The following is a 50,438-nucleotide window of genomic DNA, read 5'->3' as shown; positions in this document are numbered from 1 at the left end:
GCCGTAGCCGCATCCCATGCGCTGCTCGAGACTGAACTGGCAGGGCACGCCACGCGTCGAGGCCCAGTCCGCCACGGCCTTCATCATCGGCGCGGGACCGCAGGAGAGGATGACGGGGGGAAGCCGCGATCCGAGCAGCTCCTCCTCGAGGCGATCCAGCAGGTCGATGACGTTCCCCTCGGCGTTGACGATGCTTTCGAGCCTGTCGGCGTAGGGGCGGACGATGCCGTCGGCGAAGCGCGCGTCCCGATAGCCGAACAGCGCCGTGACGCGGCAGTCATCGCGGGTCGACAGGCTCTGCGCGGCGCTGATGAGCGGAGGCACGCCGAGACCCCCGCCGACGAGGACGTAGTTCGCCGGCCTGGTCAGGTCGTAGGGCCGTCCCAGAGGACCCAGCGCGTCGACGCCGTCACCGGGCGACAGACGGGAGAACTCCTCGGTGCCCGTGCCCACCACGGCGAAGACGATGCTCACCTCGTCCCCGGAGACCTCGCACACCCCGAACGGTCGGGGCATGAGGCGCAGGGGGTTCGCGGAATAGAGGTCGATGAACTGGGCGGGGCCCGCATGTCGGGCGATGTAGGGGTCGCGCAGGACCAGGCGGTGCACGCCCGCGGCGAGACGGTCGTTCGCCCTGACCTCCACGCGCCGACGTCCGGGGAAACGTCCTGCGTCGCATGCACGGCCTACGACCACGTCGGCGTCCAAGGTCCGGCTGAAGACGGCATCCTCGCGTCTATGCGTCGCCGTACGCGCCGCTCCCGCATCCGTCGATGCGACCGTGGGCCGCATATCCGTCCTCGCCGTGTCCGTCGTGACCGTGGGCATCCTCGAGCTCCTCCTCGTCGGGCGTTGGGGCGTCAGGATGACGCCATCATGTCGTGCGCACGCCATGATGGCGCGCAGCCTCCCCGTTCTCTCACATCCATGTGTCGGATTCGTTCTGCCGAAGCCGGCCGCGTGTCCGCCTCCCGTTCCCGACCGCCTCCGAAGGCCCTCTGACGGACGAGGCCACGTCGCTATCGCCGTCCCGGGGCGGACGGTCGCCCACGATCCTTCAAAGCCGTGCGGATGTCCTCGCGCATGGCGATCGCTGCTCTGCGCGCATGGCGCGCCACCATGTCGAGGGCGGCGTCGAGCGGCATTCCGGGACGCTCCTCCCCCGACCCTCTCCAGGCGCCGATGATGCCCCTCGAGGAGTTGACGAGGATGCCGGAGCCCCGCGGATCCGCCATCCGGGCGATGTCGCGGGCCGTGCCTCCCTGAGCCCCGTAGCCGGGCACGAGGAAGAAGGCGTGGGGCATGCGCCGCCGCAAGAGGGCGCCCTGGTCGGCCTGGGTGGCCCCCACGACCGCGCCGACGCGAGAGTACCCATGGCGGCCGATGCTTCCGGATCCCCATTCGCCGACGAGGTCCGCCACCCGTTCGTAGAGCGGGCGTCCGTCGGCGAGCTCGCATTCCTGGATCTCGGCGCTGGAGGGGTTCGACGTGCGGACCAGGACGAAAAGGTCCTTGTCGGTGGTCTCGGCGGCCCGGACGAAGGGCGTCACGCCGTCCGAGCCGAGGTAGGGGTTGACGGTGATTGCATCCTCTCCCCATACGTCGACGGCATGGGTCGGCTCGACGGCGTCCGTCGAACCCTCATGCGACGGGGCTCGCCCCATGCCTGAACCCTCCGGGGCCGCAGCGTGACCGCCTGGCGTCCCGGCGGGATCGGCGACGGGCACGCCCGTCAGATGCCGGGCGTAGGCCGTCGCCGTCGAGCCGATGTCGCCGCGCTTGACGTCGCCGATGACGTACAGCCCCCGTTCGCGCGCATGGGCGCACGTCAGGGCGTAGGAGTCGAGTCCGGCAGGGCCGAGGGCCTCGAACATGGCGATCTGCGGCTTGACGGCCGGCACCACGTCCGCCACCGCGTCGATGATCGCGCGGCAGAACTCGAGATATGCCACCGCCCTCAGCGACGCCGGAAGCTCCTCGGCCTCGACGGAGTCCCTGACCTCTCTCTCAAGTCCGGCCGCGATGGCCGTCGGGACGACCGCGTCGGTGGGATCAAGCCCCACGACGCTGGGGTTCCCCGTACGTTCGATGGCCTCGATGAGACGGTCCATGCCGGTCCTTCCGCGTCTACCGCCGGGGGGCGGCGTCCAGGCGGCTGAACACCAGCCGCGATCCGATGATGGTGGCCAGCGGGCGTCCCGTCAGGGACCATCCCGCGAAAGGGGTGTTGCGCGCCTTCGATGCGAAGGTCTCGGGGTCCACGGTCCAGACGGCATGGGTGTCAAGCACGACGAGGTCCACGTCCTCGGGATTCTCGACATGGGCCAGATCGAGGACGCGATGGGTCGCGCATCTGGCGCCCGTGGCGAGCAGCGCCGCCACATCCGTCGAGGCGTGTCCGAGAAGCCGGTTGGGCGCCAGGGACATAAGCTCGATGAGGCGGCGGTCGTCGATGTATCCGCCTTCGACCAGAACGCGCCTGCACACCCCGTAGGCGGTCTCCAGACCGATGACGCCGTTGGGCGCGGCCGAGAGCCCGCGGGACTTCTCCTCGGCGGTGTGGGGGGCGTGGTCGGTGGCGAGCATGTCGATCGTGCCGTCGGCGACGCCGGCGATGACGGCCTGACGGTCCCGAGCGGACCTCAGCGGCGGGTTCATCCTGGCCAGCGCCCCGTAGCGCGCCACGTCCTCGTCGCATAGCGCCAGATAGTGCGGGGCCGTTTCGCAGGTGACCGGGACGCCGTCCCGCTTGGCCCGTCGGACGAGGTCGACCGAGGCGGCGCAGCTGAGATGCTGGAGATGCACATGCACGCCGCTGCGCCTCGCCGCCTCGACGTCGCGCCGCACGATGCGGGTCTCGGTGGCGGAGTCGATGCCCTCGACGCCCAGACGACGGCTGGTGGGCCCCTGGCCCATGACCCCGGAGTCGTGATGCTCGCAGTGGTCGACGACGGGGATCCCCGCACGTCCGGCGTTTCGGAGCACGTCCCCGAGTACGGCGTCGGGGACGGCGGACCCGTCGTCGCTGATGGCCCTGACGGGATGCCTTCCGGCCTCGGCATGACCGGGCAGCCTCTCCCCCCACAGATCAGGGTCGGAGGCGCGACCCCCCGCCCGTCCCACGGTGGCGGCGACGCACAGGTCGTAGCGCACCGGAAGGGCGCCGTGGTCGTCCTCGTAATGGGCGAGGTAGTCGAGGACGCTGCGGCGGCCGGATTCGAGGACCTGGCGTCCTCCCGGCGTGGAATCGTCCACCGCCCCGCCATCGGCGGCCGGGACGGTGTTGGGCATGACGAGGACCCTGGTGAAGCCCGCTGCGGCGGCCGATCGCGATCCCGTGGCCATGGTCTCCTTCGCGGTCTGTCCGGGATCACGGAAATGCACATGGGGGTCGGTCAGACCGGGGGCGAGCGTCAGCCCGGAGGCCTCGACGTGGACGTCCGGCGTCCCTCCGCGCCCGTCCAGGGAGCGTCGATCCTCCGAGGCGCCGAAGGGGACGCCGGTGCCGAAGGCCCGCGCGGCGTCGACCGAGGGTATGACGAGGTCGATGCGCTCGCCGGTGTCCCAGACGCTGATGTCGTGGAGGGTGAGGGGCATTACTGGAGCTTCGCCTCCTCGTCGCAGTAGTCGCAGCGATACTCCTGGCGTTTCGAATGGGCGAGATGGAAGCGCTGATGGATGCCGCGTTCGGTGGTGGTCACGCAGCGGGGATTCGCGCAGGTGATGACGTCGACGAGATGCTCGGGCGGAGTCGGGCTCGACTTCGCGATGATGGCCCCTCCGCGCACGACGTCCACCGTCGCCTGCCGGGCCACGAAGCCCAGCACGTCAAGGTCGACGTCGGTGACGTCCTCGAGCTTGATGATGTCCTTCGTCCCGTAGCGATGGCTCGACGCGTTCATGATCAGCGCGAGCCTTGTCGCGGCCGGGTTGATGTGCAGATACCTGAGGACCATCAGGGCCTTGCCTGCGGGCACATGATCGATGATGATGCCATCCTGGATGCTGGTGACCTCCATCAGACGCGCACCTTTCTGGGCTCGTTCGGTTCATACCCGGGAAGCGCGTCGCCCACCACGGAGCTTTCCAGGGCCATGCGCATGAGCATCCCGTTTCGGACCTGCTCGAAATAGGCGGCACGAGGGTCGTCGTCGACCTCCACGGCGATCTCGTTGACGCGCGGAAGCGGATGCAGCACGGCCATATCGGCCTTGGCGAGGGCCATCTTGGCCTCGTCGAGGATGTACGTGTCGCGCAGGCGCACGTAGTCGTCCTCGTTGAAGAAGCGCTCCTTCTGGACGCGGGTCATGTACAGCGCGTCGAGGCCGCCGATCGCCCCGGCGAGGTCGCGCGTCTCCACGTAGGAGCAGGAGGGCGTCGCCGCGATGCGGTCGAGGACGTACTGCGGGCAGGTGAGCTCCTCGGGGCTGATGAGCACGAAGCGCACGTTCCCGAAGCGGCACAGCGTCTCGATGAGCGAGTGGACCGTGCGACCGAAGGTGAGGTCGCCGCACAGCCCGATGGTGAGGCCGGTGATGCGGCCGAAGCGCGAGCGCAGCGTGGCGAGGTCGGCCAGGGTCTGCGTGGGGTGCATATGGCCGCCGTCGCCGGCGTTGATGACCGGCACCGAGGCGGCCTGGCTGGCCACGAGAGCGGCGCCCTCCTTCGGATGTCGCATGGCCACGACGTCGACGTAGTTGGAGACCGTTTTGAGGGTGTCGCTGATGGACTCGCCCTTCGAGGCGGAGGACAGTTGCGCGCCGGCGAACCCGATGACCTTGCCGCCGAGGCGGAGCATGGCCGTCTCGAAGCTCAGCCGCGTGCGGGTGCTTGGCTCGTAGAACAGCGTGGCCAGCACCCTGCCGTCGCAGGTGTGGGCCACCTCGCGTCGATGGCCGTCGATGTAGCGGGCCTTGTCGAGCAGGCCGAGGATCTGGGCGGTGGACAGGTCGTCGAGCGTGACCACGCTCCGCCCGACCATGGAGGTCTCGGGGGACGTCGTCGCCGCTTCCGGGGCGCTCGCGAATTCAGCGGACACTTGCGCACCTTTCTCGTCAGGTGGCCGTCGGGTGGCGACCTACGTCACTCTAGGCCGTCTCGATGACAAGGTCGTGACGTCCCTGCGGCCTCCCTTCTGCGGCGCCGCAGAAGGGAGGCCGGCCGACGATTCGCGGTAAGGCCGCCTACGCGCCGCGTCCGCGCATGAGACGGGACGCCTCGATGCGCATCCTCCGCAGGGCCCCTCCTGCCGTCGCCGCCAGGACGCCGCGGTCGGAGGACGGCGCGAGCGGGCAGCCCGCGCACAGCAGCGACGAGGGGTCCGGACGGCAGGAGCCGGGCCCGCAGGGAAGCGTCGTCGGCGGGGCGGGAAGACGCCCCTCGGCCCGGGCATGACGGGCGGCCAGGTCGATGAGGTCCGCCGGCATGCCCAGACGGCGCGAGCAGTCCTCCACGTCCAGTCCCAGGGACATGAGGGCGACGACCCGGTCGACGAGATGTCCGGCGCGGTCCTCTCCGGACCCGTCGGCCCCTCCGATCGCGGCCTCGTCACGCGAGACGCGGCCGGTCCCGGTCCCTCCGCCCGATGCGTGCGTCCGCGTCCTGATCGTCGTCGCTGCGGCCGCACGCGTCGTGCGTCGGAACGCGCGCGCATGGGGGTTCCTGTCGTCCGGGACCGCCGAAACCGCGTCGGCCGCCGGGGCCATGCCCGCCCGCGCCGTCGGGGGATCCCGGAGCGTCGGCGAATCGTCGGGACCCATGGAATCCTGCGCCGACCCGGGATCGGACGCAGACGCGCCGTCCCGCGCCGTTTCCGAACGCCCTGACGTCATGCGGGCCTCACATCACCAGACGCAGCAGCTGGAAGGCCGCCACGGCCAGGACGTACGCCACCACCAGCCCCGTCGCCACGGTGGAGGCCATCACCGTCGTCCCGAACTGTCGTCTGAGCTCGGCCACCGTCGCCAGACAGGGGGTGTAGGCGAGCACGAAAAGCAGGAAGGCGACGGCGGCGGCGCGGCCATGCCCGTCGGAGGACGCGTCGAAGGACTCCCTCAGCGCCGCGCCCAGGCCTCCGCCGCCCTCGTCGGTCGCGGACCCGGCCGAGGATCCCGTCACGTCGTAGGACTGGGACATGGACCCCACGACGACCTCCTTGGCCACGAAGCCGGTGAGAAGGGCGGCGGAGGCATGCCAGTCGTCGAAGCCGGCGGGCGAGAAGACCGGGGCCACGGCGTCGGCGATGACGCCGTACAGCGAGTCGTGCACGTCCTCGACATGTCCGAAGGAGCCCGCGTCGCCGGCGGCCGGGATGCCCTGCAGCACCCACATGACCGCGATCACGGTGATGATGATGGCGCTCGCGCCGCGCAGGAACCCCCAGAGGCGGGAGACCACGGAACGACCGGTGGCCACGGCCTTCGGGAGCTGGTAGTGAGGCAGGCTCATGGCGAACGGCTCCGGACGCAGGCCATGGAACGCGGTGCGCCGCAGGAGCACCCCCACGCCGAGGATGACGAGCACGGACGTGACGTACATGAGGAAGATGACCAGCCCCGCCTGGTCGCGGAAGAAGGCGTAGGCGAGGACGAGGTAGACGGACAGCCTCGCCGAGCAGGACGCGAAGGGGATGAGCATGCCCACCAGCACGCGTTGCCGTGAATCGGTCAGGGAGCGGGTCGCGGCGAGTGCGGGCAGATTGCATCCGAAGCCCACGACGATGGGCAGGAAGGCGCGGCCGTCAAGCCCCAGGGCGCGCATGGCCCGGTCCATGACGAAGGCCGCGCGGGCGAGGTACCCGCAGTCCTCCAGCAGCGACAGCAGAAGGAACATGATGCCCATGGGCGGGATGAAGGTCGCCACCGTGATCGCGCCGTCGAGAAGCCCGTCGACGACAAGACCGTGAAGCCAGCCGTCCAGCGCGCCGGACCCGAAGAGTCCGAACAGGGCGTCGAGGCCGCGGGTGCACCAGGCCCGCAGGGTCGCGTCGATCCAGTCCTGCAGCGGTCCCGCCAGCGTCGTCGTCGCCTCGAAGACGAGGTACATCACGCCGAGGAAGACGGGGATGCCCAGCCAGGGGTTGAGCAGCACCCTGTCGATCCGGTCGGAGACGGTGACGCGGGGGGTGGTGGTCAGTCCCAGCGAGGACAGGGTGCGCGCGGACCAGTCGAAGCGGGCGTCGGCCTCGCGCCTCACCCAGTCCTGAAGGTCCTCCCCCGCCCGTCGCACGGGAATCCCCGCGGGGACGGGGGCGCCTGCGAATCCCCCGGCGATGGCGCCTTCCAGAGCGGCGACCCCCCGTCCCGTGCGGCCGTCCACCTCGACGACGGCCGCTCCGCCCAGATGCGTGGACAGCGCCGTGGGATCGACCCGCAGGCCGTTGCGGGCGGCGAGGTCGTTCATGGTGAGGGCGACCACGACGGGGACCCCGAGACCGAGCAGCATGGCCAGAAGGTACAGGGACCGCCCGATGGCGCTGGCGTCGAGCACGGCGACGATGAGGTCCGGCCCCATACCGTCCACCGCCCCTTCGGCGGCCTTCGCGGCGACGTCCTCGTCGGGGGACATCGGCAGCAGGGAGTAGGTCCCCGGCGTATCGACGACATCCCAGGACTCGTCCCCATGCCGCAGCGTGCCGTATTCGAGCAGCACCGTCGTCCCCGGCGCGTTCATCACCCTCGCCTTCATGCCCAGCATGGCGTTGAACAGCGAGGACTTGCCGACGTTGGGGTTGCCGACAAGAACCACCCGGCGGTCGGCCGTCGTCCGCGTCCGGTGATGAGCGTCCGCGAGGGAGGGGAAGACGGCCGTCAGACGTCCGCCCGATCCCGACCCATGGCATGGGGGGCCGCCCACGCAGTCGGCGGCCCCCTCGGAACCGGTGTCGTTTCCCGTGTCCTCAGGTCCGGGAGCATGGGGGCCGTCATGGTCCCGGCGGTCGCCGTGCGCGCGCCCGTCGCAGAAGGGGCAGGATCTTCTCATGCGCGGCCGCCCATGCGAGGATGCGACGCCTCGGCCGTCTGCGGCGCCTCGGCGGAGACATGGATGCGTCTGGCCGTCCCCCCGTCCACGGCGATGCGCTCGGGTCCGCGCGCCAGCACGCGCCCGCCGAAGGCCGAACGCTGCACGACGCGGATGGTGGTCCCGCGGCGCAGGCCAAGCTCCTCGAGACGGAAGCCATGACGTGAATCGAGGTCGATTTCGGTGATGACCATGTCGGAGTTCATCGGGCAGTCGATCGCCCGGGTGCCGGTAACGCTTGTCACGCCGAGGATTATCCGTGATGGCCATGCGAAAATCAAGACTTGTTTTCCACGCTTCCCGGCCTTATAATGCGGCCTTTCCGGTCCTCCGGCGCCCTCGTCCCAGGTCTCGGGAGTTTCGGAGGTTTCGGGGGCCTCAGGAGTCCTCTCCATAGAACAGCCTCATGACGACCTCCCGGGATCGCCGCATCCGCGACATGAGATCGTTGTCGAAGGTCTGGCCGTGGTGCGGCGGATATCCGAGACACACCCCGATGCCCGCCAGCGAGTAGCGGTCGTCCGGGAGCACGTCGGCCTGCTGGATGCGGCCGGTCCACAGATAGCTGGCGTTGCGGGCCGCCGTGCAGGTCCGCCATGCGGCTCTCAGCACCTCGCGGTCACCCCTCTCGATGATGTCCGCGTCGGCGAGCGCGTCAAGGGCCTCCGTCGTCGATCCGGTGCGAAGCGACGGCAGGTCGCCGGCATGGAGGAGCTGAAGCAGCTGCACCGTCCACTCGACGTCGGACAGCCCGCCTCGACCAAGTTTGAGATGTCGGTCGCGCCGCACGCCTCGCGGCAGTCTCTCCCCCTCCATGCGTGCCTTGAGCCGGCGGATCTGCCCGATCTGCCCGTCGTCAAGGGGGGTCGTCGGGAAGCGGAGGGGGTCGGCGATGCGTTCGAGGAACTCCCGGGACAGTTCCCGGTCGCCCGCCGCATGACGTGCCCGGATCAGCGCCTGATGCTCCCAGGTGCTCGCCCACGAGGCGTAGTACTCGGCGCAGGAGTCCAGCGACCTCACCAGGGGCCCGTTGCGGCCCTCGGGGCGCAGGTCGAGGTCGAGGTCGATGCGTGGTTCGAGGCTGACGGCTCCCTGGAGGATGCTCCGCAGTCTGTCGACGACGGCGCGGGCGAAGGAGTTCGCCTCGGCATCCCCGTGCCCCGGAACCGGACGGTAGATGAGGATGGCGTCGACGTCCGAGCTGAAGTTGAGCTCGCGCCCGCCGTATCGGCCCATGCCGATCACCGACACCGCCGCGGCCCGTCCCATCGCCAGACGCACGCAGTCCTCCTCGGCCCACGCGAGCGCCGTGTCGACGATGGCGTCGGTGACGTCGGTGAGCGTCTCCAGACAGTCGTCGTCGTCCATGACCCCGCTCAGCCAGGACAGGCCGATGCGTTCGATCTCCTGCCGACGCATGGCCCGCAGGCTGGTGGCGAAGTCCGCGAGGGAGTCGACGGAGCGCCCGAGGATGGCGCGGCACTGCACGTCCAGACTCTCCCGGGTGCGGGGGCGCAGCAGGGCGTCATCGCCCAGCCAGGTGACCGATTCGATGGATTTGGTCAGCGCCTGGCCAAGGAAGCGCGAATCGGCGAGGACATGGCACAGACGCCGCGCGGCCGAGGGCGAATCCCGCAGGAAGCCCAGATAGTCGCTATCCGCGCCGAAGAGCTCCTCGAGACGCCGCCAGAAGAGCAGACCCATGTCCGGGTTCTGTCCCTCCCCCAGCCATTGGAGGACGGCGGGCAGAAGGATGCGGTTGATCCTGGCCGCCCTCGAGACGCCCGCCGTCAGGGCCCTCATATGCCGCATGGCGGCGTCGGGGTCGCCGAAGCCCACGGACGCGAGCCTGACGCGGGCGGCGTCCTCGTCCAGCGAGAAGGCGTCCTCCCCCGCCTGCGCGCTGATGGGCAGCATCGGGCGGTAGTAGATCTCCATATGCAGCCGGCGCACCTCTCGGCGGGCGTCGTCATACCGCTCCAGGAGACGCTCCGGCAGCAGCCCGAAGGCGCGGGCGAGCCTGCGAAGCTCCCTGTTGCGGTCCAGCTCCTCGACCGTGGCGTCCCTTGTCCTGTCGAGTCCTCCGCGATTGGCCTCGCCGAGGTCGGGAAACAGATGCGTGCGCTGAAGCATCCACATCTGCTGTCGGTGTTCGACGACCCTTTCGAAGCGGTAGTCGCCGGCAAGACGCGCCGCCTGCCCGCGGGACACGTATCCGCCGTCCGACAGCGCCTTCAGGGCCTCAAGCGTCCCGGGGACGCGCAGGGATTCGTCCGCGCGCCCGTGGACGAGCTGCAGCATCTGCACGGTGAACTCGACGTCGCGGAGTCCCCCCCGGCCGAGCTTCACCTCCCGGTCCCGGAGGGCCTGGGGTATGAGGTCCTCCACACGGCGACGCATGGCCTGGCAGTCGTTGACGAAGTTCTCCCGAGCGGAGGCCGACCAGACGAGCGGTCGGGTGCGGCGCACGTAGTCGGCGCCGAGACCCGGGTCGCCGGCCGCCGCCCGCGCCTTGAGCAGGGCCTGGAACTCCCAGTTCTCCGCCCACCGCGCGTAGTAGTCCAGATGAGAGTCGAGGCGTCGCACCAGAGGCCCGTCCCTGCCCTCCGGCCGCAGGCCGCCGTCGAGCTGCCAGAGGGCCGGTTCGGCGACGCCGGGGATCACCGACTGACAGATGCGCTGCAGGATCAGGGACATGCGGGTCCCGACGCGTGACAGTCCCGGCGCATCCTCGGATCCGACGGGTTCCACGACGTAGATGAGGTCGACGTCGGAGACGTAATTGAGCTCGCGTGCCCCGAGCTTGCCCATGCCGATGATCGCGAACCGGCAGCCGGCGGAGCCGGGGACCTCCCCACGGGCGATCGCGAGGGCGCCCTCGAGGGCGGCGTCCGCCAGGTCGGACAGGGCGAGGCTCACGTCGGGCTGCACGGCCTCGGGGTCATCCGACAGAAGGTCCCGGACCATGATGCCGGCGAGAAGCTCGTGGTACTCCTCGCGCAGATGCCGAGCGGCGTCGGTGAGGGGCTCGCCGGCCACCGGAGGCGTGGATTCGGGATCGGCCCCGATGGCCCCGAGCATCGCCGCACGAACCGTGGCCCGGTCCGGTAGGTCCGTGCCGACGGACGTCTCCAGGCATGCGCGGACGAGCCGGGGGCGGGTGCGCATCATGGTGGCCATCGCATCGCTGGCGCCGAGCACCCTCGTCAGCGCATCCGCTCCGACGTCCGTGCGTCGCACCTCGTCGGCGATGTCCGGGACGAGCGCCGGAAGACCCTCGACGACCGCGCGCAGACCGGCCAGCGCGGCGTCGGGGTCGGCCGCATGGGAGAGAAGACCGAGAAGGGCGGCGGATATGGCGCCGGCATCCTCACGGTCGCCGGTTCCATCGCCGGGTCGCTTCGCGGCCGCCAGCGACGTGGCGATGAATTTCAGATTCGACTGCGCCGCGCGGATGTCCTCAAGGCCCGCGCGGATGAGATCCCTGAGCGATGGCGCGCGGAGGGATTCCGGTCCCTCCGCGCGCATCTCCGCCGCCGTCGCCGTGGAGTCGGAGGATGGAGCCGATGCCGATGCCGATGCCGGTGTCGAGGAGACGGTCATGGTCCCACACTACCTGCGGGGCCGCCGGCGTTCCATGGCGGGTTCGGTCCCGCCTTCCCCCACCCGTGGATCCGACGCGGGAACGGCCGAGGGATGGAAGGGCGAGGACCCGTCGGCGGCGGTGCCGAACAGAGGCATGACATTGCGCCAGATGCGTCTCGTCGTCGCCGGGCGGTTCATCGTGTAGAGGTGGATGCCGTCGACCCCGTGCGCGACCAGGTCGACGATCTGCTCGGAGGCGTCGACGATCCCGGCCTCCCGCAGGGCCTCGGGATCGTCCCCCCAACGCTCCAGCAGCGCCTGGACGCGCGGGGGAATCCGCGACCCGCAGCGCCCGGACATGCGGGTGAGCGAGGAGGCCGACACGATGGGCATGATGCCCGCCTCGATGGGGACCTCGACGCCGCGGTCGCGCACCAGCTCCAGAAAGCGGTAGAAGTCGTCGTCGTCGTAGAAGAGCTGGGAGATGAGATGCCCCACCCCGGCGTCGACCTTGCGCACGATGTTGTCGACGTCGGCGGACAGGTCCGGGGAGTCCGGATGCCCCTCCGGATAGCAGGCGCCGAGGATGGGCAGATCGGGACGTCTCGAGCGGATGTAGGCCGCCAGGTCGCTGGCATGGGGGAAGCGTCCCGTGGGCTCACGCCCAGGGACGGGGTCGCCGCGCAGCGCCAGCACGGCGCACACCCCCGCATCGTCGAACATCGTCAGGGCCTCGTCGACGATCCCCTCGTCGGCGTACAGCGAGGTCAGATGCGCGACCGCCGGGATGCGGTACTCGCGCGTGATGGCGGCCGCAATGCGGGCGGTGGCCGTTCTGTCGGCCAGCGAACCATGCCCGTAGGTCACGGAGATGAAGTCCGGGTCCAGACCCTCGAGGCCGTCCAGCGTGTCGTAGATGGTCCCGACCGGACCGTTGCGCCTCGGAGGAAAGACCTCGAGAGAGAACTGCGGACGATGCATCAGCGGGTGAGCTCCGCCCGGACCGCCCTGGCGGCGGAGACGAGGTTCTCCAGGCTCGGCCAGGTCTCGGCGTCGCCCCGGGTCTTGAGACCGCAGTCGGGGTTGATCCACACCCGGTCGGCGACGACCTTCGAGAGGATCTCGTGGATGCGGCCGGTGATTTCCTCGACGCCCGGGATCCTCGGCGAATGGATGTCGTAGACGCCGGGCCCCACCTCGGTGCGGAAGTCGGCGTCATGGATGGCGTCAAGGACGACCAGGTCGCCGCGCGAGGCCTCGAAGGATATGACGTCGGCGTCCATCGCGTCGATGTCGCGGATGATGTCGTTGAATTCCGAATAGCACATATGGGTGTGGATCTGGGTCGTTGGTCTGACGCCCGAATGCACGAGGCGGAAGGCGGGGATGGCCCAGTCGAGGTACTTCGAATGCCAGTCGCTGCGGCGCAGGGGCAGCTTCTCCCGCAGGGCGGCCTCGTCGATCTGGATGATGCGGATCCCGGCCTTCTCGAGGTCGAGCACCTCGTCACGGATGGCCAGCGCCAGCTGCCTCGTCTGCAGCTCGTGGGAGACGTCCTCGCGCGGCCAGGACCAGTTGAGGATGGTCACGGGGCCCGTGAGCATGCCCTTGACGACATGGCTGGTGCGGCTCTGGGCGTAGGAGCTCCACTCCACGGTGATCGGCCGGGCGCGGGAGACGTCGCCCCAGACGATCGGGGGCTTGACGCAGCGGGTGCCGTAGGACTGGACCCAGGCGTTGCGGGTGAAGAGGAAGCCGTTGAGGTTCTGGCCGAAGTACTCGACCATGTCGTTGCGTTCGAACTCGCCGTGGACGAGCACGTCCAGGCCGATGCGCTCCTGGCGGCGGATGACCTCGTCGATCTTGCCGCGGATGAACGCGTCGTAGGAGGCCTGGTCGGTCTCCCCCTTGCGCAGACGGGCGCGTTCGGCGCGGACCTCCTTCGTCTGGGGGAAGGACCCGATCGTCGTCGTGGGCAGCAGGGGGAGTCCGAGCTCCTCATGCTGGAGCCGACGACGCTCCTCGCGGCCGGGCGCGCGGACGAAGTCGGCGTCCGTCAGGGCGTCGAGACGCCGGGCGACGGTCTCGTCGGTCGCCACGCGGGTGCCGTCGAACAGGTCCTGGTTGGCGGCGAGGACGGAGGACGAGCGGCGCGAGTCGTCGTCGGCGTCCGCCAGCGAGGCCACGTCATGGAGCTCGTCGAGCTTCTCGACGGCGAAGGCGAAGTGACGCACGACCGTGGCGCCGAGGTTCGTCTCCTCCTCGGTGGTGTACGGCACATGGAGCAGGGAGGACGCGGTGGAGACGGCCACGTTCGGGGTCACCTGTCGCAGGGCGTCGAGGATGCCGAGGCTGGTGGCGTAGTCGTTGCGCCAGATGTTGCGTCCGTTGACCACCCCCGCGAAGACCGTGGTGGTGGATGGCACGCCCACGCGTCCCACCGCGTTGAGGTTCTCCTCGCGTCCCTCGACGAGGTCGAGGCCGACGCCGTCGAAGCCGAGCAGCGCGATCTTCTCGTAGATGTCCGCCACATGGCCGAAATAGGTGTTGAGCAGAACCTTCACGCCGTTGCGACGAGCGGCGAGGATCGTCGTGTACAGGGAGGTGAACAGCGATTCGTCGCCATGCTCCTTGTCCAGCGCGAGATAGGGCTCGTCGAGCTGCACCCAGGAGGCGCCCAGCTCCGCGAAGCGGGAGAGGATCGCGGCGTACACGCCGGCGACGGCGTTCGTCAGGCCGCGGTCGAGCTCGAGCGGTTCGGCCTGGGGGTCGCGGGCGAGTTTGAGGAAGGTGTACGGGCCGATGAGCACGGGCTTGGTCTCGACGCCCAGCGCGCGGGCCTCGAGGAACTCGTCGAAGGGCTTGGAGGAGGCGAGGCGGATCTCGGTGGAGGGCTCGATCTCCGGCACGATGTAGTGGTAGTTCGTCGTGAACCACTTCTTCATCGGAAGGGCGGTGACGTCGCCGCGCTCCCCCTGGTAGCCGCGGGCCACCGAGAAGAGGGTGTCCTCGGGGGCGTCGAGACCGAGGTCGCGATAGCGGCGCGGCACGGCGTTGAGAAGCAGGGCGGTGTCCAGCATCTGGTCGTAGTAGCTGAAGTCGTTGCTGGGGATGAGGTCGACGCCGTGGTCCTTCTGGACCCTCCAGTGGCGCGCCCTCAGGTCGCGGGCCGTGGCCCGCATGTCCTCCAGGCCCACCGAGCCCTTCCAGTAGGCTTCGATGGCCTTCTTGAGCTCGCGGTTCCGCCCGATGCGCGGAAAGCCGGAAACCGACGTGAGTACGGGCATTCGTCCCTCCCAACAGTGTGATGACGCCGTACACAGTAGCAAGACGCCGGTCCCTCGGCCGGGGTATCAACGACGCCGGGGTGTCGCCATAGATTCGGCTTATATCGCCCGAGGGACGAAGGCCCCTAGCGCATGTCCTTGGGCCTGAGCACGCCTATGAGCGATGCCGAGCCGGGCGTCCAGTCCGCGAGCTCCGCATCCGCCACGAGGACGGCCACGGTGGCCGTGGGCATGCCGAGACCGACCAGATCCAGGCAGTGGGGGTCGGAATCGCCCCCCGACAGACGCTGCGCGGCCATGGAGACGGTCGGCTCGTGCGAAAGCACCATCAGCGTCCGCGTGCCGCGCGGTGTGCGCGCGATCTCGTCGAGCATGTCCTGGAATCCCCCGTCATACAGGCTGCGCCGATAGTCGACCACCGGTCCATCGCCGAAGGTCGGCAGCATCCCGTCGAGCGTCTGTCGTGCACGGACGGCGCCCGAGCACACGATGCGATCAGGGACCAGACCAAGACGTTCCAGTCCGTCGGCGACGCGCGACGCCTGTCGTCTGCCCTTGTCGACGAGCGCCCGTTCGATGTCGCGACCCTCCGGCGCATCCTCGACGGGCTCCGCCTTGGCATGACGCATGAGGACGAGGACGTGCGAGGCGCGTCCGACCCTCTTCCCCAGGGATCTCATACCCTCGTTCATGCCGGTTCCCCCTTCGATGGCAGTCGGCGGACCTGGGCGTCCAGATCGCGAAGCACCTTGCGCAGCTTGCGGTCCGAAATGTCCCGCAGCTCGAGCTCCTCAAGCCTTTCGCGTCTCTGATCCTCGTCAAGGGAGTCGATGTCGACGGCCGAGCCCTTCGTGGCCCGCCGCCTGCGCGCCGGCGCCTCGGCGCCTTCCGCCATGGCGCGCGTCACCACGAGGAAGCCGGTGTGCCCGATCATGTCATGCCGCGGGCGAACGGCCAGCCCCTCGGCCTTCCATCCCCGTTCGAGGCTTTCTCCGATGTCCGGCTCAGTCCAGTGTCCCGACGAGCGCAGTCCGTCGGCGAGCCGGGACAGCTGCGTGGTCGTGGTGACGTAGGCGACGAGCACCCCGCCGGGGGCGAGCACCCTCCATGCCTCGTCAAGCCGATTCCAGGGGTCCAGCATGTCCAGGACGATGCGGTCGACGGCGTCGTCGGGCATGCGGGCGGCCGCCGAGTCGAAGTCGTCGGCCACGAGGTTCCACCATCGGGGTCGGGATCCGAAGTAGACGGTGGCGTTCGCCTGGGCCACGCGAGCGAACTCGGGCCTCATCTCGATGCTCGTGAGCGCGCCCTCGGGTCCCACGGCCTCGAGCAGGGCGATGCTCATCGCCCCGGATCCGGCCCCGGACTCGAGCACCCGCATCCCGCGGCGTACGTCCCCCAGCGAAATGGTCTGGGCGATGTCCTTGGGGTACATGATCTGCGCCCCTCTTGGCATGGACAGCACGAAGTCGACCATCCGGGGACGCATGACGACGTAGCTCCATCCCCCGGACGCGCGCGAGGCCTTCCACGGCTTGGCGTCATGGCGAAGCGCCGTGCCGGCGCCGCCGCGGTGCGCGTCCATCGTCCCCTCGGGCGTGCCGTCCGGCCCCCCGTCGTCGAAGGGGTCGGTCCTTCCCGCGTCCGCCGAATCCGGCGCGTCGTTCTCGTCGCCGCTTCCCCTCCGTGTGGGTGAGGAGACGCTGACGACGACCGTTCCGGGCTGCCTGCCGATGACGTCATCGTGGAGGATGACGCCATGGTCGGTCTGGGTGACGCCTCCGGGAACGAGCTGCTCGGTGACCATGCGGCCCCGACGGTCGGTGAACTGGACCTTCTCCCCGGCCGTCAGAGGACCACGTATCCGGCGCGGTTCCGAAGCATGGTCGCGACCCTCCCGGGTCGGCGTGGACGCATCAGTCGGCATAGGCCGCCCAGCGTCCCCGTGAATGCGTGACCGTGAGGGCGAGACCGAAGATGGAGCTGAGCCGCTCGGAGGTCATCCCGTGTTCGAGGTCGCCGCGGTAGATGATGGTCCCGGGATCGGGGTCGAGTCCCGCGACGTTGCGCCGGTAGGCTTCGGCCTCGCCGCCACGGAGCCGCCCCATGATGGCCACGTGGTCGAAGCCCTGCGGAATCTCCTCGAGCCGATGGGTGACGAGCACGACGGATCGTGCGGAGTCCTCCCGGCCGATGCGGCTCAGGGAACGCAGGGCGATCTCCCGTCCTCCGAGGTCGAGTCCCGTCGTGGGCTCGTCGAGGATGAGCAGGTCCGGGTCGGCCATCAGGGCGCGGCAGATGAGGACGCGAGTCCGCTCTCCCTCGGAGAGCTTGAACATGCGCTTCCCCTCGAGATAGGCGACGCCGAACTCGTCCATCAGGGCGCGGGCGCGATCCGTCTCCTTGTCGGTGAAGGTCTCGCGCCAGCGTCCGGTCGTCGCCGTCAGGGCGGTGACGACCGCGTCGAGGGGATCCTCCTCGGGAGGGAAGGCCCGGGAGAGCTCGGCGGAGCTCAGACCGATGCGGTTGCGATAGGAGAAGACGTTGACCTTGCCCAGCCGGTTGCCGAGGATGTCGACGGTCCCTTCGGTGGGGTGGCCACGGGTGCTCATCATCCTCACGAGGCTCGACTTGCCGATGCCGTTGGGCCCGAAGAGGATCCACTTCTCCCCGCGGCCGACGGTCAGGTTGACATGGTCGATGATGATGCGCCCCTGACGCCGCAGGGAGACGTCCGCCAGACGCAGGGCGGGCGAACCGGGGTCGACGCCCCTCGACACGGCGACCATCAGACGGCCGTTCCGTTCCCGTCGAGACGGGGGTTGGACGCCGGGCTGCCGGCGACGAAGAAGAGGCTGAGGATGCCGACGGCGAAGATGGCCGCGACGGTGGCGATCAGCCACAGAGGATGCGAGGGCAGCCACATGACGATGAGGAACGCGATCGCCGACAGGCATATCACCACCCAGCTCGTGACCCGGAGCCACCAGCGCAGGCCGTGGGCAGCATCCGAGGTCCCCGTGGTCTGCCGGCCCGTGGCCTCGACGGATCCCGACGGTTTCCAGGCGCCGCCATCCTCGTCGACGAGACGACGGGATCTCTCCTGCAGCTCGTACTCGTTCAGTCCCGAGGATCTGCGGGCGACGGGAACGCCGCCTCGGGTCGTCTCCGTGGGACCCGAACGCCTGGCCCTGCGGGCCTGGGCGCGTCTTTCAGCACGATTGGCCATCATCCCTCCTTCGCCGGGCCTCATCGCCCGACCCGTTTCGACGGGCGCACGGACGCGCCCCCATGGGAAAGCCTATGTGACTTCCAGCGACTGTGACTTCCAGCGACGTGGCGCCGTTCAGCGCGGAAGCGTCATCTGACGCTGCGTGGGCGCGATCGGCGCCGGCAGTTCGGTGGCTCCCGTGAGATAGTGGTCCACGGCCGCCGCGCAGCTGCGTCCCTCGGCCAGGGCCCACACCACGAGGCTCTGGCCGCGGCCCGCGTCACCGCAGACGAAGACGCCGTCCTGGCTGGTGGCGAAGTCCTTGTCGCGGGAGATGTTGCCGCGTCCGTCGAGCTCCACGGGCAGCTGGTCGAGCAGCGTCGTGGTGTCGGGATGCAGGAAGCCGACGGAGATGAGGACGAGATCGGCGGGCAGCATCCGTTCGGTCCCCGCCTGGCGCGTGAAGGGACCCTTCTCGCCGGGGGCGACGTCGACGACCTTCAGCCCGGTTACATGGCCCTTCTCGTCGGCGACGAACCCCTCGGGCTTCGTCGAGCTCTCCATGGACACGCGTTCGTCGTCAAGGAACTCGACGGAGTCGGTGTCGTAGACGTAGGTGCCGCCCTCCTCCATCGAGGAGGTCTTCTGGTAGAGACGCGCATAGGTGGGCCAGGGCTGCCCGTCGGGCCGTGCGTCCGGCTCCTTCGGCATGATCTGCAGCACCGTGACGTCCTTGGCTCCCTGGCGCAGCGAGGTTCCCAGGCAGTCGGAGCCGGTGTCCCCGCCGCCGATGATGATGACGTGCTTGCCCTTGGCGGTGATGTCATGCACGGGCGTGACGCCGTAGACGCGCCGGGTGGCATCCGGCAGGAACTCCATGGCGAAGTGGATCCCCTCGACCTGGCGGCCGGGGATGGACATGTCGCGGGGAACGGTGGACCCGACGGCCACGACCACCGCGTCGTAGCGGGACCTCAGATCGTCCCAGCTGACGTCGCGTCCGATCTCCGTGCTCGTCATGAAGCGGGTGCCCTCGGCCTCCATCTGTCTGACGCGCTTGTCCAGCATCCTCTTGTCGAGCTTGAAGTTGGGGATGCCATAGCGCATAAGCCCGCCGATCGCGTCATCCCGTTCATAGACGACCACCGTGTGCCCGGCGCGGGTGAGCTGCTGCGCGCAGGCCAGCCCGGAGGGGCCCGAGCCGACGACCGCGACCGTCATGTCGGTGAGACGCTGCGGAGGCATGGGGGTGACCAGGCCGAGATCCCAGGCCTGGTCGATGATGGTGAGCTCGTCGTTCTTGATCATCGTCGGCGGCTGATGGATGCCCAGCACGCAGGCCTGCTCGCACGGGGCGGGGCAGATGCGGCCGGTGACCTCGGGGAAGTTGTTCGTCATGGACAGGCGGTGGTAGGCGTCCTCCCACTTGCCCTGGCGGACGAGGTCGTTGAACTCGGGGATGATGTTCCCCAGCGGGCATCCCGTCATGCAGAACGGGGTGCCGCAGTCCATGCATCGGGCCGCCTGCTCGGTGGTCCAGGGTTGCAGTCCGTCCTCGGCGTGGACGTCGAACCAGTCCTTGATGCGCTCCGCGACGGGGCGCTCGGCAAGCTCCCGTCGGGTGCGGACCTTGAGGAATCCACGTGGATCGCCCATGTCAGCGTGCTCCTTCCATGACGTGCTCGTAGACGTGCTCCCAGGCTCCGGGGGCGTTGAAGTCGACGTGTCCCCTGCGGGCGTTCTCCATCGCCTCGGACATGGCGAGGAACTGCCTCGGGACCACGACGGTGAAGCGCTTCGCCGAGGCCTGCCAGTCCTCGAGCAGACCCTGCGCAAAGGCGGAGCCCGTCTCCTCGGCATGACGACGGACGAGGGAGCGCACCAGGTCGGACTCCTCGGCGTCGAGTCCGTGGAACAGGAGGTCTCCCGACGCGACGGCCTGGGGGTTGACGCGCCTCATGTCGAGGTCGAGCACGTAGGCGTGCCCGCCGGAGAAGCCCGCCCCGAAGTTGCGTCCGGTGGGTCCGAGCACGACGACGGTTCCGCCGGTCATGTACTCGCATCCATGGTCGCCGACGCCCTCCACGACGAAGACGGCGCCGCCGTTGCGGACGGCGAATCGCTCGCCCGCGCGCCCGGCGACGAACATCTCCCCGGAGGTCGCCCCGAAGCCGATGACGTTCCCGGCGATGACGTTCGCGTGCGGGTCGAAGGCCGCCTGCCCGTCGGGACGCACGATGAGCCGTCCGCCGGACAGGCCCTTGCCGGCGTAGTCGTTGACCTCGCCATACACCCTGAGGGTCTCCCCCTTGGGGATGAAGGCGCCGATGGACTGGCCGCCGGAGCCCCGCAGGGTCATGTCGATGGTGTCGTCGGGAAGTCCCTTGGCTCCGTAGCGACGCGTGATCTCGTAGCCCACCATCGTGCCCACCGTCCTGTTGACGTTGCGGATGGGCATGTCGATCCGGACCGGCTCCCCATGGTCGAGGGCGGGCCGGGCGATGGCGATGAGCCTGTTGTCGAGGGCCTTCTCGAGCTCGTGGTTCTGAACGATGGTCTGGTGCAGCACGGTTCCCGGCGTCGGACCGGCCTGCATGAGCACGTTGCCCAGGTCGATGCCATTGGATTTCCACCGGCTGATGGCCTCGTCCTGATTGAGGCATTCGACGTGGCCGACGGCCTCCTCCAGGGTGTGGAAGCCGAGCCGGGCGAGCAGCTCGCGGACCTCCTGGGCGATGAACATGAAGAAGTTCACCACGTATTCCGGCTTGCCGGTGAAGCGGGCTCGAAGCTCGGGGTCCTGAGTGGCGATGCCCTGCGGGCAGGTGTTCTTCTGGCAGGCGCGCATCATGACGCAACCCTCGACGATGAGCGCCGCGGTGGCGAAGCCGAACTCCTCGGCGCCGAGCAGCGCGGCGACGACCACGTCGCGTCCCGTCTTGAGCTCGCCGTCGCACTGCACGACGATGCGCGAGCGCAGGCCGTTGAGCACGAGGGTCTGCTGCGTCTCGGACAGGCCGATCTCCCAGGGTGTTCCGGCGTGCTTGATGGCGTTGAGCGGAGCCGCGCCGGTGCCGCCGTCATGTCCGGAGATGAGCACGACGTCGGCGTGGCATTTGGCCACGCCGGCCGCGATGGTGCCGACTCCGAACTCGGAGACGAGCTTGACGTGGATCCTCGCCTTCGGATTCGCCATCTTCGCATCGTTGATGAGCTGTTTGAGGTCCTCGATGGAGTAGATGTCGTGGTGCGGCGGCGGGGAGATGAGCTCGACGCCGGGGGTTGCATGGCGCACCGTGGCGATCCACGGCGGCACCTTGGCCCCGGGCAGATGCCCGCCCTCGCCGGGCTTGGCGCCCTGGGCGAGCTTGATCTGCAGGTCCGTGGCGTGCACGAGATAGTCGCTGGTGACGCCGAAGCGCGCCGAGGCGATCTGCTTGATGCGGCTGGACCGGCGCGGGTCCTCGATGCGGTCGTCGGACTCGCCGCCCTCACCTGAATTCGACCGGGCGCCGATGGAGTTCATGGCGATGGCGAGGGTCTCATGCGCCTCCTGGGAGATCGAGCCGTAGCTCATCGCCCCGGTGGAGAAGCGCTTGACGATCTCGCTCGCCGGCTCGACCTCGGAGATGTCGATGGGCCTGCGGGTGGAGCGGAGCGACATAAGCCCACGAAGGGTCATCAGCCTGTTCGAGGTGTCGTTGATATGAGCCGAGTACCTCTTGAACATCGAGTAGTCGTTGCGCTGGGTCGACTGCTGGAGCAGGAAGATGGCATCGGGGTCGTTGAGATGGTCCTCGCCGGTCCGGCGCCACTTGTAGTCGCCGCCCGTGCGAAGGTTGCGGTGCGGCGTGGCGGTCCACTGATTCGGATAGGCCACGCGGTGACGGATGGCGACCTCCTCGGCGATCTCGTCGAGTCCGGCGCCGCCGACGCGGGAGGTCGTGCCCGTGAAGTACCGGTCGATGACGTCCTTGTTCAGGCCCACGGCTTCGAAAAGCTGAGCCCCGCGGTAGCTCATGATCGTCGAGACGCCCATCTTGCTCATGATCTTGAGCACGCCGGTCGACAGCGCCTTCATGAGGTTGCGCACGGCGGTCGGGGCGTCCACGCCGAGATACCCCTTGGCCGCGAGGTCCTCGACGGATTCGAAGGCCAGATAGGGGTTGACGCAGGCGGCGCCGTAGGCGATGAGCAGCGCGACGTGGTGGATCTCCCGCACGTCGCCGGCCTCGACGGCCAGGGACACCTGCGTGCGCGTATGCCGGCGGAGCAGATGATGCTGGACGGCGCTGGTCAGGAGCAGCGAGGGGATGGGGCCCCAGGTGTGGTTGGACTCGCGGTCGGAAAGCACGATGAAGTTGCTGCCCTGCTCGATGGCCTGGTCGACCTCGGCGAAGATCTCCTCGAGCCGTGCCTCGAGCGCCTTGCCGCCTCCGGCGACCTGGTACAGGCCCCGGACGATGTGCGGTCGGTAGTAGCCGCCAAGGATCTTCGCGCGGTCAAGCCGCTTGAGCTGGGCCATCTCGTCGGAGTCGATGACGGGCAGCGGGATGAGGATCTTCTTCGCGTGCTGCTCAAGGTCCTCGAGAAGGTTCGGTTCGGGGCCGATGGCCGATTCGAGGCAGGTGACGATCTCCTCGCGCTCCCAGTCGAGCGGAGGGTTGGTGACCTGCGCGAACTTCTGGGTGAAGTAGTCGAAAAGCATGCGGCTGCGGCTGGAGAGGACCGCGATGGGAGTGTCGTTGCCCATGGACCCCAAAGGCTCGCGGCCGGTGTTCGCCATCGGCGTCAGCAGCATCTTGAGGTCCTCCTCGGTGTATCCGAAGGCCCTCTGACGGCGCTGCACGGACTGGCCGGAATGGCGCACATGCTCGCGGGCCGGTAGCTGGCTCATCTCCACCGAGTTGCCCTCGACCCACTGCCGGTACGGATGCTGGGAGGCCAGGGCGCGCTTGATCTCCTCGTCGGGGATGATGCGGCCCTCGGACACGTCCACGAGGAACATGCGACCAGGCTCCAGGCGTCCCTTGGCGACGATGCGGTCCTGCCTGGTCTCGGGAAGCACGCCGGCCTCCGAGGCGAGGACGACATGGCCGTCATCGGTGATCTGCCAGCGTCCGGGGCGGAATCCGTTGCGGTCGAGCACGGCGCCCACCTGGGTGCCGTCGGTGAAGACGATGTCCGCAGGCCCGTCCCATGGCTCGATGAGGGTGTTGTTGTACTCGTAGAAGGCCCGCACGTCGGGGTCGAGGTCCCTGTCCTTCTCCCAGGCCGGCGGGATCATCATCGAGATCGCATGCGGCAGGCTGCGCCCCGCGAGGTGCAGAAGCTCGAGGCATTCGTCGAAGGTTCCCGAATCCGAGTATCCCGCCGTGGCGATGGGAAGCAGGGGGGTGAACTCGCCGAGCAGCTTCGAGCTCAGACGTCCCTCGCGCGCGGACAGCCAGTTGCGGTTGCCCTGGATGGTGTTGATCTCGCCGTTGTGGGCGATGAGGCGGAAGGGCTGGGCCAGCGGCCAGCTGGGGAAGGTGTTCGTCGAGAAGCGCGAGTGGACCACGGCGATGGTCGTCGCCATGCGCGAATCCTCGAGGTCGGGGAAGAAGGGCGTGAGCTGCATGGTGGTGAGCATGCCCTTGTACGTGATGGTACGGGCCGACAGCGAGGCGAAGTACACGCCGACCTCGTGCTCGGCCCGCTTGCGCAGGCGGAAGACGCGGCGGTCGAGGTCGATTCCCGACAGGGACCGGTCCGGCGCGGCCAGGACGAGGGTGCGGAAGGAGGGCATGGTCGCCAGAGCCTGCAGGCCAAGCCCCGAGGGGTTGGTCGGCACGTCGCGCCAGGCAAGGACGTCAAGATCCTCCTCGGAGGCGATGCGGCCGATCTCCTGCTGCTGGCGCCCCGCGGTCGCGATGTCGCGGTCGAGGAAGGCGATGCCGGCGGCGTAGTGTCCGGCATCGGGCAGATCGGCGTCGATGGTGGCCCTCATGAACGCGTCGGGCATGGCCACGAGGATTCCGGCGCCGTCGCCCGTGTTCTCCTCAGCGCCCACGGCACCGCGATGGTTGAGGTTGACGAGGACCTCGATGGCGGAGTCGATGATGGCCCGCTCCGGCTTGCGGTTGAGGGTCGTCACCATGCCGACGCCGCAGGAGTCGTGCTCCTGCGCGGGGTCGTACAACCCTTCGGCGCGATGGACCGTCAGGTCAAGGGGAGCTGACAACGTCACCGGGATCACCTCATTCCAGACGGGATGCGTCCCGTCACCAGCACTGTGCCATACCGTGCCTTCACACGATACCGCCCGGGGGGGTCTTCGTCGGGTTCCGTGTCCATATGCCGTACGTGAGGGATGGCAGGTTCTCCGAGGGCGAACGGCGGATGCGGCCGGATCCTCGTGGCTCAGACCGCGTTCCGCCGCGGGTCCCCGGACGCCGTCGTCGCGGTCCGTCTCCAGCGTGGCTGCGACGTGATGGCCTCCTCCGGATCCGCGGCGGGGTCCTTCTGCCCGGCGGGAACAGGGGCCGTTACCGTGTTCTCCGTCGTGCCGGCCGTCGCCGTGCCCGAATCCAGCGCGTCGAGTATCTCCTGCGCAATCGCGTCGTTGAGCAGCCGGCCCCGCCGGGTGGGGATGAGACGGTCGCCGAGGACCTGCGCGAGCCCCTCGTCGGCGAGTCTGGACAGCGTCATCGAAGGCACGCCATGGCCGGCCAGCGCCGCCACGCGCGCCAGGCCGAGGCCTTCGCTCAGACGGATGCCGAGCATCACCGTCTCCTCGAGGATCTCGCTCGCTCCCAGCCGTTCGCTCCCGTTCCAGGGGATCCGCCCGGCCGAGACGCTCAGTCCCCACTGACGGGGATGGGCGATGTCCCAGGCCCTGAGGCCGTCCCCGGGACGTCCATAATGCGAATGCGCGCCGGGTCCGATCCCCGCCCAGTCGGCGTTGCGCCAGTAGCCGAGGTTGTGCCGCGACTCGTAGCCGGGCCGCGCCCAGTTGGAGATCTCGTACCAGTGCAGCCCGGCGGCCGACAGCATATCGTCCACGGCCTCGTACTTGGCGGCCTCGTCGTCGTCATCCGGAGACGCCAGTCGTCCCGCGGCGATGCGCCGGCCCATCGTCGTGGTCGGCTCCACGGTGAGCGCGTACGCCGAGACATGGCTGACGCCGAGGTCCAGGGCCGCCCTCACCGAGGTGCGCCAGTCCTCCATGGACTCCCCGGGAGCGCCGTAGATGAGGTCCACGCTGCTGCGCAGACCGCAGGCGTCGGCCGCGTGAACGCCCGCCTCGACGTTGGCCGGCGTATGCGTGCGGTCGAGGACGCGGAGCACGGAGGGGACCGCGGACTGCATGCCGAAGGAGATGCGCGTGAAGCCTCCGTCGGCGAGCTCACGGATGGAGGCTTCGTCCACGGTGTCCGGATTCGCCTCCGTGGTGATCTCCGCCCCGTCCTCGATCCCCCAGATGTCCCGCACGGCGTCCAGCATCGCCACGAGGTCTCGGGCCGGCAGGACGGTCGGGGTGCCTCCTCCGAAGAACACGGTGGAGGCCGCGGGCTCCACGATGCCCTGGTCGAGCTGCCAGCGCCGAGCCAGACGCATCTCGGCGATCGCCATGCGCGCGTAGTTCCCCCGGCTGGCCCCTCCCCCGAGGTCGACGGCCGTGTAGGTGTTGAAGTCGCAGTAGCCGCAGCGCCGGAGGCAGAACGGGACGTGTATATAGACCTCGAACGTCATGGGCGTTCCGCCTCCGGCGCCGTCGCGCTCGACGGATCGCGGCGTTCGGTCGTCATGACGCCGACTTCTCCGCGGCGCGGATCTTGTCCTTGGTGTCCCGGTCGGTGCCCGTCTCTCCCGTCGACAGGGCGGCAATGAAGGCCTCCTGCGGCACCTCGACGTGGCCGAGCATCTTCATGCGCTTCTTGCCGGCCTTCTGCTTCTCGAGCAGCTTGCGCTTGCGCGTGATGTCGCCGCCGTAGCACTTGGCCAGAACGTCCTTGCGCAGGGCGCGGATCGTCTCGCGGGCGATGATGCGCGAGCCGATGGCGGCCTGCAGGGGAATCTCGAACTGCTGGCGAGGGATGAGCTCGCGCAGGCGCTTGGTCATCATCACCCCGTAGGCATAGGCCTTGTCGCGATGCACGATGGCGCTGAAGGCGTCGACCTTCTCCCCCTGGATGAGGATGTCCACCTTGACGAGGTCCGCCGCCTGCTCCCCGTCCTCGTGGTAGTCGAGCGAACCGTAGCCCTTCGTGCGGCTTTTGAGCTGGTCGAAGAAGTCGAACACGATCTCCGCCAGCGGGATGCGGTAGTGCATCTCCACGCGGTCGCTGCCGATGTACTCCATCGTCCCCATCTCGCCGCGGTGGTCCTGGCACAGGTCCATGACGGCGCCGATGAACTCCTTGGGCACGATGACGTCGGCCGCGACCATGGGCTCGACGATGCGCCTGACTTTGCCGTCGGGGAACTCGCTGGGGTTGGTCACGTGATGCACGGTCCCGTCCTCGGAGGTCACGTCGTAGGTGACGTTGGGGGCCGTGGAGATGAGGTCGAGCCCGAATTCCCGCTCGAGGCGTTCGGAGACGATCTCCATGTGCAGCAGGCCAAGGAAGCCGCAGCGGAATCCGAACCCGAGCGCCACGGAGGTCTCGGGCTGGTAGACGAGGGCGGCGTCGTTGAGCCGGAGCTTGTCGAGCGCGTCACGAAGGTCGGGGAACTGCGCGTTGTCGATGGGGAACAGCCCCGCGTACACCATGGGCTGCGGGTCTCGATAGCCGGGGAGCTCCTCCTCGGCCGGCCGAACGGCGGAGGTGATGGTGTCGCCGACCTTGGACTGCCGCACGTCCTTGGCGCCGGTGATGACGTAGCCGACCTCTCCGGCGCCCAGCGCCTTCGTGGGCGTCATGTCGGGGCTGACCACGCCGATCTCGATGGGCTCGTGGGTCGTGCCCACGCCCATCATGTGCAGCCTCTCGCGGTCGTGGAGTCCGCCGTCGACCATGCGGATGTAGGTGACGATGCCGCGGTAGGAGTCGTACACGGAGTCGAAGATCAGCGCCCGTGCCGGCGCCTGGGGATCTCCGTGGGGCGGCGGCACCTCCATGACGATGCGGTCGAGCAGGTCGGCGACGCCCTCCCCCGTCTTCCCGGAGACCCGCATGACGTCCTTCGGCTCGCATCCGAGCAGCCCGGCGATCTCCTCGGCGTGCCTGTCCGGCTCCGCGCTGGGCAGGTCGATCTTGTTGAGCACGGGGATGACGGTGAGGTCATGGTCGATGGCCATGTAGAGATTGGACAGCGTCTGCGCCTCGATGCCCTGCGTGGCGTCGACGAGAAGCACGGCCCCCTCGCAGGCCGCCAGGGCACGCGAGACCTCGTAGGTGAAGTCCACATGGCCCGGGGTGTCGATCATGCCCAGGGTGTACTCGGTGCCGTCGAAGGTCCAGGGGACCCGCACGGCCTGCGACTTGATGGTGATGCCGCGCTCCTGCTCGATGTCCATGCGGTCGAGGAAGCGGTCGCGCATCTCGCGTTCGGGCACGATGCCCGACAGCTGCAGGATGCGGTCGGCGACAGTGGACTTGCCGTGGTCGATATGGGCGATGATGCAGAAGTTGCGTATCAGCGACTGGTCCGTGAAGCCGGGCTGGTTCCTCTGTCCGCTCACGCCCACATTCTCGTTCGCCACGTCGTCCTCTCTCCGGTCGGGGTCGTCCGACGCCCGTGATGCCTTGGCGGCCGCTGCCGGCCGATCCTCACCAGTGTAGCGTCGCACGCAGGCCGACGCAGGACGTCCCCATGCGGGACGGGAGGGTGGGGAGGCGTCGGGACGAGGCCGGTTCTCCTTCTCGCGGCTCGTCTCCTCCGGCCTGCGTGCTATCATCGATACCCGTATGTCCATCTGAGCTAACGTCGTATGGAGTGTCACCGTGGCAAACATCAAGTCCCAGAAGAAGCGCGTCCTGACCAACGAGAAGGCGCATCAGCGCAACGTGGCGGTGAAGTCCGGCCTCAAGTCGGCCATCCGCGCGACCCGTGAGGCCATCGCCTCCGGCGACCGCGAGGCCGCGCAGACCGCGTACAGGCAGGCGGCCCGCAGGCTCGACCAGGCGGCCGGCGCCGGCGTCATCCACAAGAACCAGGCCGGCAACCGGAAGTCCGGGCTGGCCCTCGCCGTCAACGCGCTCTGACCGTCTCCTCCGGGCACTGACCGGAAGGGAGTAACGGATATAACGGATCCCGTCGTCGGAAGACGACGGGATCCGTTATATCTCCGTCGATCGTCATCCTCATCCCATGCTCGCGGGTTTGAGGCATCCCTGTTTCCCTCCCTCGCCCTCGACGCAGGGTCAGGGTCATGCCTTCGTCTGTGACGTTGTCGCCGTTCCCTCCCCTTCAGGCCTGGCGGCGCGTATCTCACCTTCCCGCTCCCTCCGGCTTTCCCTCCAAGCGATCGTCCCGGCCTCCCCGCGTCGGTCCAAGGCCGGATCCGTCGTATCCGCATTCCACGCGCATCCATGCCGGGGCTCGTCTTGCCCTGGCCACCCCGAATCCCGGCCTTCGCGGCGTCCGTTCCCTACGCGCCCGTGCCTCGCCGAGGACGATCGCCGGCCGCATCCACGTCCTCCGGAACGCCGGGATGGATGACGGGGCGTCGCAGATAGCGCCCGGGCCCCGGGAAATGCAGCTCATGACGGGGAACGGCCCCTGGCAGACGAATGTCGAAGACCACCGACAGCACCCTCATCACCACGACCACGCCGACGATGACGACATCCAGCACCATCTCCCCGACCGGGGTGATCGCCCCCGTCTGGGTGGACCGGAACACCACGACGGTGAGAATGCAGCCGACGGCCGTGGGAACCGCGTACCAGTGCCGGTCACGGATGATCATGGGCACTTCGTTGAGAAGCATGTCGCGGATGAGGCCGCCTCCCAGGGCCGTGGCCATGCCGAGGAACACCGCGGTCATCCCCGAGGTGTGCATGGTCAGCGCCTTCGACGTGCCGTTCACGGCGAACAGGCCCAGTGCGAGGGCGTCGATGACGATCATCGACCAGTGCAGATGGTCGACCTCGGGGTGCACGACCGCCACGACGAGGCCGGACAGGAGCGCCGTCAGCACGAATCCACGGTCGGAGATCCCCGCCGGGGGCAGGTCACCCAGCAGTACGTCGCGAAGCACACCTCCGCCAAGGGCCGTCATCCAGGCGATGACGAGGATCGAGAAGAGGTCATAGCCCTTCCGGATGGCGCTGAGTCCGCCCATCAGACCGCAGACGAAGATGGCGAGATACTCGATGCCCATGAGGAAGGCGTTGCTTTCCAGTGCGACCTGCATACGCCCTCCCCCTTGTTCTCCTGATTTCGGAGGCATGCTCCCCGTCAGGAGCATGACCGACTCGTTCCATGGTACGGGTCGGTGGCTCCTCGGCCCACGGCTGGTCGCGGTCGGCGTCGGCGTGCCGTGGCCGCGCGGGTCCGGGAGTTCTCCGTCGTCGAGCATAATGCGCGCCCGTATCGCGCAGGCCCCTGTCATGGCGGCCCCTCCTCGGAGCTCCCAGGCCGGTTCCTGCAGAGGGCATCGTCCGGGCCGACGACGGCCCGGACGGGAGGAGTGGATGGAGAAGGGATGGAGAAAACGGGAGGGGCCGCGCCTATTCCGGCGCGGCCCCTCGCTCTCGAACGCGGACGGGTCTCAGCAGACCTTCCACATCCAGTTGTGCGGATCCTCAGTCTCGCCTAGCTGGATTCCCAGCAGTTCGTTGCGAAGCTCCATCGTGAAGCTTCCGGAGCCGCCGTCGGCGACGGTGACGTCGAACTTCTCCGACTTGAAGCGTCCGATCGGCGTGATGATGGCCGCGGTGCCGCAGGCGAACACCTCGGTGACCTCGCCGCTTCTGATCTGGTCGAGAAGCTCCTCAAGCCTGATCATGGTCTCGACGACGTCATGGCCCTTGTCGCGCGCGAGCTGGATCAGCGAACGACGGGTGACGCCGGGGAGGATGTTCCCGGTGAGGGACGGGGTTTCGAGATGGCCGTCCTTGTGCACGGTGAACATGTTCATGCCGCCGAGCTCCTCGAGGTAGGTCTTGGTGGCGGCGTCCACGAAGCACACCTGCTCGCAGCCGTGGTCGACGCCGCGGTACTCGCCGAGCAGCGAGGCGGCGTAGTTGCCGCCGCATTTGGCGAATCCCGTGCCGCCGGGGCCCGTACGGAACCACTTGTCCTCGACCCAGATGCTCACCGGCTTGACGCCACCCGCGAAGTACGGGCCGGAGGGGGACGCGATGACGCAGTACTCGACCTCCTCGGGCGCGCGCACCCCGAGGAAGGGCTCGGACGCGAACATGAAGGGACGCATGTACAGCGTGTATTCACGACGGGTCGGCACCCAGGCCGCGTCGCGCCTGACGAGGGCCGCGGTGGATCCGATGAAGTCCTCGGCGGAGACCTCGGGCAGGTACAGGCGCTTCGCGGAGTTCTGGAAGCGCTCGGCGTTGGCGTCGGGGCGGAACAGCCAGATGGAGCCGTCCGCATGATGATAGGCCTTGAGACCCTCGAAGCACTCCTGGGCGTAATGGAGCACGGAGGCGCCCGGGTCCATCTTCAGCGGGGCGTACGGCTCGATGCGACGGTCGGACCAGCCCTCGCCCTTGGTCCACGTCATATGGGCCATGTTGTCGGAGAAGACCTGTCCGAAGGCGGGCTTGTCGATAAGTTCCTGGCGCTTGGCGTCGGAGGCGGGATGCTCGTTGGGCAGAACGGTGAAGACCTCGGCGAGGCGGTTGATCTCCGCGGGATCGTGATGTGATTGTTCGGTCATTTCCACTTCTTCTTAAGCGGCCGGCTACCGGCCGCGTGCCATGATGACAATCCGCTTGTGGCGGAATCTGACATCCAGTCTCTCACCACGATGTTTCCCGCAGACGGACCGGTTCACAATATGAAAGTCACGATACGACGGAGGAGGGGACTCCGGTCCCCTCCTCCGTGTCACGCCGTCTCGACGGACCGGCGACCGGTCCATGACGACGGCGGCATCCGTCGGACGGATGCGGGGGAATCACTTGGCGTCTGAACCATCCGCGGCTGCGGGGGCGGCATCGGTCGCAGGCGCGGCGGCTGCGGGGGCGGCGGCCGTCTCCTCGGTGGCGGTGGACAGCGTGGCGTCCTCGGGCACCTCGACCGTCACGACGGACTCCTCGAGGTCGTCGATGTCGAGCTCGGCGCCCTCGGGCAGGGTGATGTCCTTGGCGAACACCTTGGTGCCGTCGACCAGGCCATCCACGTTGACCACGATGCGCTCGGGCAGATTGGCGACGTCGGCGCGGACCTTGAGCTCCTGGATGTCGACGAACGCGACCGCGGCGCCCTTGGGCGTGCCCTCGACGAACACGGGCACCTCGACGTCGATCTTCTCGCCGGCCTTGACCTCGTAGAAGTCGATGTGCTCGACGATGCGCTTGACGGGGTTGCGCTGGACGTCCTTGACGACGGCCATCTTCGAGGTGCCATCGAAGGAGATGGTGAACAGGGCGTTGGTGCGGCGCAGGGCGAGCGTGGTCTCCTTCATGGGGAGGGTCACGAACTCGGGCTGGGCGCCTCCCGCGTAGATGGCCGCGGGAATCCTGCCGGCCACGCGCATGCGACGGGCCACGCCCTTGCCGAACTGGGTGCGCTTCTCGCCCTCGAGCTTGATGGTGTTTGCCATGGTTCCTCTGTTCCTTCCGAATGGACGCCGTAGCCGGCGTCCGTGGCTGTTCCGCTCAGGCGCGCGACACGCCCGGGAGCATCGCCAGGGAAGGCGCTGAACCGTGAGCCGAGTCGATGACGGCCACATACGGCCCTCGCCAAAGCACAATCCATGATGATAGCACGATGCCACCCGGATCCGAACGGATGGGCGGCACCGTGCGATGGCCCGGAGCTCAGGCGAGCAGCTCCTTCACCGCCGCGATGACCGCCTGGAGGCTGGCCTTGGCGTCTCCGAACAGCATCTGGGCGTTGTCCCGGTAGTAGAGCTCGTTCTCGATGCCGGCGTATCCGCGTCCGCGTCCGCGCTTCATGACGACGACGTGCTGCGCCTTGTCCACGTCGAGGATGGGCATGCCCGACACGGGCGTGCCCGGGCGCCTGGCGGCGGGGTTCGTCACGTCGTTGGCGCCGACGACGAGGGCCATGTTGGCCGACGGGAAGCGCGGGTTGACGTCGTCGATGTCGACGAGCTCCTCGTAGGGCACGTTGGCTTCGGCGAGCAGAACGTTCATATGGCCTGGCATGCGGCCCGCCACGGGATGGATCGCGTAGCACACGTCCACGCCGTGGGAGCGCAGAAGCTCCCCGAGGTCGGCGAGTTCGCGCTGCGCCTGGGCCTGGGCGAGACCGAAGCCGGGCACGAAGATGACCTTCTCCGCGTACACGAGCTGGACGGCCACGTCGTCCGCCGTGGTCTCCTTCATGCTCCCCTCCACACCCGCGGACTGGGCCGAGGAGTCCGATCCCGTGCCGAACCCTCCCGCGAGCACGGCATGCAGCGGACGGTTCATGGCCTTGGCCATCAGCAGGGACAGGGTCGTGCCCGCCGCGCCGACGAGGGCGCCCGCCACGATGAGAGCGACGTTGTCGATCGCCAGACCGCTCATGGCCACCGCCGTACCGGTGCAGGCGTTGAGCACGGAGATGACGACGGGCATATCGGCCCCGCCGATCGGAACGACGAAGACAAGGCCGTAGACGAGCGCGAACGCCGCGGTGAGCAGCGACCATGGAAGGCTCCGCTGCGGCTGGACGCACAGAAGGACGAAGGAGACGAGCATCAGCGCCGCGGTCACGACGTTCCATACCCCCTTGCCGGGCAGACGGATCGAGCGCAGGATGCGGAAGCCCTGAAGCTTGCCCGCGGCGATCAGCGAGCCGGAGAAGGTCACCGATCCGATGAGGATTCCCAGACCGGCCGTGATGAGCACGACGGCGGAGGGCCGGGCCGAGGAGAGGATGTCGTCCAGTGCGACAAGCGCCGCCGCGCCGCCACCGACCGTGTTGAACACGGACACCAGCTGCGGCATGGCGGTCATCGTGACGCGGCGGGCGGATACCACGCCCGCGATTGCGCCGATGAGGACGCCGACGGCCAGGATCACCACGGCGGTGACGGAGACGAACCCCGAGACGACGAGTCGGACGACCGCCATGACGACGGCGATGACCATGCCCACGGCCGATATGCGGTTGCCCTCGCGCGCCGTGCGTGGAGAGTTCATGAAATGCAGACCGGCGACGAAAAGCACCGCCGAGACGAGATAGACGTACCAGGTGACCACGTCAAGGGCGCTCATCGGGCATCCTCCCCGTTCCCGGTCCTGCCCGTCTTGCCGGCCACTCCTCTGGCTGGCCGCGTCTTGTCGCTGCGGAACATCTCGAGCATCCTGTCGGTGACCACGTAGCCGCCGACGACGTTCATGGTGCCGAGAATCGCCGCCAGAAGCACGATGGCATAGGATAGCGGGTCGTCCGCCCGCGCGGCCACGATGACGACGCCCACGATGACGATGCCGTGGATGGAGTTGGCTCCGGACATCAGTGGCGTATGCAGCGTCGCGGGGACCTTGCCGATCACCTCCACGCCGATCATCAGAGCCAGAACGAACAGAGTCGTCGAAACCACCAGGGCGTTCATCGTCCCCTCACTTCCCTTGCTTCTCGTGGGATGCGCGGTCCGCATCCGCTTCGACGCCGGCCGAGCCGCCCGCCGGGGCTCCCGACACCACAAGAGCGTCGTCCAGCTCGTCGTCCGGAACCACCGTCAGAATCCCGTCGCGCAGGAAATGCACCAGCACGTCCGCGAGGTTCCGCGACAGAAGGGCGGAGGCCGTGTCCGGCACGCCGCTGGCGAGATACGGGGCCCCGATGAGGGTGACTCCGTTGTCCGTCACGCGCGTGCCCACCTCGGAGCCCTCGACGTTGCCGCCGAGGTCGCTGGCGGCGCAGTCGATGATGACGGAGCCGCGGCGCATGCCGGAGACCCCCCTCGTCGTCAGCAGCACGGGCGGACGGCGGCCCGGCACCTTGGCCGTCGTGATGACGATGTCGAATCCCGCCGCCTGACGGTCCACGGCCGCCTGCTGCGCCGCCTGCTCCTCGGCGGTGAGCTCGCGGGCGTAGCCGCCCCTGTCCTGGCCACGGGACAGGTCGAGGCCGAGGTCCAGGAACTTCGCGCCGAGTGATTCGACCTCGGCCTTCGAGGCGGGACGGACGTCATAGGCCGTGACCACCGCACCCAGCCGTCTCGCCGTTCCGATGGCCTGGAGACCGGCGATGCCGGCACCCAGGACGAGCACCTTCGCGGGCCGCACCGTGCCGGCCGCCGTGGTCATCATCGGAAGGAAGGAGCCGTAGGCGTCAGCGGCCACAAGCACGGACTTGTAGCCCATGACGGAGTTCTGCGAGGTCATCTCGTCCATCGACTGTGCGGCGCTCAGCCGCCGCGGAAGCCGTTCCACGGCGACGGCCGTCACACCCTTCGCCGCGAGGCGGCCGACATAGCTCTCGTCGGTCAGGGACCCGAGCAGACCGATCACCCATGTCCCGGGTCGCAGGGCGTCGAGCACATCGTCGTCGGGGCGGGACACGAAGCCCAGAGCGTCGGCGCGGGCGAGCACCTCGGAACGGGGAAGAACCGTCGCGCCGGCCGCTTCGTAGTCCGCGTCATCGTGATGTGCGCCGCGTCCCGCCCCGGACTCGACGAGGCATGTGACGCCGGACCGGACCAGCCTGGTGACGATGTCGGGGGTCATCGCGACACGCGACTCCGTCTCCGAGGTCTCGTCGAGGACCCCATACGCCGGACCCGAGGTCCCGCCTCTCTCCGCTCCGTCGGACATGCTGATCCTCCCCCGCGCGGTCGTCGCACGAACGTCATCCGTCAAACGTCATACGCCACGAGTCTAGCCCCGGATGCAGCCGGGAACCGGACTTGGGCGCGGGACCATGCCCTAGGGGGCCTGCGCCTCCCTACGCCTGCGTAAGGTGACGCCCCGACCCCGACCGATTAGTATGAGACGCTTGGGAGTAGTGGCCCTGCGTTCCCGGGCCGTGGACGAGGGACAAGGAGCGTCCGGTGTCAATCATCACATCCATGCGGGGCAGCACGCTTGAGGCGGCACGTCGGGTCATGGCGCTGGGCGGGCTGCTCACCCATTCCTCCTCACGGTCGGCCTCGGACGGCTCGGGCGTCGACCCGGAGAGGCTCCCCAGCGTGACCCAGTGGTCGGAGGGATATCCCACGACGACCTTCATCGACCCGAAGACGGGGCTGCTCTCGGCCAGCACCGCCGGAAACCCGCCCATCGACGACGGCACCTCGATCTACGACATCTACGCCGACCGCGCGCGCCGCATGGGCGACGACCCCCTCTACACCTATCGCGGAGATGACGGATGGGTCACGCGCACCGCCAACGAGTTCCTCTCCGACGTCCGCGCCGCCGCCAAGGGGCTTATGCACTACGGGCTTCGCAAGGGCGACGCCGTGGCCTTCATGTGCCGCACCTCCTACGAGTGGGACGTCGTCGATGCGGCCGTCATGGCGTGCGGCGGCGTGCTGGCGACGATCTACGACACCGATTCGGCCGAGCAGATCCGCAACATCGTGAACAACTCCGACGCGGTTCTGCTGATCGTCGGCACGAAGGAGATGCGCGAGAAGGCGGATGGCGCCGTCGAGGAATGCCCCTCCCTCAAGCGCATCATGTGCCTGGAAACCGGCGCGCTGGAGGAGCTGCAGGCCTTCGGAACCGCCGTGGAGGACGCCGAGCTCGACGGCCGGATCGACTCCGTGCGGAAGACCGACCTGTGCTCCATCGTCTATACCTCCGGATCCACGGCCGCTCCGAAGGGCGTGGAGATGACCCATGAGCACTACTGCACGACGGCGCTCAACCTCCCTGACTACATGCCGGGGCTTCTCCACGACCGGGACGGCAGCGTCCTGCTGTTCCTGCCGCAGGCGCATTCCTTCGCCCGCGCGATCAACTACATCGTCGTCGCCAGCGATGTGCGCATCTACATCGCTCAGGGCATCAGGACCCTCATCTCGGATCTGCAGGAATCGCGGCCCTCGCTGATGATCGTCGTCCCCCGTGTTCTGGAGAAGGTCTACAACGCGGCCTCCCAGAAGGCCGGGCGCGGCGCCGGCGGACTCGTCTTCGCCGCCGCCGCGATCGCGGCGCGCAACTACATGGCGCAGGTCGGCGCCGCCGGTCGGGCGGGCGCCCTCGCGACCGCCCGACGGACGGCCTTCGATCCCCTGGTGTACCGCTCCCTGCGACAGGTGCTCGGTGGTCGCGTGAGATGGATCGTCACCGGTGGCGCGCCTCTTGACCCCCAGCTTCTGGCCTTCTATCGGGGGGCCGACGTACCCGTGTACGAGGGCTACGGTCTGACGGAGACCACGGCGCCCTGTGCGTTCAGTCCCCTGGGGACGCCGTTCCGGCCGGGTTCGGTGGGCATTCCCTTCCCGGGATTCACGCTGCGCATCGCCGAGGACGGGGAGATCCAGGTCAAGGGAATCGCCGTCTTCCACCGCTACCACAAGAACGACGAGGCCACGGCGTCCTCGTTCACCTCCGACGGATGGTACGCCACCGGGGATCTCGGACGCCTGGACGGCGACGGCTTCCTGTCCATCACGGGACGCAAGAAGGATCTCATCATCACGGCCGGAGGGAAGAACGTCTCCCCCGGCCCGATCGAGGAGGCGATCCAGCGTTGCGACATCGTCTCCCAGGCCCTCGTGCTCGGGGACAAGCGGCCCTTCATCTCGGCTCTTGTCACGCTCGATGAGGAGGCCCTGCGGCCGTGGCTGAAGTCCCAGGGCCTCGACGCCGACATGCCCATGGAGCAGGCCGCGGGCAACGCCGTGGTCAGGGCCCGCGTGCAGGAGTTCGTCGACAAGGCGAACGAAGGCGTGTCCCGCGCCGAATCGGTGCGCAAGTTCATCGTTCTGCCGGAGGAGTTCTCACAGGAGAACGGGCTGATGACCGCTTCGATGAAGGTCATCCGGCCCAAGGTCATCCGCCGCTACGCATCGCTGCTCGACACGCGCATGTACACCGGAAGGCGCTGACGCTCGCCGTCCGTCGACGTCGACGGACGTCAGCGGACGGCGGGGTCCGAGGGCCCGCGCCTCTCAGAATCCGAGCCGGTCGAGCTTCTTCGGATCGGACTGCCAGCTTTTGGCGACCTTGACGTGAAGCTCGAGGACGGACCGCATGCCGACGATCCGATTGATCGGCGTGCGCAGACGCCGCTTCACCCTCACCAGATGTTCGGCCCCATGCCCGATGATGATGGGCTTCTGCGAGTCCCTTTCGACGTAGACCGAGACGAACACCCGCGCCTTCTCCCCATGGGCCGCGTCCTCGGAGTCGGGCCTTTCGATGGAGTCGACGACCACGGCCAGCGAATGGGGAAGCTCGTCATCGAGGTCCTCGAGAAAAGCCCCGCGGATCAGTTCCGCGATCGTCTCCTCGGGCCTTTCCTCGCTGATCTGATCCGACGGATACATTTGCGGTCCTTCGGGCATATGCTCCACGAGCACCCTGCGCACCTCGTCAAGGTTGTCCCGCTTCAGCGCGCTGACGGGGACGATCTCCGTGAAATCGGCGAAGGACTGGATCTCCAGCAGCCGATCGACAAGACGCGGTCTGGCGAGCTCATCGATTTTGGTGACGATGGCGATGAGCGGGATTCTCCAGACGAACTTCCCATCCTCCGTCCTCCTCGCGAAGGCCGTGCGCAGCCTGCTGAGGATCATCCTGTCGCCGGGGCCGATCTCCTGGTCGGCCGGAAGCAGGAAGGCGACCTCGTCCACGTCCGCCAGGGACTCGTCGACCACGTCGTTGAGCCGCCGCCCCAGCAGCGTGCGCGGGCGATGGATTCCGGGAGTGTCCACAAGGACGAGCTGCGCCCCGGGGGTCGTCAGGATTCCCCTGATCGCCTTGCGGGTGGTCTCCGGACGTGATGAGGCGATGGCCACCTGCGTGCCGATAAGGGCGTTGATCAGGGTGGATTTGCCGACATTGGGCCGTCCGACCACGGCCGTAAAGCCGGATCGGTACCCCGCCGGGGTGGACGGGACGGACGATCGAGGCCCCGTCGTCATCGATGCCGTCCCTCCCGGCGCTTCCTCGTCATACCCATCGGACGCTGTCATTCGTCATCCTTCCGTTCGTCCGGGACGTCCCTCGCTCCGGCGTCCGCATCCGTCCCCGGCAGTTCGCCGTCGGACGGCTCGTATTTCATTCCGCGCATATCGTCTCCGCCCGGCGCATGTCCACGATCGTCGGGCTCCACCACGATGGTGGAGACCTTCTTGCGCCGTCCCGCCGAGTCCACCGCCGTGAGTCGGAGACCACGGGTGACGGCCGAGGACCCCACGATGGGGACGCGACCCAGCATCTTGGTGAGCAGACCGTAGACGGTGTCCACGTCGTCGTCGTCGATGCCCACTTCGTAGAGCTCCTCGAGATCGGCGATGGGCGTGCGCGCGGGCATCCGCCAGACGTTCTCTCCGATGCGTTCGGGTTCGGCGTGCTGGGTGCGGTCATGCTCGTCCTCCAGTTCGCCCACGATCTGCTCGAGGGCGTCCTCGATGGTCACGAGCCCCGCGATGCCGCCGTATTCGTCGACGACGACGGCGACATGCTGCCGGGTGCGCTGCATCTCATGGAAAAGGTCGTCGACGGGCTTGGATTCGGGGACGAGCATGGGGGTGCGACATATCCCGTCGACGCGGCGGCCGCCCGCGGACGGGTTGAAGGCGGTGGCTCGCACGGCGTCCTTGAGATAGGCGATGCCCACCAGGTCGTCGACATCCGACCCGATGACGGGGACGCGGGAGAATCCGGAGCGCGTGCACAGCTGCAGCAGATCCTGCAGAGTCTCGGTCCGGCCGATGCAGATCATGTCCGTCCGGGGAACCATGATCTCGCGGGTCAGGGTCTCCGACAGGGTCAGCACGTTGCGCAGCATCTCCGAGACCTCAGGATCGAAGTCGCCGCTTTCCACGAGCCGGTCTATGGTCGCCTTTCCCTGCTCGTGCTGGATGGCCTCGAGCTCCTCGTCGTCCGAGGGCTCGGAACCGTGCGATCGGCGGCGTGGCAGGCCGGCCTGTGCGCCGCCGATCGCCGAGAACGGCGTCAGAGCCGCCGCGACGGTGATGACCCGGGCGTGCCGAAGCATGATGTCCACGGGACGGGTGGCCCCCGCCGAGCGTGGACGGACGAGCACCGAGACCACGGCCACGACAAGGGCGAAAACGGCTCCGGCGACGAGCGCCGCCCACAGCGGGGCGTCGGCGATGACGGCCAGCCCCGCGACCAGGACCCCGTCCAGGATGTTGCAGGCGATGCGGAAGAAGGCGCATGAGCCGGAGGTCGCATAGCGGTCGGCGATGAGCCGCTGCACCCTGTGGACGGCGTCGATGCGGCGCATGCGGACGAAGGGAGTGAGGTCCGCGTCCGTCTGTATCTCGAGGATGAGGTTGTTGAGGTTCGCCCGGGTGACGCGGGACACCGCGCTCTCCGAGGCGGCCATGGTCAGGGAGAACCACACGAGAAGCAGCGCGGCGACGGACATCGCGACGATGATCGTCACCCGCAGCGTCTCGGGCGCGGCAAGACCGGATCCGCTCATCGCGCCCCCCATGCTGCGGGACCCGTGCGGCCCGAACCGTGACCCGAGCGCCCGGAGCCCTTCGCGCCGCCGTGGGCGGCGTCCCAGATGACCAGGGCGTCGGCGGTTCCGGCGGGAAGCGTCGCCTGCGCCACCGGCTGGGACCTCGCGGCGAAGAAGGTGAGAAGCAGCTGGCGCTGAAGGCCGAACATCTGCCTCTCTTCCTCTTCCGTGGCGTGGTCGTAGCCCAGAAGGTGAAGGATGCCGTGGATGGTGAGCAGCAGCATCTCCTCCATGGTCCCATGTCCCGCGGCCGCCGCCTGCTGGGCCGCCACCCACGGGCAGATGACGAGATCCCCGAGAACGCCCTCATCGAGCTCTTTGTCGTCGTCCCCGGGACGCAGCTCGTCCATGGGGAAGCTCATGACGTCCGTGGGGCCCTCCAGGCCCATCCAGCGCTCGTGGAGCTCGGCTATGGGCTCCGGGTCGACGAAGAGGACCGCGAGGTCGGAGCTGGTGCTCACCCTCATCTGGTCAAGCACCCACACGCCCAGGTCGGAGAAGGCCTTGACGTCGACGCTCCACACGGTCTCGTTGGTGACCTCGATGCTCATCGCGACTCTCCCTCGGATGCGGCCCGGAGCTCGGCCCGACGCTCGCCATGACGTTCGTAGGCCTCGACGATGCGGCCGACCAGCTGGTGTCGGACGATGTCCCCGGCGTCGAGATGGACGAAGGAGATGCCCTCGATTCCATGGAGGATCCCCTCGATGCCGGCCAGACCGGATCGCGGCACGGCAAGGTCGACCTGCGTGACGTCGCCGGTGATGACCATGGTCGTGTTGAAGCCCAGACGGGTGAGGAACATCTTCATCTGCTGCTCGGTGGTGTTCTGGGCCTCGTCAAGGATGACGAAGGCGTCGTTGAGCGTGCGGCCGCGCATATAGGCGAGGGGCGCGACCTCGATCGTGCCGTCCTCGAGATAGCGATGCAGGCGGTCGGGGCCGAGCATGTCCGAAAGGGCGTCATACAGGGGACGCAGATAGGGGTCGACCTTCTCGTTCAGCGTTCCGGGCAGGAAGCCCAGACTCTCCCCCGCCTCGACCGCCGGCCTCGTGAGGATGATGCGGCTGGCCCGGTGGTCCTGGAAGGCGCGCACGGCCTTGGCCACCGCGAGGTAGGTCTTCCCGGTGCCGGCCGGGCCGATGCCGAAGGTGATGGTGTGCGATTCGATGGCGTTGACGTAGGCTATCTGGCCTGACGTCTTCGGCCTGACCGGCGTGCCGGCGGCGAAGGCGATGACGCCCGGCACTGATCGATCCGCGCGCCTCGTGGGCGGATGGGCAGGCCGTTCGTCATCGCGGGGTCGGATGGCGGCTGCCTCTCCCCTGTGCCGAACGGCTGCCGCGCCGTGGAAGCGGTTCGGCAGGACGTCCCGATCGATCAGGCGACGCACCGTGTCCGCATCCATCGGCGCGGTGTACGCCGCGGCCACGATGGATCGGAGAAGCTCCTCGGCCTGGGCGGCCTCCTTCTCCGTGCGATGTGATTCGGAGCGGATGACGATGCGGTTGCCGCGGGCCGTGATGCCGAGTCCCGGGAACCCCTTCTCGACCTCGCGGATGACCTGGTCGACGGGTCCGAGGACGGCGACGGGGTCGAGCTGTTCAGGTATGGCGACGATGCGCGTCGTGGTGGCCACGGGTGAGATCGGCCTACTCGTCGAGGGTCTCGCCGGTAAGGACGTGGGCGTGAACGTGGAACACGCTCTGCCCCGCATCCCTGCCGGTGTTGAACACGAGGCGGTAGGCGCCATGGAAGGCGTCGTCCGCGATCGACTGGGCCACCTCGACGATGTGGGCGAGTTCGGCGGGGTCGGCTTCGGCGAGTTCGGCGACGCTGGCGTAATGGTGTCGGGGGACGATGAGCACATGGACCTTCGTCTTGGGATGGATGTCCCTGAAGGCGTAGGTGGTCTCGTCCTCGTAGACCTTCTCGCTCGGGATCCGCCCCGAGATGATCGCGCAGAACAGGCAGTCGTCGCTTTCGCCCATGACTCTCCTTCTCATCGCGCCGGATGCGCCGGCGTCGAGGAACCGTATGTCACGACCAATCGTATGGTGCGACGCGGATAAACGCCATCCTCACCGCGCGGTCGCTTCCTCGGCCGTCGCGCAGCGGGGCGCGCGCGCCGTCGTGGGCCCACGGACCGCGTCGAAGCGGCCCAGCGCGCCGGCGAGCAGAGCGAGGACGGCGGGACCCGCGACCGAGGCTCGCATGATGGTGGGGCCGAGGGCGCAGGACTCCGCGCCCGCCGCGACGAATTCCGCGACCTCCTCCTCGTCGATGCCGCCCTCGGGTCCGACGACCACCGCGATGGAGCGGGTCCGGGCGCCATCCTCCGTACCCGTTCGTCCGAGGTCCGCGATGCGCCCCGCCAGCGCGCTCCATGTCGCGGTCGCGTCCTGATGAAGCACGATGACAATGCCGCCGTCGTCGACGATTCCCTGGAAGACGCCCTCAAGCGCCCGATCGTTCACGCAGTCGGCGAGGACCGGCGTTCGAGCGCGTCGGGACTGCTCGGTGGCGGCGGCCAGCGTCCTGGACCAGACGTGATCCGTGCGGCCTGGCCGCCATCGGGCGATGCTGCGACGGGCCTGCCACGGCACGATCTCGTCGACGCCGATCTGGGTGGCGGCGTCGATCGCCTGTTCGTCATGACCGGACTTGGCAAGGGCCTGGACCAGGACGAGCCGCGTCCTGGGGGCGGGATCCCTGCTCACGTCGAGCAGCGTGGCCGTGGCATCCCCGGCCCCGGCGACGCTCCGCAGCGCGCAGCGCAGACGCAGCCCCCGTCCGTCGACGAGGTCGAACTCGTCGCCCTCGGCCAGACGCATGGCCTGCACGGCGTGACGACGCACCCTCGACGGCAGTCTGACGGACGTCCCGACCGCGAGTCGTGCGACGTCGACGACGACGTCATCGTGGTCCGGGTCGAGAAGGAAGACGGGTGATGTCATGGTCCCAAGGCTACACAGCGTCCTGAACGGGTAAGGCAGCGTCGTGAGTCGGCTCCCCAGGCATGCGGTTGGTGCCGATGGCGGATGATGGCGTCGACGACCCGGATCGTCGACGCCATGAAGTTCCGACACGCCCCAGGTCTTCCGCCGGCGCGTGGTATAGTTCTCTCTGTTGCCAAAAAGCACGTCCGGGTGGCGGAATGGTAGACGCGCTAGCTTGAGGTGCTAGTGCCTATTTTTACAGGCGTGCGGGTTCAACTCCCGCTCCGGACACCAGGCAGCACAGAAGGCCCCCTGCATGCAGGGGGCCTCATCATATCCGCGTCTTCCGGCGCGCTCCCATCGCAGGAGGACTCCATGCAGGTCGTCGACGTCGACTCCCTGGACGATCCACGACTCGTCCCCTATGTGCGGCTTACGGAACCCGAGCTGCGCAACCGTCTCGAACCCGCGAAGGGTCTGTTCATCGCCGAATCGCCGAAGGTCATCGACCGCGCCCTGGACGCCCGTCGCGAGCCGATCTCCCTGCTGGTCGAAAAGCCCTGGCTCGAGGGGATGTCCCGGGAGTTCGGGCTCATCGACGAGGTCTGGGGGCCCGACGTGCCCGTGTACGTGGCAAGTCCCGATCTGCTCAGACGCCTGACCGGCTATCGTCTGCATCGCGGGGCCCTCGCCGCCATGCGCCGATGGCCGCTGCCCTCGGTGGAGGAGGTATGCCGTGGCGCCCGCCGGGTGGCCGTGCTCGAGAACATCGTGGACCCCACCAACGTCGGCGCGCTGATCCGTTCGGCCGCGGCGCTGGACGTTGACGCGTTGCTCGTCACGCCCTCCTGCGGTGATCCGCTGTACCGGCGAGCCGCGCGCGTGTCCATGGGCACGGTGTTCCAGATTCCCTGGACCCGCATCGGCGGCGAGCTCCATGATTCACGACGAGGCGGCGAGATCTGGCCCGAGCGCGGTCTTGCGGAGCTCCACCGTCTGGGATTCGTCACGGTGGCGATGGCCCTGCGCGACGATTCGCTGTCCCTCGACGCGCTCGTCGCTCGTCTGGACTCGCCGGTCGGCGCCCCGGGGCATATCGACCGTCTGGGGCTCGTCTTCGGGACGGAGGGCGATGGGCTGTCACCGCGGACCATCGCGGCCACGGACCTCACGGTGCGCATACCCATGTCCCATGGGGTGGACAGCCTCAACGTGGCGGCCTCCAGCGCCGTGGCCTTCTGGGCCACACGTCCGCGAACCTCGGACGCTCAGGCTCAGTAGCGCGGCATGTTGTCGAGGTTGAACCCGATGGCCGCCAGCTGCTCGCGTCCCTCGGGGGTGATCATGTCGATCGTCCACTGAGGCTGCCACGTCCAGTCGATTCGGAACTCCTCGACCAGACCGGCGAGCGTGCTGGCGCATTCGTCCTCGAGGAGATCGGTGAGAGGACAGGCCGGGGTGGTCAGCGTCATGGTGATGATCGCCCGCCCCTTCTCGTCGATCTCGATGCCGTAGACGAGACCGAGGTCGACGACGTCGATGCCGAGCTCCGGGTCGATGACCTGGTGCAGCGCCTCCCTGACGTCCCTGGCGGTGGCTCGGCCGATGTCGTCCACCGCCTTGAGGGGGATGCCGCCCTCGTCATCGGGGTCCTCGTCCTGGCAGCAGGAGCCGTCATGGCGGCCGCAGGCGCAGGGACCTCCGGCATGGTGGTGATGCCCTCCGCCATCCTCCTGGGTCTGGGATGCCGCTGCGGAGGACTCCTCCCCTGACCCTGCGTCCCGGACGTCTCCGGCGGCCGCAAGGGAATCGTCCGAAGCCTTCGTCCCGGAGTCCGTGGCGGAGAAGTCGTTCCCCTTCTTCGCGGGGTCGGAGACGAGCAGACCCGGGTTGGTCATGACGCGGTTCGCCTCATCGCCGTCTCCGACGATGGAGAGCACCGCATCGAAGATGGTGGACTGCGGTCCGGGAACCAGGGTGTCGCTCATGACTTGTCCTTCGTTGTCGCGGATGGGGAGGGGGACGGTGTCGAGGATGAAGCGGCGTGGATGGTGAAGGGCGTCCGGGGCTCCGTCTCCGTGGAGGACGATGCGGAACGGGGCTCGGCCGCGATGGCGCGAGCCACCGAGTCCTTCATCCCCTCCCAGCCAAGCAAAGCGCATTTGATGCGCATGGGATAACGCGAGACGCCACGAAAGACGATGGCGTCGCCGAGCGCGTCCTCGGCATCGGAATCGTCGACGCCCTTCCCACGCGAGGCCATAAGACGATGGAAGAGACCTTCCAGACGCAGCGCCTCGTCGACGGTACGTCCCTCGACGAGATCGGTCATCACCGACAGGCTGGCCTGCGAGATTGAGCATCCATGGCCGTCCCAGACCAGCCGCTCGATGCGGCGGGGCTCGTTCTGCGAGACCTCGACGCGGATGGTGGCCTCGTCGCCGCAGGTGGGGTTGAACTGATGGGACTCTCCCGGCGTGCAGTACTCATGGGTGGCGCGGAGCGTGGTCGTTCCGGTCGACGCCCGGTCGGCCGACTCGGACGCCGCGTCGGGGGCGAAGCCCTCGCGCCCGTGAGGATGCCGGGAGGCGTCGAGAATCACCTCCTGGTACATCTGCTGGAGGTCCTCGTCATCCATGTCCAATCCGTCCATACGTCCTTCGTCCATTCCGATCACCAGGTCCGGCCACCGCCGGATCCAGTGCCCATCCGTTCCGTTCCCCGCGCGCCTCCATGCATCCCCCGTACGTCAGCGGAGGAAGAAGGGCCGCACCTTCGTGACGGCCTCGACCAGCTGGCGCGCCTCGTCAGGCGTGTTGTACACGCCGCTGGATGCGCGATTGGAGGCGAACAACCCGAAATGCCGATGCACGGGCTGCGCGCAGTGATGCCCGACGCGAATCGCGATCCCCAGCGAGTCAAGGAACTGCCCGACGTCATGGGGATGCACGCCGTCCACGTCGAACGCGACGGTGCCGATGCGGTCCCTGGGGTTCGCAGGGCCGAGAATCCTCACGCCCTCGACGTCGCCCAGCTTCAGCAGCTCATCGGTGATGGTGCGTTCGTGCTCGGCGATGCGGGCCATGCCGATGGAGCGCATCCAGTCGGCGGCGACGCCGGCCGCCACGACCTGCGCGACCGGCTGCGTGCCGGCCTCGAATCGCGCCGGCGGCTCCATGTACTGGGCCGGGCGGTCCATCCAGGCGAGCTCGACCATCGATCCGCCGAAGCTCGCCGGGGGAAGCGCCTCGAGCAGCTCGCGTCGCCCGTAGAGGAAGCCGACTCCGGTGGGGCCGTACATCTTGTGCGCGCTCCAGGCGGCGAAGTCGACGTCCAGCGCATGGAAGTCGATGGGCATATGCGGCACCGACTGACAGGCGTCAAGCACCATGACGGCACCCACCTCATGCGCGCGGCGCACGATCGGGGCGATGTCCGTGACGGCGCCGGTGGTGTTGCCCACATGGGTGACGGCGACGACCTTCGTCCGCTCGGTGATGACCTCGTCGGCGGTGTCCGAGCGGATGCGGCCGTCCTCCGTCAGGTCGAACCACCTCAACGCCGCACCCGTGCGCGCCGCGAGCTCCTGGAAGGGCAGCAGAACCGAATGATGCTCGGCCTTGGAGACGACGATCTCGTCGCCGGGCCCCAGCGCGAAGCGCTTCGCCGCCTCGCCGCCACGGCCGAGGGAGGCGTTGCCGAAGGCCGTGGCCAGCAGATTGAGTGCTGCGGTCGCGCCCGCTGTGACGACGATCTCCTCGTGGCCTTCGCGGGAGTCCGCGCCGACCAGGCCGGCCACCTTGGCACGCGCGTCCTCGAAGGCCTGCGTGCTGCGGGCGGCGAGCTCGTGGGCTCCTCGGTGGACGCCCGCGTTGATCGTGCGATAGAAATCGGATTCCGCATCGATGACGGCCTGAGGCTTCTGGGCCGTGGCGGCGGAGTCGAGGTACACGAGCGGATGCCCGTGTATCGTCTGGTCGAGGATGGGGAACTGCGTCCGGATGGACGCGAAGTCGATGCCGTTCGTCATACGCCCATCCCCTAGGCCAACGCGGATTCGGTGGCGGAGCCCTCGGGCAGGTACTGGTCGTAGCCGCGCTCCTCGAGCTCGTCGGCCAGCTCCGGTCCGCCGGTGCGCACGAAGTGGCCGTCGGCGAAGACGTGGACGATGTCGGGCTTGATGTACCGCAGGATCCTCGTGTAATGCGTGACCATGAGGATGCCCATGCCGGTGTTCTCCTTGGCGCGATTGACGCCTTCGGAGACGATGCGCAACGCGTCGACGTCGAGTCCGGAGTCCGTCTCGTCAAGGATGGCGAACTTGGGTCTGAGCAGCTCGAGCTGGAGCACCTCGGCGCGCTTCTTCTCGCCTCCGGAGAATCCCTCGTTGACGGAGCGGGTGGCGAACTTGGAGTCCATGCGCAGCCGCTTCATGGCGGCGCCGAGGTCCTTCGTCCAGGCGCGGATGGCCGGTGCCTTGCCGTCGATCTCGGTTTTCGCCGTGCGCAGGAAGTTCGTCATGGACACGCCCGGGACCTCCACCGGGTACTGCATGGCAAGGAACAGACCCTCCTTGGCCCGGAGATCCGGGGTCTGCCTGAGGATGTCGACGCCGTCGAGCAGCGCCTCACCCGAATCGACCTCGTACTTGGGATGCCCCGCGAGGGTGTAGGCCAGCGTCGACTTGCCTGACCCGTTGGGTCCCATGATGGCGTGCGTCTCGCCCGAATGGACCGTGAGATTGACCCCTTTGAGGATCTGCTTGCGCCCCTCCTTGGTTTCCACCGAGGCGTAGAGGTCCTTGATCTGCAGTGTTGACATGGCTTACTTCTCCTCCAATACGTCTTGCATGGCCGCGTCCTCGCCACGCGACAGGCGACGGTTGATGACCTGCATGAGATGGTCCGAGATCGCCGGCACCCCGATCTCCTCCACAAGCTCCCCGAAGAAGCCCTGGACGACGAGCTTGCGTGCCTCCTGTTCGGGGATTCCGCGCGACTCGAGGTAGAACAGCTCCTCGTCGTCGAAGCGTCCCACGGAGCTCGCGTGTCCCGCGCCGATGATGTCCCCGTTCTCGATCTCGAGGTTGGGTTCCGAATCGGCGATGGCGCCGGGGGTGAGAACGAGGTTCCGGTTGAGCTCGTAGGAGTCGGTTCCGGGCGCGTTCGGCTGGATGAGCGCGTTGCCCACCCACGCGGAATGGGCATGGCGTCCCTCGAGCGCACCCTTGTAGACGACGCGGGACCTGCATTCGGGATGGTTGTGGACCACCATCGTGCGATGCTCGATATGCTGGCCCGGATCGACGAAGTAGATGCCGAGCATGTTGAGATCGCCCTGCTCCCCGCCGAACTCCTGGTCCATGCGGATGCGGACGAAGTCGCCGCCGAGGGTCACCACGGAATGCCTCAGCGAAGCGCCTTTGCCGACGTGGATCCGCTGGTTGCCGACGTGCTTCGAGCCCTTCTCCCATTCCTGGATGAAGGTCGTCGACACATGGGAGTCCTCTCCGGTGACGATCTCCACGCCTTCCGCGAGACGCGCGGGACCGTGATGCTCGACGACCACGTCGGCATGCGTGCGCTCCGCGGCCCGGATCACCAGGTGCAGGGCGTCCAGGTCGGCCGGTTCCGATCCGCCCCCCATGACGGTGACGAGAACGGGCTGGCCCGGCTCGCCTTGGAGGTCGACGACGGTGGCCGTCCGCGCGGAGTTCCATTCCACCGCCGAGGCCCTGTCGTTGGGCTTCATCACGGTTCCCGAGGGGGCGTCCCCGAGGGGGACGGTGCTGACGCTCGCCACGGCGGGGTCCAGGGGCGAGCCGTCCATCGACGTCACCGTCACCCGCGTCCCTCCCGCAGGCGTGAAAGCCTCGAGGAACTCGGGGATGCGGTTCACCGGCGTGAAACGCCAGTCGTCCTGCTTGCGCGTGGGAATCGGGAACGCGGCGACGTCGAAGCTCCGCGGCGCCCGGTCCGCGCTCGAGGGCATGGCCGCCGGGAAGGCGTATGGATTCTTGGGGTCGGCGTGCGGAATGGTCGGCTCCGCCACCGCCGTCCCCGTCATGCCGCCACGCCGTTCATCGCTCATCTGATTGTTCATCTGCCTCTTATGCCTCCCAGGTCCGTGCCCGCCGGGGTCGTGCCATCATCTCGTCCGCGGAAGCCGCCATGGGGTCAGCCCACCGACCCTTCCATCTGGAGCTCGACCAGCCTGTTGAGCTCCAGGGCGTACTCCATGGGCAGCTGGCGGCTGATGGGCTCGACGAAGCCCCGCACGATCATGCCCATGGCCTCCTTCTCCTCGAGACCACGGCTCATGAGATAGAACAGCTGGTCCTCGGAGACCTTGGAGACCGTGGCCTCATGGGCCATGGACACGTCGTCCTCGCGGACGTCGACATGCGGGTAGGTGTCGGAACGCGAGTAGTCGTCGACGAGCAGGGCGTCGCAGACCACGGAGGAGCTTGACCCTTCGGCGCCTTTCATGATGCGCACCAGCCCTCGGTACGCCGAGCGCCCGCCGCCGCGCGAGATGGACTTGGCGACGATCGTGGAGCTCGTATGGGGCGCCAGATGAATCATCTTCGCGCCGGTGTCCTGGTACTGGCCCTTCCCGGCGAATCCGAGGGACATCGTGGACCCCTTGGCGTAGGGCTCCGCGAGGATGCAGGCCGGGTACTTCATCGTGGCCTTGGAGCCGATGTTGCCGTCCACCCATTCCATGGTGCCGCCCTCGCGCACGTACGCGCGCTGGGTGACCAGGTTGTAGACGTTGTTCGACCAGTTCTGCACGGTGGTGTACCGCACGCGGGCGTGCTTCTCCACGATGATCTCCACGATGGCCGCATGCAGCGAGTCGGTGGAGTAGATCGGGGCGGTGCAGCCCTCGACGTAGTGGACGTAGGAGCCTTCGTCGGCGATGATCAGCGTGCGTTCGAACTGCCCCATGTTCGGCGTGTTAATACGGAAGTAGGCCTGCAGCGGAATGTCCACGTGGACGCCCTTGGGCACGTACACGAAGGACCCTCCGGACCAGGCCGCGGTGTTGAGCGCGGCGAACTTGTTGTCGGCCGGAGGCACGACCTTGCCGAAGTACTTGCGCACGAGATCGGGATACTCGCGTACCGCGGTGTCCGTATCGACGAAGATGACGCCCTGCTTCTTCAGGTCGTCGCGGATCGAGTTGTAGATGACCTCGGATTCGTACTGGGCCGCGACTCCCGACACCAGACGCTTCTTCTCCGCCTCGGGGATGCCGAGCCGGTCGTAGGTGGCGCGGATGTCCTCGGGAAGGTCCTCCCAGTTCTTCGCCTGTCCGGCGAGCGGCTTGACGTAGTACTTGAAGTCGTCCGCGTTGAATCCGGACAGGTCGACGCCCCAGTCCGGCATGGGCTTCTCGACGAAGGCGTGGTATCCCTTGAGCCTCATGTCGAGCATCCACTTCGGCTCGTTCTTGTCGGCGGAGATGGCACGCACGACGTTCTCGTCTATGCCCTTCTTCGCGGCGCGGCCGGCGGCGTCGGAGTCATGCCACCCATAGCCGTAGTCGCCGAACTGACTGATGATCTCCTCGTCGCGCCGGATCTTCTCCTCGTCGATGCGGGATCTGTCGGCCACGTACTGGCTCATCTCCACGTCCTGCGCGGCTTCAGAC

At 68.2% G+C, this 50,438-nt stretch carries 38 protein-coding genes, 1 tRNA gene and 2 pseudogenes; 4 read left to right on the top strand and 37 right to left on the bottom strand.

Features of this window, described 5'->3' with window-relative positions:
- The 19 genes and pseudogenes from RWX87_RS01865 to lepA all read right to left on the bottom strand — a co-directional run.
- A partial coding sequence (locus tag RWX87_RS01865) for a hypothetical protein (protein ID WP_314686275.1) occupies positions 1 to 828 on the bottom strand: 828 nt, incomplete at its 3' end.
- Positions 829 to 1,019: 191 nt separating this feature from the next.
- Complete coding sequence (pyrF, locus tag RWX87_RS01860; protein ID WP_314686273.1) at positions 1,020 to 2,111, bottom strand: orotidine-5'-phosphate decarboxylase; 1,092 nt, start codon at positions 2,109 to 2,111, stop codon at positions 1,020 to 1,022.
- 16 nt (positions 2,112 to 2,127) lie between these two features.
- Entirely contained in the window at positions 2,128 to 3,597 is a 1,470-nt protein-coding gene (locus RWX87_RS01855) for a dihydroorotase (protein ID WP_314686271.1), read from the bottom strand.
- A complete protein-coding gene (locus tag RWX87_RS01850; protein ID WP_314686268.1) occupies positions 3,597 to 4,019 on the bottom strand; it encodes an aspartate carbamoyltransferase regulatory subunit in 423 nt (140 codons plus the stop codon). Before RWX87_RS01850 ends, RWX87_RS01855 begins: the two co-directional genes overlap by 1 nt.
- Entirely contained in the window at positions 4,019 to 4,981 is a 963-nt protein-coding gene (gene pyrB / locus RWX87_RS01845; protein WP_314686291.1) for an aspartate carbamoyltransferase, read from the bottom strand. The genes RWX87_RS01850 and pyrB overlap by 1 nt, the downstream gene beginning before the upstream one ends.
- Positions 4,982 to 5,183: 202 nt before the next feature.
- On the bottom strand, positions 5,184 to 5,759 hold the full coding sequence (locus RWX87_RS01840; RefSeq protein WP_314686264.1) for a hypothetical protein: 576 nt from the start codon (positions 5,757 to 5,759) through the stop codon (positions 5,184 to 5,186).
- A gap of 79 nt (positions 5,760 to 5,838) precedes the next feature.
- Positions 5,839 to 7,980: a ferrous iron transport protein B gene (gene feoB / locus RWX87_RS01835; protein ID WP_314686262.1), complete on the bottom strand. Its 2,142-nt coding sequence runs from the start codon at positions 7,978 to 7,980 to the stop codon at positions 5,839 to 5,841.
- Positions 7,977 to 8,264 carry a FeoA family protein gene (locus tag RWX87_RS01830; protein ID WP_314686260.1) on the bottom strand — a complete coding sequence of 96 codons (288 nt, stop codon included), beginning with the start codon at positions 8,262 to 8,264 and terminating at the stop codon, positions 7,977 to 7,979. Before RWX87_RS01830 ends, feoB begins: the two co-directional genes overlap by 4 nt.
- Positions 8,265 to 8,397: 133 nt before the next feature.
- Positions 8,398 to 11,547, bottom strand: coding sequence for a bifunctional [glutamine synthetase] adenylyltransferase/[glutamine synthetase]-adenylyl-L-tyrosine phosphorylase (locus RWX87_RS01825; RefSeq protein WP_314686289.1), 3,150 nt, complete (start codon positions 11,545 to 11,547; stop codon positions 8,398 to 8,400).
- A 201-nt stretch (positions 11,548 to 11,748) separates the two neighbouring features.
- A pseudogene (locus tag RWX87_RS01820) lies at positions 11,749 to 12,585 on the bottom strand (methylenetetrahydrofolate reductase); the annotation flags it as partial.
- Entirely contained in the window at positions 12,585 to 14,891 is a 2,307-nt protein-coding gene (gene metE / locus RWX87_RS01815; RefSeq protein ID WP_314686258.1) for a 5-methyltetrahydropteroyltriglutamate--homocysteine S-methyltransferase, read from the bottom strand. The gene metE and the pseudogene RWX87_RS01820, both read right to left, overlap by 1 nt.
- A 125-nt stretch (positions 14,892 to 15,016) precedes the next feature.
- The gene (locus tag RWX87_RS01810) at positions 15,017 to 15,583 is read right to left on the bottom strand and encodes a histidine phosphatase family protein (RefSeq protein ID WP_314686256.1); all 567 of its coding nucleotides are present in this window, start codon (positions 15,581 to 15,583) and stop codon (positions 15,017 to 15,019) included.
- On the bottom strand, positions 15,580 to 16,698 hold the full coding sequence (locus RWX87_RS01805) for a tRNA (adenine-N1)-methyltransferase (protein ID WP_399552268.1): 1,119 nt from the start codon (positions 16,696 to 16,698) through the stop codon (positions 15,580 to 15,582). Before RWX87_RS01805 ends, RWX87_RS01810 begins: the two co-directional genes overlap by 4 nt.
- Positions 16,699 to 16,807: 109 nt before the next feature.
- Positions 16,808 to 17,680 (bottom strand): ATP-binding cassette domain-containing protein, encoded by an 873-nt coding sequence (locus tag RWX87_RS01800; RefSeq protein ID WP_314686252.1) that lies wholly within the window; start codon positions 17,678 to 17,680, stop codon positions 16,808 to 16,810.
- A complete protein-coding gene (locus RWX87_RS01795) occupies positions 17,680 to 18,120 on the bottom strand; it encodes a tripartite tricarboxylate transporter TctB family protein (RefSeq protein WP_314686249.1) in 441 nt (146 codons plus the stop codon). Before RWX87_RS01795 ends, RWX87_RS01800 begins: the two co-directional genes overlap by 1 nt.
- Before the next feature lie 117 nt (positions 18,121 to 18,237).
- Complete coding sequence (locus RWX87_RS01790; RefSeq protein ID WP_314686248.1) at positions 18,238 to 19,758, bottom strand: glutamate synthase subunit beta; 1,521 nt, start codon at positions 19,756 to 19,758, stop codon at positions 18,238 to 18,240.
- 1 nt (position 19,759) lies between these two features.
- Entirely contained in the window at positions 19,760 to 24,331 is a 4,572-nt protein-coding gene (gltB, locus tag RWX87_RS01785; protein WP_314686242.1) for a glutamate synthase large subunit, read from the bottom strand.
- A gap of 173 nt (positions 24,332 to 24,504) precedes the next feature.
- Positions 24,505 to 25,836, bottom strand: a complete 1,332-nt coding sequence (gene hemW / locus RWX87_RS01780; RefSeq protein WP_314686240.1) for a radical SAM family heme chaperone HemW — start codon at positions 25,834 to 25,836, stop codon at positions 24,505 to 24,507.
- A 52-nt stretch (positions 25,837 to 25,888) separates the two neighbouring features.
- Positions 25,889 to 27,769, bottom strand: a complete 1,881-nt coding sequence (gene lepA, locus RWX87_RS01775; RefSeq protein WP_314686288.1) for a translation elongation factor 4 — start codon at positions 27,767 to 27,769, stop codon at positions 25,889 to 25,891.
- Between the two features lie 262 nt (positions 27,770 to 28,031).
- Here lepA and rpsT point away from each other — a divergent pair, with 262 nt between their 5' ends.
- The gene (rpsT, locus tag RWX87_RS01770) at positions 28,032 to 28,292 is read left to right on the top strand and encodes a 30S ribosomal protein S20 (RefSeq protein ID WP_314686238.1); all 261 of its coding nucleotides are present in this window, start codon (positions 28,032 to 28,034) and stop codon (positions 28,290 to 28,292) included.
- Positions 28,293 to 28,678: 386 nt separating this feature from the next.
- On the opposite strand, the gene RWX87_RS01765 is transcribed toward rpsT, so the two are convergent.
- The 6 genes from RWX87_RS01765 to RWX87_RS01740 form a co-directional block, all read right to left on the bottom strand.
- Positions 28,679 to 29,446, bottom strand: a complete 768-nt coding sequence (locus tag RWX87_RS01765; RefSeq protein WP_314686236.1) for a TRIC cation channel family protein — start codon at positions 29,444 to 29,446, stop codon at positions 28,679 to 28,681.
- Positions 29,447 to 29,803: 357 nt separating this feature from the next.
- On the bottom strand, positions 29,804 to 30,931 hold the full coding sequence (locus tag RWX87_RS01760; protein WP_314686235.1) for a branched-chain amino acid aminotransferase: 1,128 nt from the start codon (positions 30,929 to 30,931) through the stop codon (positions 29,804 to 29,806).
- A gap of 240 nt (positions 30,932 to 31,171) precedes the next feature.
- Positions 31,172 to 31,819 (bottom strand): 50S ribosomal protein L25/general stress protein Ctc, encoded by a 648-nt coding sequence (locus tag RWX87_RS01755; RefSeq protein WP_314686233.1) that lies wholly within the window; start codon positions 31,817 to 31,819, stop codon positions 31,172 to 31,174.
- 217 nt (positions 31,820 to 32,036) lie between these two features.
- Positions 32,037 to 33,443, bottom strand: coding sequence for an NAD(P)(+) transhydrogenase (Re/Si-specific) subunit beta (locus tag RWX87_RS01750; protein WP_314686231.1), 1,407 nt, complete (start codon positions 33,441 to 33,443; stop codon positions 32,037 to 32,039).
- Positions 33,440 to 33,784, bottom strand: coding sequence for an NAD(P) transhydrogenase subunit alpha (locus RWX87_RS01745; RefSeq protein WP_314686229.1), 345 nt, complete (start codon positions 33,782 to 33,784; stop codon positions 33,440 to 33,442). Before RWX87_RS01745 ends, RWX87_RS01750 begins: the two co-directional genes overlap by 4 nt.
- Before the next feature lie 7 nt (positions 33,785 to 33,791).
- Positions 33,792 to 34,988 (bottom strand): NAD(P) transhydrogenase subunit alpha, encoded by a 1,197-nt coding sequence (locus RWX87_RS01740; RefSeq protein ID WP_314686227.1) that lies wholly within the window; start codon positions 34,986 to 34,988, stop codon positions 33,792 to 33,794.
- 290 nt (positions 34,989 to 35,278) lie between these two features.
- On the opposite strand from RWX87_RS01740, the gene RWX87_RS01735 reads away from it, so the two are divergent.
- On the top strand, positions 35,279 to 37,231 hold the full coding sequence (locus RWX87_RS01735) for an AMP-dependent synthetase/ligase (protein ID WP_399552267.1): 1,953 nt from the start codon (positions 35,279 to 35,281) through the stop codon (positions 37,229 to 37,231).
- A gap of 63 nt (positions 37,232 to 37,294) precedes the next feature.
- On the opposite strand, the gene era is transcribed toward RWX87_RS01735, so the two are convergent.
- From era to RWX87_RS01705, 6 genes are all read right to left on the bottom strand, one after another.
- Entirely contained in the window at positions 37,295 to 38,269 is a 975-nt protein-coding gene (gene era, locus RWX87_RS01730) for a GTPase Era (protein ID WP_314686282.1), read from the bottom strand.
- A 47-nt stretch (positions 38,270 to 38,316) separates the two neighbouring features.
- Complete coding sequence (locus RWX87_RS01725; RefSeq protein WP_314686280.1) at positions 38,317 to 39,744, bottom strand: hemolysin family protein; 1,428 nt, start codon at positions 39,742 to 39,744, stop codon at positions 38,317 to 38,319.
- Positions 39,745 to 39,797: 53 nt separating this feature from the next.
- Positions 39,798 to 40,394, bottom strand: a complete 597-nt coding sequence (gene ybeY / locus RWX87_RS01720) for an rRNA maturation RNase YbeY (protein WP_314686225.1) — start codon at positions 40,392 to 40,394, stop codon at positions 39,798 to 39,800.
- Complete coding sequence (locus RWX87_RS01715; protein ID WP_314686223.1) at positions 40,391 to 41,482, bottom strand: PhoH family protein; 1,092 nt, start codon at positions 41,480 to 41,482, stop codon at positions 40,391 to 40,393. The genes ybeY and RWX87_RS01715 overlap by 4 nt, the downstream gene beginning before the upstream one ends.
- Before the next feature lie 13 nt (positions 41,483 to 41,495).
- The gene (locus RWX87_RS01710; RefSeq protein ID WP_314686221.1) at positions 41,496 to 41,834 is read right to left on the bottom strand and encodes a histidine triad nucleotide-binding protein; all 339 of its coding nucleotides are present in this window, start codon (positions 41,832 to 41,834) and stop codon (positions 41,496 to 41,498) included.
- A 90-nt stretch (positions 41,835 to 41,924) separates the two neighbouring features.
- Complete coding sequence (locus tag RWX87_RS01705; RefSeq protein ID WP_314686220.1) at positions 41,925 to 42,800, bottom strand: 16S rRNA (uracil(1498)-N(3))-methyltransferase; 876 nt, start codon at positions 42,798 to 42,800, stop codon at positions 41,925 to 41,927.
- A 186-nt stretch (positions 42,801 to 42,986) separates the two neighbouring features.
- Here RWX87_RS01705 and RWX87_RS01700 point away from each other — a divergent pair.
- A tRNA-Leu gene (locus tag RWX87_RS01700) sits at positions 42,987 to 43,076 on the top strand.
- An 81-nt stretch (positions 43,077 to 43,157) separates the two neighbouring features.
- Positions 43,158 to 44,063 (top strand): RNA methyltransferase, encoded by a 906-nt coding sequence (locus tag RWX87_RS01695; RefSeq protein ID WP_314686218.1) that lies wholly within the window; start codon positions 43,158 to 43,160, stop codon positions 44,061 to 44,063.
- On the opposite strand, the gene RWX87_RS01690 is transcribed toward RWX87_RS01695, so the two are convergent.
- From RWX87_RS01690 to sufB, 6 genes and pseudogenes are all read right to left on the bottom strand, one after another.
- A complete protein-coding gene (locus RWX87_RS01690) occupies positions 44,057 to 44,770 on the bottom strand; it encodes a metal-sulfur cluster assembly factor (RefSeq protein WP_314686216.1) in 714 nt (237 codons plus the stop codon). The two genes, RWX87_RS01695 and RWX87_RS01690, sit on opposite strands and share 7 nt — an antisense overlap.
- Before the next feature lie 113 nt (positions 44,771 to 44,883).
- A pseudogene (gene sufU, locus RWX87_RS01685) lies at positions 44,884 to 45,435 on the bottom strand (Fe-S cluster assembly sulfur transfer protein SufU); the annotation flags it as partial.
- A gap of 96 nt (positions 45,436 to 45,531) precedes the next feature.
- The gene (locus tag RWX87_RS01680; RefSeq protein ID WP_314686214.1) at positions 45,532 to 46,812 is read right to left on the bottom strand and encodes a SufS family cysteine desulfurase; all 1,281 of its coding nucleotides are present in this window, start codon (positions 46,810 to 46,812) and stop codon (positions 45,532 to 45,534) included.
- 11 nt (positions 46,813 to 46,823) lie between these two features.
- Positions 46,824 to 47,603, bottom strand: a complete 780-nt coding sequence (sufC, locus tag RWX87_RS01675) for a Fe-S cluster assembly ATPase SufC (protein WP_314686212.1) — start codon at positions 47,601 to 47,603, stop codon at positions 46,824 to 46,826.
- A gap of 3 nt (positions 47,604 to 47,606) precedes the next feature.
- Positions 47,607 to 48,848: a Fe-S cluster assembly protein SufD gene (gene sufD, locus RWX87_RS01670; RefSeq protein ID WP_314686278.1), complete on the bottom strand. Its 1,242-nt coding sequence runs from the start codon at positions 48,846 to 48,848 to the stop codon at positions 47,607 to 47,609.
- A 110-nt stretch (positions 48,849 to 48,958) separates the two neighbouring features.
- A partial coding sequence (gene sufB, locus RWX87_RS01665) for a Fe-S cluster assembly protein SufB (RefSeq protein ID WP_314686210.1) occupies positions 48,959 to 50,438 on the bottom strand: 1,480 nt, incomplete at its 5' end.

This window comes from uncultured Bifidobacterium sp., from assembly GCF_963540075.1.
Taxonomy (GTDB): domain Bacteria; phylum Actinomycetota; class Actinomycetes; order Actinomycetales; family Bifidobacteriaceae; genus Bifidobacterium.
Note: the sequence above shows the minus strand (reverse complement) of the source record. Positions and strands in the feature narration are given on the sequence as shown.

What these genes read in the sequence shown, in the direction of transcription:
- pyrF (WP_314686273.1), bottom strand. Translation starts at nt 2,111, where the DNA reads ATGGACCGTCTCATCGAGGCCATCGAACGTACGGGGAACCCCAGCGTC.
- RWX87_RS01855 (WP_314686271.1), bottom strand. Translation starts at nt 3,597, where the DNA reads ATGCCCCTCACCCTCCACGACATCAGCGTCTGGGACACCGGCGAGCGC.
- RWX87_RS01850 (WP_314686268.1), bottom strand. Translation starts at nt 4,019, where the DNA reads ATGGAGGTCACCAGCATCCAGGATGGCATCATCATCGATCATGTGCCC.
- pyrB (WP_314686291.1), bottom strand. Translation starts at nt 4,981, where the DNA reads ATGGTCGGGCGGAGCGTGGTCACGCTCGACGACCTGTCCACCGCCCAG.
- RWX87_RS01840 (WP_314686264.1), bottom strand. Translation starts at nt 5,759, where the DNA reads ATGGGTCCCGACGATTCGCCGACGCTCCGGGATCCCCCGACGGCGCGG.
- feoB (WP_314686262.1), bottom strand. Translation starts at nt 7,980, where the DNA reads ATGAGAAGATCCTGCCCCTTCTGCGACGGGCGCGCGCACGGCGACCGC.
- RWX87_RS01825 (WP_314686289.1), bottom strand. Translation starts at nt 11,547, where the DNA reads ATGCGCGCGGAGGGACCGGAATCCCTCCGCGCGCCATCGCTCAGGGAT.
- metE (WP_314686258.1), bottom strand. Translation starts at nt 14,891, where the DNA reads ATGCCCGTACTCACGTCGGTTTCCGGCTTTCCGCGCATCGGGCGGAAC.
- RWX87_RS01810 (WP_314686256.1), bottom strand. Translation starts at nt 15,583, where the DNA reads ATGAACGAGGGTATGAGATCCCTGGGGAAGAGGGTCGGACGCGCCTCG.
- RWX87_RS01805 (WP_399552268.1), bottom strand. Translation starts at nt 16,698, where the DNA reads ATGGTCACCGAGCAGCTCGTTCCCGGAGGCGTCACCCAGACCGACCAT.
- RWX87_RS01800 (WP_314686252.1), bottom strand. Translation starts at nt 17,680, where the DNA reads ATGGTCGCCGTGTCGAGGGGCGTCGACCCCGGTTCGCCCGCCCTGCGT.
- RWX87_RS01795 (WP_314686249.1), bottom strand. Translation starts at nt 18,120, where the DNA reads ATGGCCAATCGTGCTGAAAGACGCGCCCAGGCCCGCAGGGCCAGGCGT.
- RWX87_RS01790 (WP_314686248.1), bottom strand. Translation starts at nt 19,758, where the DNA reads ATGGGCGATCCACGTGGATTCCTCAAGGTCCGCACCCGACGGGAGCTT.
- hemW (WP_314686240.1), bottom strand. Translation starts at nt 25,836, where the DNA reads ATGACGTTCGAGGTCTATATACACGTCCCGTTCTGCCTCCGGCGCTGC.
- RWX87_RS01765 (WP_314686236.1), bottom strand. Translation starts at nt 29,446, where the DNA reads ATGCAGGTCGCACTGGAAAGCAACGCCTTCCTCATGGGCATCGAGTAT.
- RWX87_RS01760 (WP_314686235.1), bottom strand. Translation starts at nt 30,931, where the DNA reads ATGACCGAACAATCACATCACGATCCCGCGGAGATCAACCGCCTCGCC.
- RWX87_RS01755 (WP_314686233.1), bottom strand. Translation starts at nt 31,819, where the DNA reads ATGGCAAACACCATCAAGCTCGAGGGCGAGAAGCGCACCCAGTTCGGC.
- RWX87_RS01750 (WP_314686231.1), bottom strand. Translation starts at nt 33,443, where the DNA reads ATGAGCGCCCTTGACGTGGTCACCTGGTACGTCTATCTCGTCTCGGCG.
- RWX87_RS01745 (WP_314686229.1), bottom strand. Translation starts at nt 33,784, where the DNA reads ATGAACGCCCTGGTGGTTTCGACGACTCTGTTCGTTCTGGCTCTGATG.
- RWX87_RS01740 (WP_314686227.1), bottom strand. Translation starts at nt 34,988, where the DNA reads ATGTCCGACGGAGCGGAGAGAGGCGGGACCTCGGGTCCGGCGTATGGG.
- RWX87_RS01735 (WP_399552267.1), top strand. Translation starts at nt 35,279, where the DNA reads ATGGCGCTGGGCGGGCTGCTCACCCATTCCTCCTCACGGTCGGCCTCG.
- era (WP_314686282.1), bottom strand. Translation starts at nt 38,269, where the DNA reads ATGACGACGGGGCCTCGATCGTCCGTCCCGTCCACCCCGGCGGGGTAC.
- RWX87_RS01725 (WP_314686280.1), bottom strand. Translation starts at nt 39,744, where the DNA reads ATGTCCGTCGCCGCGCTGCTTCTCGTGTGGTTCTCCCTGACCATGGCC.
- ybeY (WP_314686225.1), bottom strand. Translation starts at nt 40,394, where the DNA reads ATGAGCATCGAGGTCACCAACGAGACCGTGTGGAGCGTCGACGTCAAG.
- RWX87_RS01710 (WP_314686221.1), bottom strand. Translation starts at nt 41,834, where the DNA reads ATGGGCGAAAGCGACGACTGCCTGTTCTGCGCGATCATCTCGGGGCGG.
- RWX87_RS01705 (WP_314686220.1), bottom strand. Translation starts at nt 42,800, where the DNA reads ATGACATCACCCGTCTTCCTTCTCGACCCGGACCACGATGACGTCGTC.
- RWX87_RS01695 (WP_314686218.1), top strand. Translation starts at nt 43,158, where the DNA reads ATGCAGGTCGTCGACGTCGACTCCCTGGACGATCCACGACTCGTCCCC.
- RWX87_RS01690 (WP_314686216.1), bottom strand. Translation starts at nt 44,770, where the DNA reads ATGAGCGACACCCTGGTTCCCGGACCGCAGTCCACCATCTTCGATGCG.
- RWX87_RS01680 (WP_314686214.1), bottom strand. Translation starts at nt 46,812, where the DNA reads ATGACGAACGGCATCGACTTCGCGTCCATCCGGACGCAGTTCCCCATC.
- sufC (WP_314686212.1), bottom strand. Translation starts at nt 47,603, where the DNA reads ATGTCAACACTGCAGATCAAGGACCTCTACGCCTCGGTGGAAACCAAG.
- sufD (WP_314686278.1), bottom strand. Translation starts at nt 48,848, where the DNA reads ATGACGGGGACGGCGGTGGCGGAGCCGACCATTCCGCACGCCGACCCC.